The following is a 57,164-nucleotide window of genomic DNA, read 5'->3' as shown; positions in this document are numbered from 1 at the left end:
GGGTTTGCTGGCGGTGCTGATCCCACCTTCGATCGCTGGGTTCAGCGCAGAGCAGGCATCGGCTGGGCTGCTGCAATGGCTGCGCGCCCAGCATGCCCGTGGTGCGACGCTGGGCGGCGTTTGCGTAGGCTCGTGGTTGCTGGCTGAAAGCGGACTGCTCAATGGTCGCAGTGCCACCACTCACTGGACCTCGGCCAAGGCCTTTGCCGAGCGCTATCCGGATATCAATCTCAAGGCGGATACACCGATTGTCGATGATGGCGACCTGATCACCACGGCCGGTCTGATGGCCTGGTCGGAATTGGGGTTGCGGCTGGTTGATCGTTTGTTGGGGCCGAGCATCGCCAGCGCCACCGCGCGGTTTCTGGTGATGGATCACAGCGACAGCGCCAGTGCCTGCGGCAGCAATTTTGCGCCGATTCTCAGTCATGGCGATGCCGCGATTCTCAAGGTCCAGCACTGGCTGCAAAGTACTGGCGCGACCGACGTGTCGCTGGCGGCGATGGCCGGGCGCTCGGGCCTGGAAGAACGCACCTTTCTGCGCCGGTTCCGGGCCGCGACCGGCCTGAAACCCACCGAGTACTGCCAGCACCTGCGGGTTGGCAAGGCCCGGGAAATGCTCGAGTTCACCAACGGCACCATCGACCACATCGCGTGGACGGTGGGGTATCAGGATCCGGGAGCGTTTCGCGCCATCTTCAAGAAAATCACCGGGCTGGCGCCGAGTGACTACCGCAATCGGTTCGGCGTGAGCCCGCCGCCGGCGCTGGCGAGATAGCACCACGCGGTCGTGCAAAATGCCGCGATCATGGCGGCCATCGTGCAGATTGAAACGGGCGCAAGGCCAGTACGAAAAGACTAAATGACTGATCTGCAAGGGTTTTGCCGCTGCCGTCGGTTGGCCTGATCTCTGCACCCTCTCACCTACATTCACCGAGCCGCTGGAAGGGGGGCGCATGACCCCGATACCTCGCAACAAAATAGTGGTCGCCCATTCCGTACGCCCCGACGCGCCGCAACACGAAGTGCAGACCAACAAGGCGCTGGCCCGTTGGCTGGCGCAGATTCTCGGGCTGAAATTCGGCGGCAGTTACGACGCGCAAAAGCACAAGGGCCGTGACCTGTATCTGTTGCCGACCCAAACCATCGTCGGCGCCGTCAACGCTCTGGAAATGGGGATCAAGGGCCCGGACGATCTGTGGGGCGGTTTCGTCGAACACGATTTCATCTGCACCAAAGCTATCAGCCATGGCTTGCGCAGCCATCAGGCCAACGCACCGCAAGGCTGGTCGCCACTGTTTTCCGAACGCATTCGCAATGTCGTGCTCGACGGGCTCAGTGTGTTCGCCCTGGAAGATGCACGACCTGCCGCCGAACATTTGCTCTACAGCGGGCCGATTCGCCTCAAGCCGATCCACGCCTGTGCCGGGCGCGGTCAGGAAGTGGTCAAGAGCCTGGATGCGTTCGACGAAATCCTCGCCCGACCCGAGGCTGCAACGCTGTTCAGTGAAGGCGTGGTGCTGGAGCAGGACCTGAGCCAGGTCGTCACCCACAGCGTCGGCCAGTCGTTCATCGGCGACCGGGTGCTCAGTTACTGTGGTGATCAATACTTGACCGAAGATGCCCGCGGCGAAGAGGTCTATGGCGGTTCAAACCTGCTGGTGGTGCAGGGCGGTTATGACGAATTGCTGAAACTGGATCTGCCGGACGATGTGCGGTTGGCCATCGAGCAGGCACAGGTTTTTGACCGGGCGGCGGATGAAGCCTATCCACGGTTCTACGCTTCGCGACGCAACTATGACATCGCCCAGGGCCTGGACAATGATGGCCAGCCGCGCAGCGGTGTCCTCGAACAGTCCTGGCGCATGGGCGGCGCCAGCAGCGCGGAAGTGGTGGCGTTGCAGAGTTTCGTCAATGACCCTTCGATGCGCGCGATCCGCGTCTCGTCGGTGGAAACCTATATCGACCGTGCCCTGCCGGCGGACGCCATCGAGGTCTATCGCGGCCCGGCCGAGAACAGCGACTTTCTTCTCAAATACGTAACGGTCCAATCCTATGACGGCTAGAAGCGAAAGCATTCAAATCGACATTGATGACGAGCAGATGAGCGGGACATTCCTCAGTCCCAAATCGAAAGTCCCCGGCGTATTGTTCGTGCACGGTTGGGGCGGCAGTCAGGAGCGGGATCTGGAACGGGCCAAAGGTATCGCCGGCCTGGGCTGTGTGTGCCTGACGTTCGACCTGCGCGGGCACACCGGCGGCACCGGCATTCCACTGAGCCGGGTCACCCGTGAAGACAACCTGCGTGACTTGCTGGCGGCCTACGACCGGCTGCTCGCCCACCCGGCGCTGGACACTTCGGCCATCGCGGTGGTGGGCACCAGCTATGGCGGTTATCTCGCCTCGATCCTGACTTCATTGCGCCCGGTGCGCTGGTTGGCGCTGCGAGTGCCGGCGCTGTATCGCGACGAACAATGGCACACGCCCAAGCGCGATCTGGACAAGGCCGACCTGCGCGATTATCGCAGCACGCTGATACGCGCCGACAGCAACCGCGCCTTGCACGCCTGCTCGCAATTCACTGGCGATGTGCTGCTGGTGCAGTCGGAAACCGACGACTACGTGCCCCACGCGACGATCATGAGTTACCGCGCTGCGTGCCAGCAGACCCACTCGCTGACCCACCGCATCATCGACGGCGCCGACCATGCCCTGAGCGATCCCACCTCACAGCAGGCCTACACTTCGATCCTCGTCGACTGGATCACCGAAATGGTGGTGGGCGAGCGGTTGAGCATCATTCAGTCGCGCTGATCAGGGCTTGGGTTTCTTCTCGATCCGCAACGCCTTGGCCTTGGCTTCCACCACCAGGTACATCAGCACGGTGATCAGCAGCGGCAACAGGAAATAGATCGCCCGATACGCCAGCAGCCCCGCCACCAGGCTGCCGCGTGAAGCCTCGTGTTGCAGCAGCGCCACGAACACCGCTTCCAGCACGCCGAGCCCGGCGGGAATGTGGGTGATGACGCCGGCAATCGCGCTGATCAACAGCACCCCGAGCACCAGCGGGTAGTCGAGCTTGCTCGGCAGCAAAGTGAAAATCACCGCTGCCATCAGCGACCAGTTCAGCGCCCCGAGCAGTAACTGCAGGACCGCCATGCGCAGCGACGGCAGGTTGATTTCCACCCCACGAATCGACCACTCGCGACGCCGGGAAAACTGGCAGGCGACCAGGTACCCGGCACTCACCAACAGCAGCAATACACCAATGCCCTGCAACGCATCGCTGCTGACTTTCCAGCCTGGCGGCATGCGCACCAGTCCGCTGCTGAACACCACACCCGCGATGGTCATGTAGCCGAACCAGTTGGTCGCCAGGCTCAGGCCGAGGATCTTGGCGATGTTGCTTTTGCTCACGCCGAGCCGCGAGTACAACCGATAACGCATGGCGATCCCGCCGACCCAGGCGCTCAAATTAAGGTTGAACGCATAGCTGATGACGCCCACCGGCAGGATCTGTTTCCAGGTCAGGTCCTGACGAATGTAAGTGCGGCCGATCAGATCGAAACTGGCGTACACCAGAAAACTCAGCAGCGTCAGGCTGGAGGCGATGATCAGCGTGCGCACCTTGAAATCGGCGAGGGTTTGCAACACCTCGGCCCATTCGATGCGGCTGGCGAACATCGTCAGCAGAACGATCAGCGCGAGAAAGAACAGCAGGGTCAGCGGACGCTTCCAGCGACTCCAGCGGGACTTGCCCGCCGTTGCCGGATGCACCGCCGCGTGGGCTTCGGAATGGCTCATGAAGGATCGCTCCCGGCGGCAGGGGTAAAGGGTTTGAGCCGTGGTTTGTGCGCCGGCAGCCAGCCGGCCATGGCCGGAAAATGGCGCAGGAAGTGAAACACCAGAAAACCCACGGTCATGTGCCAGATCCGCCCGCGTGGCGACTTCGCGGCGTCCATCGCCTTGCAGTGGTTGTGGCTGAGGTCTTCGAGGCGTTCGAACAGGTGACGATTGAAGGTGCGGTCGCGGATCAGCACGTTGGCTTCCAGGTTCAGCGAAAGGCTCAGCGGATCAAGATTGCTCGAGCCGACGGTGCTCCATTCCTCGTCCACCAGCGCCACTTTGCCGTGCAGCGGGCGCTCGCAATATTCATGAATCTGCACCCCGGCCTTGAGCAGGTAGTCGTAGGTCATGCGCGCGGCGAGTTTGGCCACCAGCATGTCCGGTTGCCCCTGCAGAATCAGCCGCACCTCGACCCCGCGCCGGGCGGCGTTGCGGATCTCGCGCAGCAGGCGATAGCCGGGAAAGAAGTACGCGTTGGCGATCACCACCCGCCGTTGGGCGCGGCGCAGCACTTGCAAATAGACGTCTTCGATATCGGTGTGGTGGTGGTCGTTGTCGCGAAACACCAGACGCACCTGACCATCGTGATCATCGAACGCCATCTCGGCACGCCGCTGCCGTCGCCGTTGCCACCAGAACCTTGCGCGTCCCGGTCGGCCGCTTTGCAGCAGGGCGAAATGATGGATGTCGGTCACCGCCGGGCCTTGAATCTCCACCGAGTAATCCTGCTTCGCTTCGGGGCCGAAATCGGCCAGGTGATCGCCGGAAAAATTGATCCCGCCGATGAACGCGATCAAGCCGTCGACCACCACGATCTTGCGATGCAGGCGGCGGAACCAGTTGGTGCGGATACCCAGGCGCTTGGGGGCCGGATCGAAGATCTGCAGGTGCACGCCGGCGTCGCTCAGGGCGGTGAGGTAACCGGTGCTCAATTCGCCGCAACCGAAGCCGTCGAAGCTGACGGTGGTGCGCACCCCACGCCGGGCGGCATCGATAAGAATCTCCTGCAATTCCTTGCCGACCTTGTCCTCGAAGACGATGAAAGTCTCCAGCAGGATTTCGCTTTTCGCTGCGCGCATCGCTTCGAACACTCGGGGGAAATACTCCTCGCCGTTTTCCAGCAACTCGACGCGGTTGTTGCCCTGCCAGCGGTACTCGACATCGACGGTGCCGGGCTCGCGCACGGGCGGGGTCATGCTGACGGGCTCCACGGCGGATTTCTCCAGCGGTGCGCTGCTCATAGTTCAATCTCCACCGACAGCGGGACGTGGTCGGAAAGGTGTGACCAGGGACGGTTCGCCAGCACTTTGGGCTGACTGGCCTTGAGGTTGCGTACGTAGATCCGATCCAGGCGCAGCAGCGGCAGGCGGGCCGGAAAACTGCGTGCCGGTTTGCCTTGATGCGCCACAAACACTTCGCGCAGGCCACAGGGTTCAAGCAATCCGTCAGCACGCTGGCGCCAGTCGTTGAAATCGCCGGCGACGATCACCGGCGCATCATCGGGCAGTTCGGCCAGGCGCTCGCGCAGCAGGCGCAACTGGTCGTTGCGATGGCTTTCGCGCAGGCCCAGATGGACGCAGATCGCATGCACTTCACGGTCGTCTCCCGGCAGGCGCAGTACGCAGTGCAACAGGCCGCGGTTTTCGTGGCCGCTGATCGAAACGTCGAGGTTGTCATGGCGCACGATCTGGAATTTCGACAGCAGCGCGTTACCGTGATCGCCCTCCGGGTACACCGCGTTGCGCCCGTAGGCGAACTGCGGCCAGAGGCTGTCGGCGAGAAACTCGTACTGCGGCATCGTCGGCCAGTTGTCATAGCGTTTGGGATGGTGCTCGTGGGTGCCGTGGACTTCCTGAAGAAACACCACGTCGGCGGACACGCTGCGCACCGCTTCGCGCAGTTCCGGCAGGATGAAGCGCCGGTTCAGGGCGGTGAAGCCCTTGTGGGTGTTCACCGTCAGCACGGTGAAACGGCGCTCGGTGGTGATGACCGTGGACTGCTCGTCGGTGAAGCCGAGCGGCTCGGGAATGCTCATGCGAGTACTCCTTCGGCGGCCGGTTCACCGGGCACGGTTTCGAGGTTTTTATCCAGCTCGAAATGCTGCAACAGCCTGCGGGCATCGAAAGGCGCGCGAACCTTGATGTCATTGTCGAAGTAGCAGAAAACCTCGCGGGATTTGCGCGCCCGAGGCTTCAGGCGCGGGGCGATCAGATGGGCGTCGCCCGGTTGCCGGCCATGGTGCCAGGCGTCGATGCGTTCGGCCCAGCGCTTGATGGCGGGCTCGGTGTAGCCGCTGGCATAGAGCTCTTGGGCGCCGTGCAGACGCAGGTAGACGAAATCGCTGGTGAGGTCTTCATGATACGGCCACTTGCCTGCGGTATCGGCGATCACCAGAGCAGTGTTATAGCGTTTGAGCAGACGCACGAAATCGACGTCGATGAAACTGTCATGGCGGATTTCCACGGCATGGCGCAAAGGCTTCTTGCCGTAGGCCTTCAGGCTGGCATGGCCATGCAGGTGGGAGTCATGCCGGCGGGCGAGCGCGGCGGCAGCTTCGGTGTCGTGGGGCAGTTGGGCAAGGAAGTGTTCGAAGAGGGACGGATCGAATTTGAAGCTGGGCGGAAACTGCCAGAGGATCGGCCCGAGCTTTTCCTTCAGTTCGAGAATCCCGGAGGCAAAGAAATTCGCCAGGGGTTTTTCGATCTCGCGCAATCGACGGATGTGCGTGATGAAACGCGGTGCCTTGACGCTGAACACGAAACCTTTCGGCGTCTCGGCATACCACTGGGCGTAGCGTTCCGGTCGTTGCAGCGCATAGAACGAGCCATTGATCTCGATGCTGTTGACCGCCCGCGAGGCGAACTGCAGTTCGCGTTTCTGAGCCAGTCCCCGGGGGTAGAAATCCCCGCGCCACGGGGCGTAGCGCCAGCCTGAAATACCGATGTGAATCGTCGCCATCCCGCCCTCCCGTCGAAAGTCCCCGTGTTGCCTCTGTCTGTGGATGACTGCAGACGGTTCGGGAAAGTTTCGACGGGAGTACGGGCGGTCGGTATTCGCAGGATCAGTGGCCAGTGACGACCCGGGTAGAACCGCCCGTGGGGTCGGCATACACCGGGCCCAGTCGGTCGAGGCGACCGCTCAAGGCTGTCAGGGCCAAGGCCACCAGCACCACCATCCCGCCGATCCATGCGGTGTGGATCAGGCCGATGTGCTCGACAATCAACCCGCCACCCCACGCACCGCCGGCAATCCCGAGGTTGAACGCGGCAATGTTCAGGCCCGATGCAACGTCCACGGCTTGTGGTGTGTGATGTTCAGCCTGACGCACCACATATACCTGCAGGCCGGGCACGTTGCCGAAGGCGACGGCGCCCCAGACCAGTACGGTGGCCAGTGCCAGCCACGGGTTGGCGGCGGTGAAGGTGAGCACGAACAGCACGGCGGCGAGCAGGGTGAAGATGATTTTCAGGGCACTGATCGGCCCGCGTTTGTCTGCCAGTTTGCCGCCCCAGATATTGCCGACGGCCACCGACACGCCATACACCAGCAACACCAGGCTGACCGTGCCGGCGCTGAAGCCGGAGAGGTCCTGAAGGATCGGTGCCAGGAACGTGAAGGCGATGAACGAGCCGCCGTAACCGATGGCGGTCATGGCGTACACCAGCAACAGGCGCGGTTGCTTGAGCACCTGCAATTGCTGCAACAGCGACGCCGGTTTGCTGTGAGCGATGTTGTTCGGCACGTAAAGCAGGCTGCCGATGAACGCGATCACGCCGAGTGCCGACACCGCGAGGAAGGTTTCACGCCAGCCGAAATGCTGACCGATGAACGTGCCCAGCGGCACCCCGGTGACCAGCGCCACGGTCAGGCCGGTGAACATGATCGCAATCGCACTGGCGGCTTTTTCCTTGGGCACCAGGCTGGTGGCGATGGTCGAGCCGATGGAGAAGAACACGCCGTGGGCCAGACCCGTGACGATCCGCGCCAGCACCAGCGATTCATAACTCGGCGCCAGCCAGGCCAGCAGGTTGCCGAGGGTGAACAGCACCATCAGCGACAGCAGCAACAGTTTGCGCGGGACTTTGCCGGTGAGGGCGGTCAGCACCGGCGCACCGATGGCTACGCCGAGGGCATACAGACTGACCAGCAGACCGGCGGAAGGCAGACTGACGCCAAGATCGGCGCCGATGGTGGGAAGCAGGCCAACGATGACGAACTCGGTCGTCCCGATGGCGAATGCGCTGAGGGTCAGCGCGAGCAGGGCAATGGGCATGACGGCACTCCGGTTGAGGTTTGAATGGAGCGCAGTGTCGGGGTTTGCTGAGGGTGGAAAAATACAGGGATGGGCATTTGATATTTGACCTGAGAGCAAAGATCGAAATGCGGCTCTCAAGGCGTTCTTGAACTTTGCCAAGCCAAAACCGATCAGTTCCTTACAGGTTCAACCAAGGAGTTCTGCGTTTTGACCAGGTTCGGGATCGCGATTCTATTGGGGGCATTGCTGTTGTTCGGCGGCCATGCCGTGCAAGCTGCCAGCCTGCCGGGCGTTCCGGCGGCCAGTGAAGAGCCGGCCAAACCGGAGCCGATCGTGCAGGGCGGTCTGCTCGGTGCCATCAGTTCCAGCATCGACGACGTGCAGGACAAACTCGATCTCAACGAGCATCTGGTCGACGCCTGGCGCCTGCGCGCCGACCGGGCGGCGGATGAAGTCGACAGGCTGGTCAATCAGCCATCGGATCGCTCGGGGTGGAGCGTGGCCGGAGATTTCATGATGCTGTCCGGCGTGTGGCTCGGCACCTTTGCTGTGTTGACGGTGCTTGGCAGCGTTCTGGCCAAGCGGATGCGCGAGGGCCGCTGGCTGCGTACCCGCCAGCGCAGCCAGGATCTGCTCGGTTATCTGTTGCCCTACACGCTGCCCGCGCTCATCTGTCTGCCGCTGACCCTGTACGTCAGCCATTTTCTGTCGGCCTCGGTCGGTCGGGCGCTGGCGCTGTGTTTTGCCTACGCCACCAGCAGCGGGACATTTTCCACGTCGATGCTGTTGTGCGTGGTGGTGATGTTCAACACCGGCCACAAGCGACGAGCTGCGCAGATCATTCGCGACTACTGCCCGAAACCGCTGTTCCTGATCGGCTTTCTCGCCGCGTTGAGTGATGCGTTGACCAGCCCGCAGATCGCCCGGCAACTGGGCGGCAACATCACCAGCAGCATCGCGGTGTTCACCGGTCTGCTGGCGTCGATCATCTTCGGTCTGCTGGTGATTCGTTTGCGCCGGCCGGTGGCGCACCTGATCCGTAATCGCCCGCTGGCCCAACGCCTGAAACAACCGTCGCTGCAGGAATCGCTGCGGATTTTTTCCGGGCTCTGGTACTGGCCGATCGTGCTGATGGTGCTGGTCTCGGCGGTCAATCTGATCGGTATCGGCGAGGACAACCAGAAAGCCCTGCGCTGCGCGTTGCTCACCACCGTGTTGCTGATCGGCACGGTATTTCTCAGCACCGTGCTGCAACACCTGTTCAAGTCGCGCCGGGCCGAGGCGATCCAGCGTAGCAGTGCCTACAAGGAACGCTTTCTCAGCCTGTTGCACGCCTTGCTGCGGATCGTCATCGCGATTGCGTTCATCGATATCCTCGGGCGGATCTGGGGCGTGTCACTGATCGACTTCGCACAAAGCAGCACGGTCGGCCGGGCGATCAGCAACGCCTTGAGCAGCATCGGCCTGATCTTTCTCGTGACGTGGCTGTTGTGGGTAGTGCTCGACACGGCGATTCAGGAAGCGCTGAAACCGCCGGTCAGCAAACGCTCGGCGCGCCAGCCCAGCACCCGGGTGAAAACGATCCTGCCGCTGCTGCGCAACGCGATCAAAATCATCCTGGTGGTGATCTGTGCGATCACCACCATGGCCAATCTGGGGATCAACGTCGCGCCGCTGCTGGCCGGTGCCGGGGTGGTCGGTCTGGCCATCGGTTTCGGCTCGCAACAGCTGGTGCAGGACGTGATCACCGGGCTGTTCATAATCATTGAGGACACCCTGTCGATCGGTGATTGGGTGGTGCTCGATTCCGGGCATGCCGGGACAGTTGAAGGCCTGACCATTCGCACCCTGCGCCTGCGTGACGGCAAGGGCTTCGTGCACTCGGTGCCGTTCGGCCAGATCAAAGCCGTGACCAACCAATCGCGGCAGTTTGCGTTCGCGTTTTTCTCGGTGCAGTTCACCTACGACACCGATGTCGACAAGGCCATCGAGCTGATTCGTCAGGCCGGGGATTCGATTCGCGAAGACCCGTTCCTCAAGTACAACCTGCAGGGGCCGCTGGACGTGTTCGGTGTGGACAAGATGGACCTGAACGGCGTGGTGCTGACCGCGCAATTCCGCACGGTGTCGGGCGGGCAATACGCGGTGAGCCGCGCGTTCAACCAGCGTTTGAAAAAGCTTGTGGATAACAGCCCGTGGGTGCATTTCGCGCAGACTTATCCACAGCAGGTCTTGTTGCCCAGGCGACAGGAAGACGAGGCGCCAGCGGCGCATTCGTCGGTGGTGTTGCCAGCGCAATCGCCGACTCAGTAGGAGTTCTTGTGGTGCATGTACCGGCCTCTTCGCGGGCAAGCCCGCTCCCACAGGACTCGGTGTGATGCCGAAATAGCAGCCGCACCACAAACCATTGTGGGAGCGGGCTTGGTCCGGGCGGCGATCCGACGAAGAGGCCAGACCGGTTTACATCAATGCCGGATCAGTTTGCTGCGCACCTGCTCCATGGAAACCTGATCCAGTTCTACCCAGAATTGCGGCTTGCCCGCGACCTCGGCAGCGACCGGCAGGCCGTCGCGATACACCAGCCGATTGCTCGCCAGCGCCGGCACTTTCGTGCCTGGTAGCAGGGTGCCGGCGAGGTTCAGCGGATCGACCCCGCACACGGCGATCAGGCTGCCGTCAGGAGGGCGACGGCGGACTTCGCGCAGAAGCGGTATCGCCTCAGGCAGGGCGAATTGCTCGCCGGCCAGACCGCTGACAAACCGCCCGCCACGAATCTCGCCGCGCGCCTCCAGCCGATGGAACGTGCGCAGCAGTTCGCGCCAGCTGGGCAGCCAATCGGCTTCGCGTTCCAACAGACGCCAGAACACCACGCCATAGCGGCGCAACAAGGTCATGGCGATGTGTTCGAGGGCTTCGGGCGACGGCGTTTGACGGTTTTCCACCACCGGCCCGCGACGTAAAAGCGCCCAGCGACCGGCATCGTCCATGCCGCCGACAAACGCCCCGCGCCCGCGTCGACTGCTGCGTTGCTGGCGCTTGCCCGCCGGGGTGATCAGCGCTCGCAATCCGGCAAAGCTGTCGGCATTCACCAGACCGGCGCCGACCAATTCCTGCAAGGCGATTTCCAGTTCGGTGCGCAGCAGGTGCGCTTCATGAATCAGCTCATCGAAAAACAGCGCCCCATGCTGGCTGAGGGCCTCGAAGACTTTGTGCGTCTTGGGTGACAGTTCGCTGGCGGGTGTCTGCTCGGCCAGCGCACTCCATAACCCGACCTGACTGCGTGGCAGCAATACGACCGGTGTGCTGCGAAGCGCCGTTCCGCTGGTTTTCTGCCGGGCGCTGAGTCGCATCCACACCTGTTTTCCACTGCGGCACAGATCATCCAGCCAGCTCGGCGAATAATCCTTGAGCCTGGCCGGAAGAATGTCACTGTCCCACGCCGATGCCGCTGCCGGGTAGCCTTCGAACTGACCGATAATCGCCGGCAACACGGCGCTGCCCTGACCACGGGTGGACGGGGACACGTGCTGCCAGTCGAACAGAAACCGCATGAAATCCTGCAACGCCACCGGCTCGATTTCCCGGCGCAGGCGCTTGACCGTGTAGCGGTGAATTCGCGCCAGCAGATGCCGTTCGCACCATTCTTCAATCGTCAGCCCCGGGGTGAACCGACCGCGCAGCACATAGCCTTCACGTTCCAGTTGGGCGAGGGCTTGATGGACGTGTGCGGGCGGCAATGACAGCGGTTGTGCGATGGCCTCCAGTGGCAGGGGGCCGAATGCACTCAGTCGTGCGCGGATGACTTCCACCAAGGCATCGTCGGTGGTCCAGGCTTCATCGAAACCTGGCAGTGCTGGCAGTGCCGAAGACGCCTGTGGATAAAGCGCTTGCAGACAGGTCAGGCGTTCCCGCGCCAGCCACAGCGAATGCTCGGGATCGATTTGCAGTTGGCAGGCTCGCCCGGTCTCGGCCAACGCATTCAGCCAGTCGCGCCAATGCAGGTTGGCCTCGACTTCGCGGCCGCTGATGCAGGCCAGGCTCATCAGCGCTTCATGCATTTCATCGGCGCTGTTCGGCGTCGGCCACGCCTCTTCGCGCACGGCGTCGATCGCGTCGGCGTCCAGCGCGCCGAGGTCATCGGTGGATTGCGGATCGCTCCAGCGGCGATTCAGCACGGCCTGGGTCCGCCGCTCTTCCAGTGGTGCATCGTCAAGAAAGGTGTAGGGGCGGGCACTGAGGATTTCCGCCGCCAGCGGCGAGGGCGCCGGCAGGTCGCGAGCGATCAGCCGCACTTCGCCGCATTCCATGCGCCGCAGCAATTGCAGCCAGCCTTCGCAGTCCATCGCCTCGTGCAGGCAATCGTCGAGGGTCTGTTCCACCAGCGGATGCTCGGGAATTTCCCGTTCGCCGGCGAGATTTTCCAGGCAGGCGATCTGATCGGGAAACACGCTGGCGATGAGGTCTTCGCTTTTCATTCGCTGCAACTGCGGCGCGACTTTTCGCCCGCCGGCATAACGCGGCAGGGCCAGCGCCACCCCGGCATTCCAGCGCCAGCGCACACCGAACAGCGGTGCATCCAGCACCGCCTGAATCAGGATGTGCTCGGCGCTGTTGCTGTGCAGATAACGCCAGACGTCATCGAGCTCGAAACTGTGGCTGGTGGACAGCGACAGCACGATGGCGTCTTCACTGGCGGCGGCCTGCAATTCGAAGTTGAAGGTGCGACAGAAACGCTTGCGCAGGGCCAGACCCCAGGCACGGTTGATGCGGCTGCCGAACGGCGAATGGATGATCAGTTGGGTGCCGCCGGACTCGTCGAAAAACCTCTCCATCAGCAGCGTGTCCCGGGACGGCAGGGCGCCGAGGGCGAGGCGGGCGCGGGCCAGATAATCCACGAGCTGTTCGGCGCTGGCCAGGTTCAGGCCGAGGGTGTCGGTCAGCCAGTCGAGGGCAGGTTGCAGATTGCCGGGGCAGGCACTGAGCAATTGATCGAGTTGCGCGTGCAGCCGAGCCACGGCCGCCGACAGTTCATCGCTGCGCCCCGGGGCCTCGCCGAGCCAGAACGGAATGGTCGGCGGCTGGCCCTGGGCATCCTCGACCCGCACCTTGCCGGTTTCCACCCGCAGGATTCGGTAGGAAGTATTGCCGAGCTGGAACACATCACCGGCAATGCTTTCCACGGCGAAGTTTTCGTTGACGCTGCCGATGTTCAGGCTTTGGGGTTCCAGCAATACGCTGTAGTCGGCGTTGTCCGGGATGGTGCCGCCACTGGTGACCGCTGTCAGCCGCGCACCGCGCCGCCCACGCAGGGTTCGGCTCACCGCGTCGCGGTGCAGGTAGGCGCTGCGGATGCCCTGACGGCCGTTGTAACCCTCGGCGAGCATGCCCAGCAGCGCCTGATAATGTTTTTCGTCGAGGCGGGCGTAGGGCTCGGCCCGGCGGAACAGTGCGAGCAAATCGTCCTCGCCCCATTCCTGGCAACTGACCTCGGCGATGATCTGTTGCGCCAGCACGTCCAGCGGCGCTTGGGGGATGTGCAGCGTATCGAGTTCACCCCGGCGCACGCAGTCGAGCAGCGCGGCGCATTCGATCAGGTCGTCGCGGGTGGTGGCGAACAGGCGCCCCTTGGGCGTACCGCCGACCTGGTGTCCCGAGCGGCCGACCCGTTGCAGAAAACCGGCAATCGAGCGCGGCGAAGCGATCTGACACACGAGGTCGACTTCGCCGATATCGATCCCCAATTCCAGCGACGCGGTGGCGATCAGCACTTGCAGCTCGCCGCGCTTGAGCCGTTGCTCGGCGTCGAGGCGAAACTCCTTGGCCAGACTGCCGTGGTGCGCCGCCACGGCATGTTTGCCAAGGCGTTCGCTCAGATGTCGGCTCAGGCGTTCGGCCAGGCGTCGGGTGTTGACGAAAATCAGCGTGGTGCGGTGTTCACGGGCCAGCGTGGCGAGACGGTCGTAGACCAGTTCCCAGACGTCATTGGCCATTACGGCGGACAACGGCACCGGCGGTACTTCGATGCCCAGATCCCGTGGGCGCGCGTGACCGATGTCGATGATCTCGCAGGGGCGCTCATGGCCGACCAGAAACCGTGCGACCGCATCGATCGGTTTTTGCGTGGCCGACAGGCCGATGCGGGTCAGCGGTTCGGTGCACAACGCCTGCAAGCGTTCGAGACTCAAGGCCAGGTGGCTGCCACGCTTGCCGGCAGCGATGGCGTGTATTTCATCGACGATGACAGTACGCGTGGTGCCGAGCATCTTGCGGCCGGATTCGGAACCGAGCAGCACGTAGAGCGATTCCGGAGTCGTCACCAGAATGTGTGGCGCGCTCTTGCGCATGGCGGCGCGGTCTTTTTGCGGGGTGTCGCCGGTACGCACGGCGGTGGTGATTTCCAGCGCCGGCAGATCCATTTGGCGTAACTGTTCGGTGATTCCCGCCAGCGGATTCTGCAGGTTGATGCGGATGTCGTTGGACAGCGCCTTGAGCGGCGAAACGTAGACCACCAGGGTTTCGTCCGGCAGGCCGTCAGGCGTTTCCAGGCCGCGGTGGACCAGTTCGTCGAGCACCGCGAGGAACGCGGTAAGGGTCTTGCCGGAGCCGGTGGGTGCGGCGATCAGCGTCGAACGGCGCTGGCGGATCAACGGCCATGCGCGGGCCTGGGCGGCGGTGACCGTCGCAAATGTGCGGCTGAACCAGGCGCTGACGGCGGGGTGAAAGCCTGCCAGCGCCGCGTCCTTGGGGATGGGCAGATTCATGTCTGCAGTTATGCGGGTGGGCGGGCGAAGTTGCAAGTACCGCTGGAGATCTACACTTTACGGGTGACGGTTGCGCACTAAACCCGCAAAATGCAACGATTCCGGCAATTATCGACGACGCTGTACCAAACATCGTCGCCAAAGCCATCGTTCCAATCAGACTGGGCCTGCTGACTCTATGCGAATGCGCCTTATGTTACTGGGCGGCGGAAATGCCCTTGGGCAGGCGCTGATTCGCCTCGGTGCGGAGGAAGACATCGGTTTCCTCGCCCCCCGCCCTCCCGAAGACGGCTGGGATGCCGCGAGCCTGACTCAACTGCTCGACGACACTCGTCCCGATGCGTTGATCAACCTTGCCTACTATTTCGACTGGTTCCAGGCTGAGACCGTCAGTGAAAGCCGTCTGTCGGGTCAAGAACGCGCCATCGAGCGTCTGGCCGAACTGTGCCAGCACCACAATATCGTGCTGGTCCAGCCCTCCAGCTACCGGGTATTCGACGGTTCCCGCGCCACCGCCTACAGCGAAAAGGATGAACCGGTGCCGCTGGGCCTGCGTGGTCAGGCGCTGTGGCGGATCGAGCAGAGCGTGCGGGCCACTTGTCCGCAACACGTGCTGCTGCGTTTCGGCTGGTTGTTGGACGACAGCCCGGAAGGCATCCTCGGCCGCTTCCTCGCTCGTGCTGAAAAGCCGGACGAATTGCTGCTGGCCGACGACCGTCGCGGCAATCCGACCCCGGTCGACGATGCGGCCCGGGTGATCATCTCGGTACTCAAACAACTCGATTGCGCCGCGCCGCTGTGGGGCACTTACCACTACGCCGGCCATGAGGCGACCACGCCGCTGGCGCTGGGGCAGGCGATTCTCTCAGAGGCTCGCAGCCTGCATCCGCTGGCGATCGAAGAACCGACCGCCCAGGCTCACGCCGCGCGTGAGGATGCCGCCGAAGAACCGCAACACGCGGTGCTGGCCTGCAAGAAGATTCTGCACACTTTCGGGATCAAGCCGCGCGCCTGGCGTGCCGCACTCCCGGGCTTACTGGATAGGTTTTATCGTCATGGCTGAAGGCCCTGTTTTAATCACTGGCGGCGCCGGCTTCATCGGTTCGCACCTGACTGACGCGTTGCTCGCCAACGGCCATTCGGTACGGATCCTCGATGACCTGTCGACCGGCAAACGCAGCAACCTGCCGCTGGACAATCCCGAGGTCGAACTGATCGTCGGTGATGTCGCCGATGCCGCTTTGGTCGCCCGTGCGATGCAAGGTTGCAGCGCAGTCGCGCACCTGGCCGCCGTGGCCTCGGTGCAGGCGTCGGTGGATGATCCGGTGAAAACTCACCAGAGCAACTTCATCGGTACGCTCAACGTTTGCGAAGCCATGCGCGAGGCCGGCGTGAAGCGTGTGCTGTTCGCTTCCAGCGCAGCGGTCTACGGCAACAATGGCGAGGGCGAGTCGATCGACGAGGACACGCCGAAGGCGCCGTTGACACCGTACGCCTCGGACAAGCTGGCGGGCGAACATTACTTCGATTTCTACCGTCGCCAGCATGGTCTGGAACCGGCGATCTTCCGCTTCTTCAACATTTTCGGCCCGCGTCAGGATCCGTCCTCGCCATACTCCGGCGTGATCAGCATCTTCAGCGAACGCGCGCAGAAAGGTTTGCCGATCACCGTGTTCGGCGATGGCGAGCAGACCCGGGACTTCATGTACGTCGAAGACCTGGTCGATGTGCTGGTGCAGGCTCTGGAAAAGCCGCAAGTGGATGTCGGTGCGGTGAACGTCGGCTGGAATCAGGCGACCAACCTCAAGCAGATGCTGGCCGCGCTGGAAGCGGTGGTCGGTGAGCTGCCGCCGGTCAGTTATGGCCCGGCGCGTTCCGGTGACATCCGTCATTCGCGGGCGAACAACGGTCGCTTGCTCGAGCGCTTCAAGTGCCCGACGCCAACGCCGATGAGCGTTGGCCTGGCACGTCTGCTCGGCCGCTGAGCTTCTCGCAGACATGAAAAAGGCGCCTTTGACAGGCGCCTTTTTCACGGCCGGAAATCGGGTTTCAAACCGGTTTCCTGTAGCGAGGGAGCTTGCTCCCCGGTCGATGGCGTAACATCGCCGTCAGTTCTGAGTCAGCCCGCCACCAAGCCTCATTCACCACCACGTGAACGTTCTTTGATTGCTCGCTTAGAACTTGTAGCCCAGACCGACCATGTACACAAATGGATCGACGTCGACGTTCACTTTTGCGCGAGTGCCCGGGGCCACGGCGTTGTTCTCGACGGTGGCGCGGGTGTCGATGTCGATGTAGCGCACCTGGGCGTTGAGCATGATGTTGTCGGTCAGCATGTAGTCGGCGCCGACCTGCCAGGCCAGACCCCAGGAGTTTTTCGCCTTGAAGTTGCTGAAGCCGTTGGACTGGGCTTCGCTGCCGACGTGCTCGTCGTAGATCCAGGTGTAGTTGATACCGCCACCGATGTACGGCTGGAACGGCGACTTCGCGTCCAGCGGGTAGTAGACGACGCTCAGGGTTGGCGGCAGGTGTTTGAGGGTGCCGAGTTTGCCGTTGGCAGCCGGCAGGGCAGTACCCTTGAGCTTCACGTCATGCTCGAACGGCGAGGCGGCCAACAGCTCGATGCCGATGTTGTTGGTCAGCATGTAGGCGAAGTTCAGACCCAGTTGGGTGTCGCTGCTCATGGTTGCCTTGCCGCCCAGGTTGGTGCCGCTCAGCGGACCCTGATCGACCTTGACGCTGGAGCTGTCGGCCTTCGGGTTGACGGTGATCGCACCGGCACGAACGATGATGTCGCCGGCTTCGTGGGCGTGGGCGAGCGGGGCTGCGAGCGCGAGGGCAAACAGCGAAGCGCTGAGCAAGGACTTGTTCATGGAAGCTCCCAAAGGACGTTAAAAATGTTTGATGTCCTATGGTACGAATCCGTCTGATACGGTCTTTTGACTCAGCTCAATGAAACAGTGATGGCGGGTTTATTTGTGGAACCTTTGCCGGCCCCTTCGCGAGCAGGCTCGCTCCCACAGGTGAATGCATTCCAAATGTGGGAGCGGGCTTGCTCGCGAAAGCGATTGATCAACCGGTACAAAACTATCGGGATTTACTCCGGCAGTTCGTACACATAAATCTTGTCCGCTTCCATCTGATACCCGGCGTCAGCCAGTTCGCTGGTGGACGGCTTGACCTGCAACGGCCCTTCGACCCAGTACGGCTGATACAGCTCGTCGAGTTTCACGCCGACTTCGCTTTTCACGTGCACGATCTGGTTCGACGGCGGTGGCGGCACGTGGATGCAGGCGCCGAAGTACGGCACCAGCAGGAAGTCCGTGGTGCGGCCTTCCTCGCTGACTTCCAGCGGCACGATGTAGCCCGGCAGGCGGATGTTCTGACCGTCGAGGCTTTGCACCACCGGGGCGTTGGGCAGGTCTTGTTTGGCTGCTGGTGCCGACTCGGCGGACAGCGCATCGCTCATCTTCGAGAGGTCATGCAGCGGCGTCATGTTCGGCACTTCGGGCGCCGCGTCCGGCGGGATCATCTCCGACCAGGTCAGGTCTTTCGGCGCTGCTGCCCAGGCGGGCAGAGCGACGAGCAACAGCAGCGCGAGTACAGCGCGGGGCATGGTGAACATCCTCATAAACGGATCGACAGGCCATCGGCCAGGGATTGGCGATACGCGCGCCAGGCCGGCACGCTGCCCATCAGCAGCGCGGCCGCCAGAATGCCACCGAGCAGCGTCCATTCATACTCGCTTGGCCACGCCAGCGGCAGATACAACCCGTAATTGGCCTGCACATAACCCTGTGCCGCGGCGATGCCGATGTACAGCAACGCCAGTCCGGCGATCACCCCGGTCAGTGCCAGAGCAAACGCCTCCAGCACCAGCAGGCTCGCGATGTGCCACGGTCGCGCGCCCACCGAACGCAGGATCGCCATTTCGCGGCGACGCTCGTTGAGGCTGGTGAGAATCGCGGTGAGCATGCCGATCAATCCGGTGAGCACCACGAACAACGACACCACGAACAACGCTTTTTCGGCGGTGCTCATCAGGCTCCACAACTCCTGCAAGGCCACGCCCGGCAGGATTGCCAGCATCGGCTCGCCACGGAATTCGTTGATCTCCCGTTGCAGGGCAAAGGTCGAAATCTTGCTGTTGAGGCCGAGCATGAACGCGGTGATCGCTTGCGGCGTCAGGTCCATGTTGCGTGCCTGATCGGCGCTGATCCGTCCGTTGCCACGGGCCGGCACACCGTTGTGCCAGTCGATGTGGATCGCCTCCATGCCGCCGAGGCTGATGTGCAAGGTGCGGTCTACCGGCGTGCCGGTGCGCTTGAGAATGCCGACCACGGTGAACGGTTTGTCGTCGTGCTTGACCAGACTGATCGCCGCCACGCCGTGGGCGAGCACCAGTTTGTCGCCGAGCTTGTAATGCAACGCTTCGGCCACTTCGGCACCGAGCACCACTTCGAACGGATCGGTGGCGAAGGCGCGGCCGTCCGCCAGTTCCAGGTGCTGCTGGCGACCGTACTGGTAATGCTCGAAATAGGCTTCGGTGGTGCCCATCACCCGGTAGCCGCGATGGGAATCACCGAGGGACATCGGAATCGCCCACTTAACTTTCGGGTTGCTGGCGAAGTGCTCGAAGCTGTCCCAACGGATGTTGTTGGTGGCGTTGCCGATGCGAAACACCGAATACAGCAACAGGTTCACCGAACCGGAACGGGCGCCGACGATCAGGTCGGTGCCGCTGATGGTACTGGCGAAACTGGCCTTGGCTTCGGTGCGCACCCGCTCAACCGCCAGCAGCAGGCAGACGGAGAGGGCTATGGCGAACGCGGTGAGCAGGGCGGTGAAACGGCGGTTGGCGAGGCTGGCCATGGCCAGACGGAACAGATACATCTCAGACCTCGGCAGGCGTGGCGGCGCGATTGAGTTCGGCCAGGGACAGATGACGGTCGAACAGCGGCGCCAGACTCTGGTCGTGGCTGACGAACAACAGGCTCGAACCGGCCTCGCGGCACTCGGCGAACAACAGGCGAATGAAGTTTTCCCGGGCGTCGTAATCCAGTGCCGAAGTCGGTTCGTCGGCGATCACCAGTTCCGGTTGACCGATCAATGCACGCGCAGCGGCGACCCGTTGCTGCTGACCGATCGACAGCGAATCGGCGCGACGGCCAAGAATGCTTTCGTCCTTCAAACCCAGGTGGGCGAGCAGCGTCGCCGCTGCCTGATCGACGCTGCCGTGACGTTGCTTGGCACGTTCAGCACGCAGCTTTGAAAAGTGGCAGGGCAGCTCGACGTTCTCGCGCACCGAGAGAAACGGCAGCAGGTTGAACTGCTGGAAAATGTAGCCGGTGTGATCGACGCGAAAGCGATCACGGGCGCCGGCACCCAGTTCGGTCAGTTCCTGGCCGAGCAGGCGAATGCTGCCGCGACCGGGTTTCTGCACGCCGCCGAGCAGCCCGAGCAGCGTGGTCTTGCCGCTGCCGCTGGGGCCCTTGAGGAACAGGGTTTCACCCGGTTCCAGTCGAAACGCCGGGATGTCCAGCAGCGGCGGGTGACCGGGCCAGTTGAAGCCCAGGTCGGACAGTTCGATGAGTGCTTGGGTCATGGCGCCGTTCGTGATCAGAATTTCAGGGCGGCGGCCTTGGCCGTCACTTCGGTGCCTTGCTGGCCGCTCGGTCCGATCAGTTGTACCTGAATTTTCTGGGTGGCCGGGAACGTATTGAAAATATTGGCCAGATCCAGCGTATTCAACGCACCCGGCGCTGCGCAGGTGAACTGATAGTGGGCGTGGATTTCGCTGTGATCGTGGTGATGGGCGTCGCCGCCTTTGGCGTCTTCGTCGTGGTCATCATCGTCGTGATCGTCGGCATCCGGCTTGTCGCCGAACAGTGGGCTTTCCAGTTTCTGACTGACGACTTTGCAACCGGCGGCGGCCGGCAGGCTGAACAGCGCCAATGGTTTTTCCAGCTGTGCGCGGGCGGCGGCGACCTTGGCCTTGTCGGCATCGCTGGTGGCGACGTGTTCGAAGCCGACCAGGTTCATCGCCGGGCTTTCCAGCTCCAGTTCGAGTGTCTGGCCATCGAGCGCGGCGTTCAGGCGACCGACGCCATGTTCGTGGGCACCGAGGCTGCCGTGTTCATGATCGTGGTCATGTTCATCGGCAGCCTGGGCGATGGCCAGCGGCAACAGGGCAAACGGCAAAGCGAGCAGCAGACGACGCATGGCGAACTCCGGGAAGTAAAGTGAAGAGTTTGTTATGTAATCTTATAACGAAAGTGCGCAGAGTTTGCCCGCCCGCTTGGCGTTACACAAGTCCCATGGGAGCATGCAGGTCAGAAATGTGCGGGAGAAAAGCTTATGTTGCGGATACGCGGAACCGTCGGCGAATTGCCGGTGGATTTGACCCTGGAACTGGATGAAAGCGATTGGGCGCGGCTCGGTTCGCAGTTCGGTGTGCAGGTGCAGGCCAACCAGCCGCAGACAGCCGCAGCGGCGCCTGTGGCGAAACCGGTCAATCAGGATGACGCGTTGTGGCAGGTCGCCAGGGATCTGTTGCGCAAGGCCGGAAAACTCAGCGGGCCGGAGTTGCTGGATCAGCTCGAAGGGCTGACCGGCAGCGCGGCGGCGGGCAAGCGCCTGCTGGTGCGCCTGCGGCATTCGTCGGACGTGAAAGTGGCGAGCGGCGGGGATACGCCGCTCTACAGCTGGATCGAGTAAGCGCTTAGTACAGCGCGGCAAACACCTTGCGCCGGTAGGCAGTCACCAGCGGGTGATCGTTGCCCAGCAGTTCGAACACTTGCAGCAAGGTCTTGTGCGGCAGGCCTTCGCCGTAGCTGCGGTTGCGGATGAACAGCTTGAGCAACGCGTCGAGTGCTGCTTCGTATTGCTGACGGGCCAGTTGCTGGATCGCCAGTTGATACACCGCCTCATCATCCTGCGGGTTCTGCGCCAGACGGCTTTTCAGGTCGGCGGCATCCGGCAGGTCACGGGCCAGGCCGAGGAACTTGATCTGCGCCTTGGCGCCCGCCAGTGCAGCCTTGTGTTCGTCGCTCTTGACCGCGTCGAGCACGGTTTGCGCTTCGCCCAGCTCGCCGCGTTCGGTCAGGCATCGGGCGTAGAGAATCAGCGCCTTGGCGTTGGTGTTGTCTTCGTTGAGCATCACCACCAGCGCGGCTTCGGCATCGGCGTAACGGCCGTCATCGAACAGCGCCTGGGCTTGCTCGAACGGATCAGCCGCTGCCGGTGGTGGCATTTTTACGTGAGGTTCGAGCAGGGCGCGCACGGCGGATTCCGGCTGGGCCCCGGCAAAACCGTCCACCGGTTGACCGTCCTTGAACAGCACCACGGTCGGCAGGCTGCGGATGCCGAAGCGGGCGACGATGTCCTGTTCGATATCGCAATTGACCTTGGCCAGCAGCAACTCGCCCTGATAGCTCTCGGCGATCCCTTGCAGCATCGGCATCAACGCCTTGCACGGCGCACACCATTCGGCCCAGAAATCCACCAGCACCGGTTTTTGAAAGGAGGCCTCGATCACCGACTGGTCGAAGTCGGCCGTCGTGGCGTCGAAGATGTACGGCGTTTGCTGACTCATGGGGTCTCTCGTAAAAGCGTGAATGGGGCAACTATACGGTCAGGCGCGGGCCGCGTGGTAGAGGCTGACATGGCGAAACTCTTCGGGCTCGGCCAGATCCGGCAGGGTCATGGCTTCGAGCATTTCGATGCGCCGGTACAGCGGATGACGGAAATCCCGAACTCGCGAATCAGCCACCAGCGCTTCGCGGCCGCGACTGAGAAACGCGTCGAGCAGCGGCAGGTTTTCCCGGTCGTAGAGAACGTCGGCCACCAGGATCAGATCGAAGCGATCGGCCTCGGCGAAGAAGTCCGTGGAATAGCTCATCTGTACGTCATTGAGTTCGGCGTTGGCCCGGCAGGCGGCAATCGCCAGCGGGTCGAGGTCGCAGGCCACCACCTCCAGCGCCCCGGCCTTCACCGCCGCGATGCCGGCAATCCCGGAACCGGCGCCGAAATCCAGCACGCGTTTGCCTCGAACCCACTCAGGAAACTCCGCCAGATACCTCGCCACCGCCAGGCCGCTGGCCCAGCAGAAACTCCAGTACGGCGGTTCGTGCAGGATTCGCCGGGTTTCCTCCGGGCTGAACTCCCGGGCCATGTTGTCGCCGTCGATCAGCCACAGCTTCAAATCAGTGTCCGGCAGCGGGCAGGTCACCAGTCGGGCGTCGCCGAGCAACTCGCCCAACGCCTGTTGCAGGTCCAGCGGTGCATTCATGGCGCTTTGACAAATTGCATTTGGCCCAGGGCCTGGGTGGTCGGCTGGCTGATGGTCTGCGACGGCAGATGCAGGATCAACTGGCCGGACTGTGTGGCGCGGCCACGCAGTTCGACCCGCGCCCCGGCCGGGAACGCATCAGGGTTGAAGCGCAGGCGAAACGGCAGAACCTGGTTGTTGCCGATCAGGCTGGAGCTGGCGAGCAATTGTTGCGGGCGACCTTTCTCATCGATCACCAGCAGTGCCAGTTCGACTTCGGCGCCCGTCGGCACGCCTTGCAGGGTGCCGCTCAGTTCACGTTGATACGCAGGCAGCGGGCCGAGGTCGGCAGCTTCTTTGGCCTTTTTCTGCGCCTGTTGCGGCGCCGGGCCCGGCGTTGGCGGCTGCGGCTTGGGTGCATCGCTGCCGCAGGCCACCAGCAGGCTGAAAACACTGAGCAAAACGAGCGGTCGTAACGACATTGGTGGCTCCGTCAAAATGAAATCCATGGATCAAACGATCATGGCAGTCTGTATACCGCAAAGCCTATGGCTTGTCTTGCCACCGGGATGCGCTACCATGGCCCTCCCTTTTTTTGTTGCCAGCCACCATGCACTGTCCCTTCTGCGGTGCCAACGACACCAAGGTCATCGACTCGCGTCTGGTCGCCGAGGGCGAACAGGTGCGCCGCCGGCGTGAATGCCTGGCCTGCGGCGAACGTTTCACGACGTTCGAGACGGCCGAACTGGTGTTGCCGCGCCTGATCAAAACCGACGGCAGCCGCCAACCGTTCGACGAAGAAAAGCTCCGCGCCGGCATGCAGCGCGCCCTGGAGAAACGTCCGGTGAGCGTCGAGCGTCTCGAATCCTCGCTGGTCCATATCAAACACAAGCTGCGCGCCACCGGCGAGCGTGAGGTCAAATCCCTCGTGGTCGGCGAACTGGTGATGGCCGAGCTGCAAAAGCTCGATGAAGTGGCCTACATCCGTTTCGCCTCCGTGTACCGCCGCTTCCAGGACCTCAACGAATTCCGCGAAGAGATCGATCGCCTTGCCCGCGAACCGGTGAAAGAATGACCACCGCCGCCGAGCAGGCCATCCTCGACGCCCACTTCATGGCCCGGGCCCTGGAGCTGGCACGCAAGGGGCACTACACGACTCATCCCAATCCACGGGTTGGCTGCGTGATTGTGCGTGACGGGCAGATTGTCGGTGAAGGCTGGCATGAACGTGCCGGCGAACCCCATGCCGAAGTCCACGCCCTGCGCGCCGCCGGTGAACTGGCCCGGGGTGCCACGGCTTACGTGACCCTCGAACCTTGCAGCCACCACGGCCGCACACCGCCCTGCGCCGATGCGCTGGTGAATGCCGGTGTTGGCCGGGTGGTCGCGGCGATGCGCGATCCCAATCCGCAGGTCGCCGGGCGCGGTTTGCAGCGTCTGGCCGATGCCGGCATCGCCACTGAAAGCGGTGTGCTGGAAACTGAGGCGCGCAAGCTCAATCAAGGTTTTCTGAAACGCATGGAACACGGCTTGCCGTTCGTGCGGGTCAAGTTGGCCATGAGCCTCGACGGCCGCACGGCGATGGAAAGCGGCGAGAGCCAATGGATCACCGGCCCTGTCGCGCGTTCGGCGGTGCAGCGGTTGCGCGCCCAGGCCAGCGTGGTGCTGACCGGCGCCGACACGGTGCTGGCCGATGGTGCACGCCTGACCGTTCGCGGCGAAGAGCTGGGGCTGGATGCCGAACAAACCGCGCTGGCCCTGAGCCGTCCGCCGCTGCGGGTGCTGATCGACGGGCGTCTGCGAGTGCCGCTGGATGCACCGTTCTTCAAGGCCGGCCCGGCGCTGGTCGCCACCTGCGTGGCCATCGAAGAACAGTACGCCCACGGCCCGGAATGCCTGATCGTGCCGGGCGATGACGGTCAGGTCGATCTGCGCCAGTTGCTGATCGAACTGGCCAACCGTGGCGTCAACGAAGTGCTGGTCGAGGCCGGTCCGCGACTGGCCGGCGCGTTTGCCCAGCTTGGTCTGGTGGACGAGTTCGTGATCTTCATCGCCGGCAAGTTTCTCGGCTCCACGGCGCGTCCGCTGCTGGACTGGCCGCTGGCCTGTATGAAGGATGCGCCGGAGCTGAAAATCACTGAAATTCGCGCGGTTGGCGATGACTGGCGAGTCACTGCAATCCCTGTCTCATCGGCGAGCGTATAATTCCCGGCCATCGCGTTAGCGCTGGCTTCGTTCTCAAGGAGAACCCCATGTTTACCGGCATCATCGAATCCATCGGCAGTATCCGCGCACTGACCCCAAAGGGCGGTGATGTGCGGGTGCATGTCGAAACCGGCAAGCTCGACCTGAGCGACGTCAAACTCGGCGACAGCATCGCGGTCAACGGCGTGTGCCTGACCGCCGTGGAACTGCCGGGCGACGGCTTTGCCGCCGACGTCAGTCGCGAAACCCTCGACTGCACCGCCATGAATGATCTGAAAAGCGGCAGCCCGGTCAACCTGGAAAAAGCCCTGACCCCGACCACCCGTCTCGGCGGCCATCTGGTCAGCGGTCACGTCGACGGTGTCGGCGAAGTGGTTTCGCGCAGCGACAATGCCCGCGCCGTGGAATTTCGCATCCGCGCGCCGAAAGAGCTGGCCAAGTACATCGCCCACAAAGGCTCGATCACCGTCGATGGCACCAGCCTGACCGTGAACGCGGTCGATGGCGCCGAATTCCTGCTGACGATCATTCCGCACACCCTGAGCGAAACCATCATGGCGTCCTACAAGCCGGGTCGCCGGGTGAACCTGGAAGTCGACTTGCTGGCGCGTTATCTGGAGCGCCTGCTGTTGGGCGACAAGGCTGCAGAGCCGACGTCCGGTGGCATTACTGAAAGCTTTCTGGCCGCCAACGGCTACCTCAAATCCTGACTGAAGGGGGTGCCTTGTGGCGCTCAATAGCATCGAAGAACTGGTAGAAGACATCCGCCAAGGCAAGATGGTCATCCTCATGGATGACGAAGACCGCGAGAACGAAGGCGACCTGATCATGGCCGCCGAATGCTGCAAGGCCGAGCACATCAACTTCATGGCCAAGCACGCCCGTGGCCTGATTTGCATGCCGATGAGCCGTGAGCGCTGCGAAACCCTGAAGCTGCCGCTGATGGCACCGCGCAACGGTTCCGGTTTCGGCACCAAGTTCACCGTCTCGATCGAAGCGGCCGAAGGCGTGACCACCGGCATCTCCGCCGCCGACCGCGCACGCACCGTGCAAGCGGCGGCCGCGAAAGACGCGAAAGCCGAAGACATCGTCAGCCCGGGCCACATCTTCCCGTTGATGGCCCAGGCCGGCGGCACCCTGGCCCGCGCCGGCCACACCGAAGCCGCCTGCGACCTGGCGCGCATGGCCGGTTTCGAGCCGAGCGGCGTGATCTGCGAAGTGATGAACGACGACGGCACCATGTCCCGTCGCGCCGAACTGGAAGCCTTCGCGGCTGAACACAACATCAAGATCGGCACCATCGCCGACCTGATTCACTACCGGATGATCCACGAACGTACCGTTCAGCGGATTGCCGAGCAGCCACTGGACAGCGAACTGGGCCAATTCAACCTGGTGACCTATCGTGATTCCGTGGAAGGCGACGTGCACATGGCACTGACCCTGGGCACCGTTTGCGCCGAAGAGCCGACCCTGGTTCGCGTGCACAACATGGACCCGCTGCGCGACCTGTTGATGGTCAAGCAACCGGGCCGCTGGAGCCTGCGCGCCGCCATGGCTGCGGTCGCCGAGGCCGGCAGCGGTGTGGTGCTGTTGCTCGGTCACCCACTGGATGGCGACGTGCTGCTGGCGCATATCCGCGAAACCGGCGATCAGGCCGCGCCGAAAAAACCGACCACCTACAGCATCGTCGGTGCCGGTTCGCAGATCCTGCGCGACCTCGGCGTGCGCAAAATGCGCCTGATGTCGGCGCCGATGAAGTTCAATGCGATATCCGGTTTCGATCTGGAAGTTGTAGAATACGTGCCCTCCGAATAATGACCGGTTGTTTCCGGCTCCGAATTCGCGGCAAATAAATCACTGAGGGACGCGAAACAGACGCGTCCCGGCTCTTTAAGAGATCTGACGAATGACCCTGAAGACCATCGAAGGTACCTTCATCGCCCCTAAAGGCCGCTACGCTTTGGTAGTGGGCCGTTTCAACAGCTTCGTGGTTGAAAGCCTGGTCAGCGGTGCAGTTGATGCCCTGGTTCGCCACGGCGTGAGCGAAAGCGACATCACCATCATCCGCGCACCTGGCGCCTTCGAAATCCCGCTGGTTGCGCAGAAAGTCGCCCAGAAAGGCGAGTTCGCAGCAATCATCGCCCTGGGCGCGGTCATTCGTGGCGGCACTCCGCACTTCGAATACGTGGCTGGCGAGTGCACCAAGGGCCTGGCCCAGGTGTCCATGGAGTTCGGCGTACCGGTCGCTTTCGGCGTCCTGACCGTTGATTCCATCGAGCAAGCCATCGAACGTTCCGGCACCAAGGCCGGCAACAAAGGTGCTGAAGCTGCCCTGTCCGCTCTGGAAATGGTCAGCCTGCTGGCGCAGTTGGAGGCCAAGTGATTAGCGACGATAGCGATCGTTTCAACCCGCGCGATCCGAAACCTGCGGATGCCGGCAAGCCATCGAAAAGCGCCAAGCGCCGCGAAGCCCGTCAGCTCGCGACTCAGGCCCTGTATCAATGGCACATGGCCAAGGCTTCGCTGAACGAGATCGAAGCGCAGTTCCGGGTCGATAACGATTTCACCGATGTCGATGGCGCGTACTTCCGTGAAATCCTCCATGGAGTTCCGGCCAACCGTACCGAAATCGACACCGCGCTCACGCCTTGCCTGGACCTGGCGATCGAAGAGCTGGACCCGGTTGAACTGGCGGTTCTGCGCCTGTCCACCTGGGAACTGCTCAAGCGCGTCGACGTGCCGTACCGCGTTGTGATCAACGAAGGTATCGAACTGGCCAAGGTCTTCGGTTCCACCGACGGCCACAAGTTCGTCAACGGCGTGCTCGACAAGTTGGCCCCGCGCCTGCGTGAAGCTGAAGTGAAGGCGTTCAAGCGCTGATCCGCGCTTGAATACTTTTTCTCAGCCATGGGCGAGTTTGAGCTGATCCGCAATTTCTTCGCCGCCGCGCCTTGTGCGCAGGGCGGCGAGGGCGTTGCACTGGGGATCGGCGATGACTGCGCCTTGCTTGCTGTTCCTTCCGGGGAACAGCTGGCAGTTTCCACCGATACGCTGGTGGCCGGCGTGCATTTCGCCGATCCCTGTGATCCGTTTCTGCTCGGTCAGCGCTCGCTGGCCGTGGCGGTCAGCGACCTCGCTGCCATGGGCGCCACGCCCGTCGCCTTTACCCTTGCCCTGACCTTGCCGACGGTGACTGCCGATTGGCTGCAAGCCTATGCCCGCGGTTTGAACCGCATGGCGCAGAGCTGCGGCGTGGCGCTGATCGGTGGTGACACGACTCGCGGGCCGTTGAGCCTGACCGTCACCGTGTTCGGCCGCGTCCCGGCCGGCCAGGCCCTGACCCGCAGCGGCGCGCAGCCCGGCGATCTGCTGTGTGTCGGCGGTGAGCTGGGCAATGCCGCCGGGGCCTTGCCGCTGGTGCTGGGTCAGCGTGACACCGAGCCGCACATCGCCCAGCTGCTGCTCGAACATTACTGGTCGCCGCAGCCGCAGCTTGCTCTCGGTCAGGCCTTGCGGGGCAAGGCCACCTCGGCGCTGGACATTTCCGATGGCCTGCTCGCCGATTGCGGCCATATCGCACTGGCTTCGAAGGTTCGCCTCGAAGTCGAGCGCGAGCGTGTCCCGTTGTCGGAGGCACTGGTGGCGTTTCTCGGTCAGCGCGGCGCCGAGCGTGCGGCGTTGAGCGGTGGCGATGATTACGTGCTGGCCTTCACTTTGCCGTTCGTCGAGTTACCGACGTTGCTGGCCGACGGCTGGCCGGTCCATGTGATCGGGCGCGTGGCAGAGGGGCAGGGCGTGGTGCTGCTGGACCGCGAAGGGCACGACATCACCCCGCAAATCCGGGGTTATCAACATTTTCAGGAGTCACCGTGACAGATCACCCGAAACAGGTTCCCGGCGAATTCGTTCCGCCGTCGGTCTGGCGCAATCCCTGGCATTTCATTGCGTTCGGCTTCGGTTCGGGCACCTTGCCGAAAGCACCGGGCACGTGGGGCTCGTTAGTTGCGCTACCCTTTATTCCGTTGTGGCAGATGTTGCCCGATTGGGGCTATTGGCTGATGCTGGGGATCACCATGCTGTTCGGCTTCTGGCTGTGCGGCAAGGTGGCCGACGATCTGCGGGTGCATGACCATGAAGGCATCGTCTGGGACGAGATGGTCGGAATGTGGATCACCCTGTGGCTGGTACCGGAAGGCTGGTACTGGTTGCTCGCCGGGTTTTTGATGTTCCGCTTTTTCGACATCCTCAAGCCGTGGCCGATCCGCTGGATCGACCGGCATGTACATGGCGGTGTCGGCATCATGCTCGACGACGTGCTGGCGGGCGTGTTCGCCTGGCTGGCGATGCAGGGACTGGTGTGGGTTTTCGCCTGATTTCAAGGTGTGGATGAGGGACACAGGGATGGCTCGACGCTGGTTGGCGATTCTGGTTTTCACTCTGCTCGGTGCGACGGCCCTGGCACAGGAGGCGCCGCCGACGGTCATTCATCTGGCCAGCGAAGATTGGGAAGACTACACCGCAGCCGACGGCCACGGCCTGGGCTGGGACGTTCTGCGCAAGGTGTTCGAACCTGCCGGCGTGACCCTGGACATCCGCACCGTGCCGTACACCCGCTCGGTGGGGCTGGTGCAGTTGAAGGAAGTCGACGCGCTGGTCGGTTCCTATCGCGGGGAAGCCGAACAAGTGCTGTATCCGCGCTGGAACTTCGATTCCGATCACATCTACGCACTGGGCCTGGCCAGTAATCCGGCACCGACCGAGGCCACCCTCGACAAGTACCGGCTGGCCTGGGTGCGAGGTTATCGTTATGAGACCTACCTGCCGAACGTCAAGCGCTACAACCAGATCGAACGTCGTACGGGAATCCTGTCGATGCTCAAGCAGGGGCGGGCGGATTACTACATCGACGCGCTGACGGAAATCGAAGCGGTGGTGAGAAATGCTGCCGATCCTTCGCAATACCGTTACTCGCATCTGGCGGAGTTGCCCCTTTACCTTGGTTTCGCCGACACCCCTCAGGCCCGTGCACTGATGTCGATCTACGACCAGCGCATGGATCAACTGGTGAAAAGCGGCGAATTGAAGCCCATCTTCGAACGCTGGAAACAGCCGTATCCGTTCGAGCGAGGGCAATGAAGGCAGGCCTGCCATCAAACTTTTTGATCGTTATGGCCGATAATTCAGCCTAAGCGTCTGCAGGAACCTGCTGTTACAATGCCGCCCAGCGAATCTCGGACTTTTTAGATCAGGAGCACACCGGTGCCTGTCGTTTTTGTCGCCGCTTCCAAGCTGCCAACGCCTTTTGCGCAATTCACCATGCACGGTTTTCTCGATGAAGCCACTGGCCGCGAGCACGTCGTGCTGAGCCTGGGTGAGATTGCCGACGGTGCCCCGGTACTCGGCCGTTTGCACTCCGAATGCCTGACCGGCGATGCCTTGTTCAGCCAGCGTTGTGACTGCGGCTCGCAACTGGAGGCCGCCCTCAAGGCGATCGCCCGTGAAGGCCGTGGCGTGTTGCTGTACCTGCGTCAGGAAGGTCGTGGCATCGGTCTTTTGAACAAGATCCGCGCCTACGAATTGCAGGACGGCGGTGCCGATACCGTTGAAGCCAACGAGCGTCTGGGCTTTGCCGCCGACCAGCGTGACTACGCCATGTGCCTGCCGATGCTGGAGCATCTGGGCGTGAAGTCCCTGCGGCTGATGACCAACAACCCGCGCAAGGTCAAAGCCTTGACCGACATGGGCATCGTCGTCGCCGAGCGCGTGCCGCTGCACACCGGCCATAACCCGCACAACAAACTCTATCTGGCGACCAAGGCCAGCAAGCTCGACCACATGATGGGCAACGAACATCAGGGCGAGGTAGACCGGGCGTGACCCGAGGTCAGGTGCGCCGCCGCCTGTCGGTCGCCTGGTGGAAATACCTGGCGCTGGCATTGGTGCCGCTGTTCGTGCTTAACGCCGTGTTCGGCGAGAGCGAAGCGATCATGCCGGTGTTGGCGATGCCGTTGTTCATTGCCGGTGTGGCCTCGATGTTTGTCAGTCTGAAGTTTTTCGGCCGCTACAAACATGCGCTGATCGCCACACAAAAAGCACTCGATACGCCGGATGAACCCGCTGCCTGGATCGCTCTCGCGGCTCGTCGGCGCACGGCGTTTCTGGCGGCGGGATTACCGGCATGGATCGGCGCACTGGCAGTGTTCGTCGGCCTCGAAGCGGTGCCGTTGATGCTGCTGGCGCTGTCCACGGCGGTGCTGTTCTACCTCTACCGTATCCCGCGTCAACTCGGTTGATGCGCCGTCTCTGGCTGGCGGTTCTGCTGCTGGCCGTCAGCAGCGAAACCCTGGCCGCCCTGCGAGTGGTCAGCCTCGCGCCATCCCTGTCTGAAATTGTCGTGGAGCTGAATTCGGCCGACTTGCTGGTGGGCGTGCTGGATGCCGGTGACCGGCCACCTGCGATCAAGGATCTCCCTTCTGTGGGCCGTTATGGCCAGCTCGACATGGAGCGGCTGCTCAGCCTCAAGCCTGACTTGTTGCTGTTATGGCCTGGCAGTGTCGGCCCGGCCCAGCGCGATCAGCTCAAGCGCCTGAACATCCCGACCTTCGTTGCCGAACCCCACAGTCTCGAACAGCTGACCGCGCAGATTGAGGCCATCGCGACACAGCTTGGTCGTCCTGAGCGTGGGATCGAGCGAGCCAGAGAGTTGCGGCAAAACCTCGATGAGCTGCGCCAGCGCTACCGCCGTGAAGCGCCGCTGCGGGTGTTCTATCAGGTCTGGGACAAGCCGTTGTACACCGTCGGCGGCGGGCAGATCATCAGCGATGCGCTTGAAGTGTGCGGCGCACGCAATGTGTTCGGCGACCTGAGCCTGCCGGCGCCGCAGGTGAGCATCGAAGCGGTTTTACAGCGTGATCCCGAAGTGATTCTGGCCAGCGATCAGTCGCAACTGGATGCGTGGAATACCTGGCCGCAGGTGGCAGCGGTCAAGCAAAGGCAGTTGCTGCTGGTCACCGACAAAGGTCTGGAACGCCCGAGCGGGCAGATGATCGAGGCGACCGCCAAGCTCTGCCAGTTGATCGCGCCAGACCGCTGAGACCGAGGTGAATTCTTCGCGAGCAAGCCCGCTCCCACATTTGGAATGCGTTCCTCCTGTGGGAGCGGGCTTGCTCGCGAAGAGGCCAGTCAATGCAGCGCAAATTCTGGATCAGAGTTGCGGCGTCCAGGTCACGCCGAACATGAATGCCCGACCTTCCTCGCGATAGCCATACTGACTGCCGTCATGGCTGTACAGCGCCCGGCTGTAACCCTTGTCCAGCAGGTTATCCACTTTGAAGTCCAGCTTGATCTCACGGTTCAGCGCCCAGCTGCTGCGCAGTCCGAGCAGCGCATAACCACCCAATGGTTGTTGATTGTTCAGGTCGTCATAGCTGCTGCTGACGGCCTGCCAACTGGCGCCGAGGCCGAGGCGATCGAATTGCCGATCCAGATCCCAGCTCAAGGTACGCCGGGCACGCCGCGCCAGGGTGTGGCCGGTGTCGCGGTCGCGGGGATCGATGATTGCCACGCCGAGATTGCTTTGCCAGCCCAGCAGCTCCTGTTTCAGGGCGGCTTCGAAGCCGTTGATCCGTGCCGAAGCGACGTTTTCCGGGCGTGAGTTGCTGCCGAAGATGATCGCGTCTTCCAGATCGGTCCGATACAGCGAGGCTTCGAGACGGCTACTGTCGCTCAACTGGCTGCGCCATTGCAGCTCGTAGCTTTTCGACGTTTCCGGTTTCAGGTCGGGGTTGCTGAAGTCTGGGTAGTACAGATCGTTGAAGGTCGGCGCGCGGAAGCCTTCGCTGTAGCTGAGCAACAGATCGTTGTCCGGATTGACCGGCAACGTCAGCGTGCCGCTCCAGCTGTTCTGGCCGCCGAACTGCTGGTTGTCGTCGCGACGCAGGCCCAGTTCGGTGGAGAAACTGTCGGCCTGGAAGCGATGCTGGATGAACGCGGCGCGATTCCAGCGGCTGTCTTCATCGAACGCGGTGCTGCTGTTGATTCGGTCTTCGTACCAGTCGCCGCCAAGGATCAGGCTGTTGCGCGCATCCAGCGTCAGGTCGTTCTGCCAGGTCACCGAGTCGCGGTACGTGTTGAACACCGAGCGTTCGTCGCTGAGCTTGTCGAAGGACTTCTCGCGGTTTTCGCTGTGGCCGAGTTCCAGGCGCGACTTCCAGCGCTCGTTGACCCGCGCATCAATGTAGCTGCTGAAACTGCTGACGGTGAAATCGCTGTAAGGCTGCTGCTGGAGGGAGTCGAAGGTCACCGGGTCGAAGCGGCCGAACGGGTTGTCGAACTCGCTTTTGCCACGGTTATCCAGCAGGTTGGCGCCGACTTCGATGTCATCGGTCAGCGCATGGCTGAGGCTCAGGCTGATGGATTTGTTGCGGTAGGCATCATGATCGCTGTCGCTGGGATACGACTCGTGGGTGCGGTCGATCCCGGCGGTTTCATCGAGGCTGGCGCCGAGGTTGAAGCGGGTTTTCTCATCGCCACCGGACAGACCGACACTTCGCTCCCAGGTCTGGTTGCTGCCGAAACCCACGTGCATTCGAGGCTGCAAACCTTGTTCGCCGCCGCGCCGGGTGAAGATCTGAATCACCCCGCCAATGGCATCACTGCCGTAGATCACCGAGCGCGAACCGCGCAGCACTTCGACGCGTTCGATCTGCTCGATGTTCAGGTGTTGCAGGTTGCTGTCGCCGGAGGTGGAGTTGCCGATGCGCTGGCCGTCGACCAGCACCAGACTTTGCGCCGACTGTGTGCCGCGAATGTAGATTCCCGGCAGACTGCCGCGTCCGCCGGTTTGCGCCACTTGCACGCCCGGGTACCCGTTGCAGCAGGTCGGTAACGCTGCGCGGTTGCAGGCGCTCAATGTCTTCGCGGGTGAACACGGTGTTGGCGGCGCTGCTGTCGTTGCGTGCTTCTACCTGGCGGTTGGCGCTGATCAGCATGTCCGGCAGCTTCAGGGCCTGGTCACGTTCGAAGGTGTCGGCGAGGGCGTTGGCGGAGGGCAGCAGCAAGAAGGGCAGGGCGAGGCGCGAGAGGTTCATCGGCATTCCGTAGGTCTTTCAGGTGTACACAAATCAAATGTGGGAGCGGGCTTGCTCGCGAAGGCGGTGTGTCAGTCAACTCATTGTCGACTGGTCCGACGCCTTCGCGAGCAAGCCCGCTCCCACATGGGGTTTTGCGTTTATCCAGCGAGTCAGCGGTTAAGCAGGTCCAGGCGCTCACGCACCGCCGCTTCGATCCCGGCCGCATCCAGCCCGCACTCGGCCAGCATCTGCGCCGGCTTGGCGTGCTCGACGTAAACGTCCGGCAAGCCCAGGTGCAGCACTGATTTGAGGATGTTTTCACGGGCGAGGAATTCGCTGACCGCGCCGCCGGCGCCGCCCATGATCGCGTTCTCCTCGATGGTCACCAGCAGGTCGTGGCTGGCGGCCACTTCACGCACCAACGCTTCGTCCATCGGTTTGACGAAACGCATGTCGACCACGGTGGCGTCCAGCGTTTCAGCGACAATCAGCGCTTCGGCCAGCTGCACGCCGAACACCAGCAGGGCGACCTTGCCGCCCTGACGACGAATCACACCCTTGCCGATCTCGATCGGTTCGAGGTTTTTCTCGATGGTTGCGTTCGGGCCGGTGCCGCGCGGGTAACGCACCGCCGCCGGGCCGTTGTACAGGTGACCGGTGGTGAGCATCTTGCGCAGTTCGTTTTCATCGCTCGGGGTCATGATGACCATGCCCGGGATGCAGCGCAGATAAGACAGGTCGAAGCTGCCGGCGTGGGTCGGGCCGTCTTCGCCCACCAGACCGGCGCGGTCGATGGCGAACAGCACGTCGAGGTTCTGCACCGCGACGTCATGCACCAACTGGTCGTAACCGCGCTGCAGGAACGTCGAGTAGATCGCCACCACCGGTTTGGCGCCTTCGCAGGCCATGCCGGCCGCAAGGGTCACGGCGTGCTGCTCGGCAATCGCCACGTCGAAATAGCGCAGCGGGAAGCGTTCGCTGAACGCCACCAGATCCGAACCTTCCTTCATCGCCGGGGTGATGCCCACCAGGCGCGGGTCGGCAGCGGCCATGTCGCACAGCCATTCACCGAATACGCCGGAGTACTTCGGCCCGCCGGCCTTCTTCGGCGCGGCGGCCGGGGCGTCCAGCGGCTCCAGCTTGGTGATGGCGTGGTAACCGATCGGGTCGACTTCCGCCGGGGCGAAGCCTTTGCCTTTCTTGGTGACGATGTGCAGGAACTGCGGACCTTTCAGATCGCGCATGTTGCGCAGGGTGGCGATCAGGGTCGGCAGGTCGTGGCCGTCGATCGGGCCGATGTAGTTCCAGCCCAGCTCTTCGAACAGGGTGCCGGGAACCAGCATGCCTTTGGCATATTCTTCGGTACGACGGGCAATTTCCCAGGCGCCAGGCAGGCGCGACAGCACTTTTTTGCTGCCTTCGCGCATGCTCGCGTAGGTGCGGCTGGAAAGGATCTTCGCCAGATAGTTCGACAGACCGCCGACGTTGCGCGAGATCGACATGTCGTTGTCGTTGAGGATCACCAGCATGTTGGCGTCCACTTCCGGCGCATGGTTCAGCGCTTCGAAGGCCATGCCGGCGGTCAGCGCGCCGTCACCGATCACGGCAATCGCCTTGCGATCACTGTTCTGCAGGCGGGCGGCGATGGCCATGCCCAGCGCGGCACTGATCGAGGTGCTGGAGTGGCCGACGCCAAAGGTGTCGTACTCGCTCTCGGAGCGGCGCGGGAAAGCGGCGATGCCGTCCTTCTGGCGCAGGGTTTCCATGCGCTCGCGACGACCGGTGAGGATCTTGTGCGGATAGGCCTGATGACCGACGTCCCACACCAGCCGGTCGTCCGGGGTGTCGAAGACGTAGTGCAACGCGATGGTCAGCTCGATGACGCCCAGGCCGGCACCGAAATGCCCGCCGGTCTGGCCGACCGTGTAGAGCAATTCCAGGCGCAACTCATCAGCCAGGGTTTCCAGCTCGGCTTCGCCTAACCGGCGCAGGCCGTCCGGCGTGTTAGCGCGGTCGAGCAGGGGCGTGGTCGGGCGCTTGCGGGGAATCTCATGAAACGTCGTGGGCATCAGGCGAATCGTTATAGGTATAAAAGATGCGGCAGTTTACCTGATGCATCGTCCCCTGCCCACGCGTTGGGCTTTTTTGGCTGATTAGCCTTTAGTTGCGCCGGTCGACGATATACCGGGCCAGATCGCGCAATGGCTCGGCGGCCGCGTCAAACGGTCGCAGCGCGTGCAGGGCCTGATCGCGCAGTTCCAGGGCATAGGCCTTGGCGGCGTCGAGGCCGAGCAGGGCCGGATAGGTCGGCTTGTCGCGGGCGATGTCGGCGCCCTGGCGTTTGCCGAGGGTTTCGGTATCGCTTTCGACGTCGAGGATGTCGTCCTGCACCTGGAATGCCAGGCCAATGGCCTGTGCATAACTTTGCAGAGCCTTGAGTTCATCCTTCTCGGCGCGGCCGCTGGCCAGGGCGCCGAGCTTGACGCTGACCTCGATCAGCGCGCCAGTCTTGTGCCGGTGCATCTGTTCGAGGGCTTTCTGATCGAGCTTGAGGCCGACCGAACCGAGGTCGATGGCCTGACCGCCGACCATGCCGGCCGGGCCCGCCGCGTGCGCCAGCGCCGTGACCTGTTGCAGGCGGATGTCCGCGCTCAGGTCGCTCAGGCGCGGGTCGAGCAGGGCGCTAAAGGCCAGGCTCTGCAAGCCGTCGCCGGCCAGAATCGCGCAGGCTTCGTCGAATTTCTTGTGAGTAGTCGGCTGGCCGCGACGCAAATCGTCGTCGTCCATCGCCGGCAAATCGTCGTGTACCAGCGAGTAAGCGTGGATCAGCTCAACTGCGCAGGCCGCACCGTTGGCCTGCCCGGCCTTGCCGCCGAGGGCTTCGCATGCGGCGTAGGCCAGCAGCGGGCGCACGCGTTTGCCGCCGTTCATCACGCTGTAGCGCATGGCTTCATAGAGGCGCGCCAGTTCCGGCAGCGGGGCATTGAACAGGGTTTCCAGTGCCGCGTTGACCCGCGCCTGGCTGGTGGCCGAATACGCTGCAATCATTCTGGCTGATCCGCGTCGAAGGGTTCCTCGGCGAGTTCGCCATCGCGCTCCAGCAACACCTGGACCTTTTGCTCGGCCTGGGCCAGCGCCGCCTGGCAGTCACGGGTCAGGCCGATGCCCTGCTCGAAAGCGGTCAGCGAGTCTTCCAGCGACAATTCACCGTTCTCCAGACGCTCGACCAGTGTTTGCAGGTCGGCGAGGGACTGTTCGAAATCCAGTGCAGCTTTTTTGCGGGCCATGGCGGCTAATTCCGGTTGACGTTAAACCGGCGCGACACTAGCAGATAGGGGGGGTATGGGCAAATGAGCGGGGTGTCTTGGCCGTTTCATCATGGTGTCGAGACCAGTCTTGTCTGACCCGAAGGTTATTCGGCTCATGTTGTGAGCCGAATAAGTCCGCTATTCGGCTCACGCCCAGTCAATGTGCGTGATTCCCACCGCAAATCCAGATGTATCCGATTGTTAAAAAACTGCCGAATCGCTAACCTTCGCGCCTTCTACGACCCGACAGTCACGGGTCTTTCAGACGAAACGCAGTATCGCCCACTGTGAAGCGCCGAGGATCGGGTGCAAGGTTTCGTCAGGCATGGCAGGAGGCATCACATGCGTTCACTTCTTTTGCTGCTGATCGGCTTGGCCTGCGCGCCCGCGCTGCTGGCGGCGCCGAGCGCGGAGCTGTCGGAGCCGGTGGGCGGCTGGCGCTATCACGGGCTGCTCGATCGCACGGAAAACCCGCAGGTCGCCTATCCCACACCTCCCATCGATCGCGGCATCCAGCGCAATCGCACGATGATTCAGGGCCAGCTCAAGGCAATCGGGCATCTGCGCCCGCCCCACAGCCTGGCGGTGAATGGCAATCCACTGAATCTGTACACCGACGACCAGGGCCGTTTCGCCCGGCCGTACGCGTTCGGCGCCGGTTCCAACAGCGTCGAGGTGATCAGTGCCGACGGCCAGTCGCTCAAGCGCGTTCAATTCTACGAAGCCAATAACCTGCGCACGCCGGCGCGGATCCGCGTGGTGCTCGGCTGGGATGACCCTAAAGCCGAACTCGACCTGCACGTCATTACGCCTGACGGCCAGCACGCCTTCTGGGCGCGACCGGCGATGAGCAACGGCGGCGGGCTCGATCCGGACGGTGTCGATGGTCCCGGCCCGGAAATGTTCACCATGACCGCGCCGCTGCATGGCACCTATCTGGTTTACGTCAACTATTGGGGCAACTTCGGTAACGGCGGCTATAACTTCGAGGAGACCAGCAACCAGAACGAGGTCATCACCTCGCAGATAACGCTGGTGCTCAACGAAAACACTGTCGACGAAAAACGCGAAACGTTCATCGTGCCCCTGCGGGCCATCGGTGATCTGTTGCTGGTCAAGACTTTCAACTATTAAGCATCCCGCACCACGGATGAACTGCCGAGCTTTGGGAACATGAGCGAGAAGATGAGCGAAAACACTGAGACCCCGGCGACCGCCGCACCCACCGCCAAACCTTCCCGGCGCTGGCCGTTGCTGGTGGCCGGGCTGTGCCTGGTGGCCGGCGTGGCGGGCGGGCTCGGCTGGCTGATGCACAAGCCCAAGCTACCGGCGGCGGCACTGGCCAGCGACAAACTCGGTCTGAGCCGCCCGGATGCGCTGCTGGAGACCCGCTCCCTGAGCCAGTTGCCCAAGGACCTGCTGACGGTGCCGTTCCTCAAGGCCACGCTCACCGAGGATTTCGTCTTCTATTACGAAACCCACGCCGACCGCCTCGGGTTGATCGGCAGTCTGCGGCGGATCATCTACGAGCATGACTTGAAGCTGCAGGACAGCCTGATCGAGCAACTCTTCGATCAACCGGCAGACGTAGCGTTGTGGCGCGGCGCCGATGGTCGGCTGAAGGATTTCCTGCTGGTGATGGATCGCGGCGGTCTGGCCAAGCTGCTGGAGCCGCTTGCGAAAGTCGCCCTGGATGATTCGCAACTGAGCGTGTTAAGCACCCTGAAAGTCGGCGGTGACGAAGTGCCGCTGTATCAGCTGACCTACAACGCCAGCAAATCCCTGTTGTTTGCTTCCCGTGGCGACAAACTGGTGGTGTTGTCCAACCCGAGCAAGTTCTACGACCCGGAAAGTGGCGCTTCCGAGGAATCCAGCCACGTTTCGCCGCAAGCGCTGGCGGCTTTGCTCAACGGCGAAAAACTGTTCCCCGAGGCATTCGGGCTCACGGCCAAGACACCTGAAACCAAGCAGCGTCTGTCAGTCAATTCCAGCGTCCTGGCCATGGGTTACCAGCGTTTCATCCCGAATTTCGCCGGTCTGCGTTTCGACATGGACGACAAGGGCTGGCACAGCTTCCTGGCCATGGATGAGCTGGAGAACCAGCCGGACTTCGATTTCAAACCGGTCTGGCAAGCCATGCCGCTGGGCGCCAGTGCCTGCGTGACTCTGCCGGTCGCTGCCGAGCCGCAGAAACCGTTGCTGGTGAAACTCGGCGCCGAAGAAGCGGTGGCGCAGAAACTCACCGAACACGTGGCCGGCGCGGCGGGCCTGTGCTGGTACGCCGATTCGCGGCTGTACACGCCGTTGCTGGTGGCCAGTCTGAACGACGAAGACAACGGCAAACTCGACGCAGATATCGGCACGCTGTTCGATTCGATGGTCGGCGCCTACGAAGGCAAGGTCGACGAACACGCGTTCCCGGTGGTCGAGAAACAGGAAGGCCAGAGCCATCTCTGGCAGCGTCAGGTCAGTTCCAACTTCGGCCCGTATGCGGCCAAGGATGCCGAGAACCCGGATGCGATCACCGGCCGTGCGTTCATGAAAGTCAGCCTGGCGCGCCATGGTTCGACGCTGCTGTTTTCCCTCGACGACAAACTGGTGGACAAGGCCCTCGGCACCCTCGACAAGCGCTTCCCGCCGATGGCCGATGTATTGCCCAAAGATGTGCTGATGCCGATTTACTTCGGCCCGGATTCGATGGCGCAACTGATGCAGCAGGAAACCCTCGACAGCCTGCCGCAGGACATGGAGCCGGTGTTCTACAACGCCGCGCAAACCTACCTGATCCCGAAACTGCGCACCCTCGGCGGCATGGGCAAATACGCCCTGACCCTGCCGGAAGGCAGCGAGCCTGAAGGTCACTGGCAATGGCTGCCGCTGGAGTGGAAAGCGCTGTGACTGGATTGATCCGCAGTCTCGGCCTGTTGGCGCTGTTACTCAGCGCCAGCGCCCGAGCCGTTGAGACTCCGGCCCTGGACCCTGCGCAATCCCAGGTCTTTCGTGCCTGGTTCGTGCGCATCGCTCAGGAGCAGTTGAGCAAAGGCCCGAGCCCGCGCTGGTATCAGCAGGACTGCGCGGGGCTGGTGCGTTTCGCCGCCAACGAAGCGCTGAAAGTGCACGACGACAAATGGCTGCGCAGCAATGGCGTGTCCAACCGCTATCTGCCGCCGGAGCTCGACCTGAGCGCCGATCAGCGCAAGCTCGCCCAGCAATGGCAGCAGGGCGGCGGCAAGATCGGGCCCTACGTCAACGCGATCAAACTGATTCAGTTCAACAGCCACCTGATCGGCCGCGACGTGTCCCAGGCACGGCCCGGCGATCTGATGTTTTTCGATCAGGGCGACGACCAGCACCTGATGATCTGGATGGGCCGCTACATCGCCTATCACACTGGCACGACCACCCCAACCGACAACGGCATGCGATCGGCAAGCCTGCAGCAACTCATGACATGGAAGGACACCCGATGGATACCCGACGCAGCCAACCCCAACTTCATCGGCGTCTATCGACTGAACTTTCTCTCCCAATGACCGGTGCCCGCATGCTGCGTTTACTGCCTTTTCTGTTGCTGTCAGTCCTGCCGTTTTCGGCCGTGAATGCCGAAGACACCGTGGAGCCAAGCGGCTACACACCGGTCTCCGGTGAGAGCTTTTTCCTGCTGGCCGACAGCAGTTTCGCCGCCGACGAACAGGCGGTGGTGCGCCTTGAAGCGCCGGGCCGTGATTACCGTCGTTTCCGCATGGAACCGTACGGCGGCGCCGACATCCGCGTGTACAAGATCGACAAGCCGCTGGACTTCCTCAAGCGCCAGAAGAACCTGCACCGCGTGGTCAGCGACGGCCAGTTCAAGGGCGAAGGCCTGTCCAACACCCTCGCGTACCTGTGGGACAACTGGTACCGCAAATCCCGTCGGGTGATGCAGCGTGCGTTCTCTTACGAGTCGCGTCAGCAAGTCACCGAGGAAGTGCCGGAGCTGAAGATGGGCAATGCCATCGCCGCGCCGACGCCGTACGACGCGCAACCGCAGTTCGCCCTGATTCCGGGCCTGCCGGTGGTCAGTCAGTTTCGCTATCCGCTGTGGCAGGCCAAACCGATCCAGCCACCGACCGGGGTCAATCTGGCCGGGTCTTCCAGCGAGTTCGTCAGCGTCGCGCCGGGTAACGTCTACATCCCGTTGGGCAATCTGAAACCGGGTCTTTATCTGGTCGAAGCGCTGATCGGCAAGTACCGCGCGACCACCATGGTTTTCGTTTCCAACACCGTCGCGGTAAGCAAGATTGCCGGTGATGAATTGCTGGTGTGGGCCGCGCGCAAACACGAAGGCAGCTCGGTGCCGAAGGTCAATGTGCTGTGGACCGACGGCCTCGGCGTGATGAGCAGCGGCGCCACCGACACCGATGGTCTGCTGCGCCTGAAACACGTCAGCCCGGAGCGTTCGTTCGTCATCGGCGAGGACGAAGAGGGCGGGGTGTTCGTCTCGGAAAACTTCTATTACGACAGCGAAATCTACGACACCAAACTCTACGCCTTCACTGACCGGCCGCTGTATCGCCCGGGTGATTGGGTGTCGCTGAAAATCGTTGGCCGTGAATTCAAGAATGCTCGGGATTCAGTGTTGCCGGGCGCGGCGGACGTCAATGTCAGCGTGCTCGATGCCACCGGCACCGAGTTGCAGCGGCTCGACCTGAAACTCGACTCCAAGGCCGGCACCCAGGGCCGTTTCCAGTTGCCGGACAACGCGGTGGCCGGCGGTTACGAGCTGCGTTTCAATTACAAGGATCAGGCCTACAGCAGCGCGTTCCGGGTGGCGGAGTACATCAAGCCGCACTTCGAAATCTCGCTGAATCTGGCCAAGCAGGATTACCGAACCGGCGAACCGGTGAAGGGCAGCCTGGTGTTGCTGTACCCGGACGGCAAACCGGTGGCCAACGCCAAGCTGACCCTGAGCCTGCGCGCCCAGCAACTGTCGATGGTCGACAACGAGCTGCAATACCTCGGGCAATTCCCGGTGGAACTGACCAGCACCGAACTGACCACCGACAGCAAGGGCAACGCGACCCTCGACCTGCCGGCCGCCGAAAAGCCTAGCCGCTACATGCTCATCGTGTTTGCCAGCGATGGCGCGGCGTATCGGGTCAAGACCACCAAGGAAATCCTCATCGACCGCGGCGCTGCCAGCTTCCGTCTGACCGCGCCGCAGCGTTTCAGCGCGGTCGGTGACAAGGTCGCGTTCAGCTACGCCAACGAGGGTGGCAGCCAACAGGCGCAGGCCGTGGTGCCGAGCAGCTACAGCTGGGTGCGTCTGGAAGACCAGACCACCGGCGAGGGCAAGCTGGCGGCGAAAGACAAAGGCTTCAGCGTGGCGTTCGATCGTCCGGGGACCTACAACCTGTCGTTGAAGGATCAGCACGGTCGAGTGCTGGGTGCGACCGGTCATTCGGTCACCGGCGACGGCGTCAAGGCAGTGCCGGGCACCGTGGAAATTGTCCTCGACAAACCCGAGTACAAGGCCGGCGACGAAGCGCTGGCGCTGATCACATTCCCGGAGCCAGTCAGCGATGCACTGCTGTCGCTGGAGCGCGACAAGGTCGAAGCCACCGCGCTGCTGGCCAAGGGTGGCGACTGGCTGAAACTGGAGAAACTCAGCGACACCCAATACCGCGCACGCATCCCGGTGAAGGACAACTTCGCGCCGAACCTGACGTTCTCGGTGCTCTACACCAAGGGCGGTCAGTACAGCTTCCAGAACGCCGGGATCAAGGTCGTCGCGCCGCAGATCGATGTGGCGATCAAGACCGACAAAGAGACGTATCAGCCGGGCGATACCGTGACGGTCGACCTGACCACGCAGTTCGCCGGCAAGGCTGTGCCGGCGCACCTGACGGTCAGCGTGGTCGATGAAATGGTCTACGCGCTGCAACCGGAAGTCGCGCCGACCATCGACCAGTTCTTCTACCACCCGCGCCGCAACAACGTGCGCACCAGCGCCAGCCTGTCGTTCATCAGCTACGACGTGGCGTTGCCGGGCAGCCCTGGCGCACCGGGCAAGGCCAACCGCAGCGAGCGTGGGGTGAAAGTGCTGGAGCGGCCGCGTCGCGAAGACGTCGACACCGCTGCGTGGCAGCCTGAATTGCTGACCGACGCCGACGGCAAGACCCGTTTCACCTTCAAGATGCCGGACTCACTGACCCGCTGGCGCATCACCGCGCGGGCGATTGCCGATGACGGTCAGGTCGGGCAGAAGAAGCAGTTCGTGCGCTCGGAGAAACCGCTGTACCTGAAGTGGAGCGGGCCGAGCAAATTCCGCAAGGGTGACCAGCCGCAACTTGGCGTGTTCGCCTTCAGCCAGGCCGAGAAACCGGTCAAGGCCGAGCTGGTGACGCACTACGCCGGCGCCGAACAGCGTCTGCCGGTGACCCTCAACAACGGCATCAACTACCTGCCGCTGCCGGCCTTCGCATTGGCCACCGGCGAATGGATCGCCGAGCTGGTGCAGGACGGCAAAACCGCCGACGCCCTCGCGGTGCGCCTGACCGCGACCGGCGAAGGCTGGCAAGTGACGCAGACCCAGAGCCTCGACGTGGCCAGCGGCGACACGCCGTTGAGCCTGCCGGCAGACGCCACCGACATTCGCCTGCGTCTGGATGACAGCCCGCAAGCGTTGTTCCGTTCGGCCCTCGACGATCTGCTCAGCTATCCGTACGGGGGTGTCGAGCAGACCGCCAGCCGTTTGCTGCCGTTGAGCATCGCTTATCCGTCGCTGGCGTCGAGCCCGCAGATCCGCGACCGCTTGCGCCTGATCATGCAGAACAGCCGTCTGCGGCTGGTGCAGATGGCCGGGCCGTCGGCGAGCTTCACCTGGTGGGGCTTCGACGGCGAACCGGATGCGTTCCTCACCGCTTACGCCTACTACGCCGACTGGAACGCCAGCCAGGTGTTGGATCTGACCCTGCCGCCGGAGCATTGGCAGCGGGTGCTGGAGGTTTACGCCAAGCAAGCGCCGAACACGCCGTTGCTGCAACGGGCGCTGATCCTGTCGTTCGCCAAACAGATGCACTTGCCGGTCAACACGCTGCTCAGCGGCTTGATGGACGATCTGGCGAAGGCTGGTGAAGGCAATGCCGAAACCCTGATGGACGACGGCGAAGACAGTCTGGTGATGAGCGACCCGGATTCGGCGCTCGGTCTGGCGGCGGCGCGGGCCTTGACCGCATCGCTGGCGACCCAGTCGAAAGTTGCTCTGCCGGACGCGTTCAATCGTCAGCTGGGCGCTGCGCAACAGCGCTTGTCCGTCAGTTCGCAGCCGTTTGCCGAAGCGCTGAACCTGTCGCTGCAACCGTTCGATCAGGCTCGTGCGAACGCGCTGCTGCAACGCCTGTTGCCGCAGCAATCGACCCTCGAACGTGCGCTGGCGCTGACCTGGCTGCAACGCAGCATCGCCCAGGCCTCGCCGACCATCGCGCTGGCACCGGGCGAAGGCTGGAAGAAAAACTACGGCGCGACCGGTGAGATGTACTGGACGTGGCAGGGTGCTGCGCCGGTACCGAGCGTGTTGACGGTGTCGGGCACTCAGGAGCGTCCGCTGCGAGCGGCGCTGAGCTTCCAGACCCAGCAGCCGGCGGTCGATCCGATGGCGGTGACCATCACTCGGCGCCTGTCGCGTCTGGTACCGGGTGACGAAGCCTTCACCTTCAAACTGGAGCCGGTCGGTACTAAACCACTGTCCAGCGACAGCCTGTACCTGGACGAAGTGATCCTCACCAGCAAGGCACCGAAACCGCTGCGCTACGGCATGCTCGAAGTGCCGCTGCCGCCGGGCGCGGATGTCGAGCGAACTACGTGGGGCATCAAGTTGCAGGGCAAGGACGGCACCGAGCCGACCGCGCTGGAGAAGGCGCGGTTCGAACCGGGCCAACTGGCCTACGCGGTGCCGGTGGATGCGCTGAGCGGTGAATTGCGTCTGCGCCATCTGGTGCGCTTCTCGCAGAAGGGCCAGTTCAATCTGCCGCCAGTGCGCTTCACTCAGGTCTACGCGCCGCAGCATCAGGCCCGGGAAGCGAAAGCGGCCCTCGGTCAGGTCACGGTCAACTGACATGACCCGGCCGCTGGTGTGGCTGCTGATGTGTGTGATTCCTGCGCTGGCGACGGCGCAGGATGAGCCGTTGCGCGTGGCCTACAAGGGCGAACTGCTATCGCTGAACACCACGCAACTGACCGCTCGCGAGCCGCTGCCTTCGTCTCTGGATACGCCGCTGGGCAGTCTGTGGAAGGTGTTCGTTTACGCGTGGCTGGTGGATACCGGCGCTCGCGAGCCGGCTTATGAATGTCGCGGGGAGTCGAAGGAAGAGGTTTATTGCTGCGCAGCGGGCGGCAAGATCGAGCGTGATCAGGCGCTGGTGAAATCGTGCGGATTGTATTTTGAGCCGGTGCGGTTGGGCATAACCGCTGGCGATTGGAGAACCTATTGGCAGGCGCGACAGGCGCCGTCGTGGTTGCTGGATTTGCCATCGGTGCAACCGGCTACTCGGGTTTCCGTGGCTGACTTGCTGAAGGTTTTGGCGTGGCTGCCGGCCCAGGATCAGATGCGTCGTGTGCTGCTCGACGTAGTGCTGAACGCGTCGGACGGCAATGTCGTCGGTGAACTCGGCGGGCGCCTGCGGGTGAAAACCTGGAGCTGGCTCGGCGATCAGGACCCTCAATCACGCCAGGGCGGATTCGCCGGCTGGACGGCGGACGGCTCGCCGATCTGGGCCGGTGGCCGGGGTACCAGTCAGATGGTGTTGCGGCATTACGGTTCGGCGTTGGCGACGATGTTGCCTGCTTCCTGGCCGGCGGACGGCGGGCGATGTGTCGAGGTGGGTCTGTTTTCGCGTTATCCCGTTACCCGGGTTCTGGCCGGTGATCGGGCGGTGACTTCGGGCCCGTTGCAGGGCGATTACCGCGTCGAATTCGCCAACGGCAATGCGCTGGATATCCACAGCGACGGCGAGTTGTTTCTGCTCAACGACAAACTTGTGGCTCGGCTCGATCGTGAAGAGTACGTCGCCCGAGTGCTGGAGCGTGAAGCCAAACCGGAACCAGCCGAAGCGGCTAAAGCATTGGCCGTGGCGATCCGCACGTATCTGCTGCAAAACGCCACGCGCAATGGCGAATGTTTGAGCATCGATGACAGCAGCACCCGCCAGCGTGTCGCCCCGCGTCCTGCTTCTGCCGAATCGCGCAGCATCACCGCCTGGACGGCGGATCTGGTATTGGCCGGCAGCACCGTCACCTATCACTCCGATCAACCCGGGCCCGACAAACTCGCCTGGCAACAGGCCGTCGAGCAAGCCAATGCCGGCCAGCGTTACGACGCTATTTTGCTGCACGCCTATCCGCGCGCGAGCCTCAGTCGCTGGGACAACCCGGTGGCGTCCTGTGAAGCGCTGCCCGCCGCGCAAGACTGGCTGCAAAAGCAACGTCGCGGCTGGCGTCCGACGCTTGAAAGCGAAACCGGTTACAACGAAGTCAGCACTTTCGCCGTCTGCAAACTCGCCTTCGGCCGCCCCTTCGTCGACCGAGAACGCCAGCGCATCTACGTGCGCGGCGTGCTGTCCTTGCAGGACCGCCTCGACCTGACTCACGAATACCTGCACCTGGCCTTTGAAGCTCATCCCAATGGCCAGGATGAAACCTATATCGAAGGGCTCGCCCGTCACCTTTTGCTGGAATAGACCATGACACTCCGTTATCCACAGGTCTTGCTGTTGCTCTGCGTATTTGCCGCTGCTTTGCCGGTGATTGCCGCTGACGGCGTCAAACTCGACACCCCGGTCGGTGGCTGGCGCACCGGCGCGGCCGAAGGCGAGGGTGAAAGTTTCCGCCAGACCGTCAACTACCCGGCCTCCTCGGTCAACACCCCGGTCGGTCAGGCCAACACCGCCCGCATCAGCGGCGAAATCAAAGCCACCCCGAAAAACAAAGAGCCCGGCCGCCTGATCGTCAACGGCGTCAGCATGCCGCTGAAAATCGACGACAGCGGCCGCTTCGACCGCCCGTTCTCGTTTCCCAACGGCAGCAACAGCGTCGAAGTCCGCAGCCCGGACGGCCAGCAACGCCATCGCACCCAATTCCTCAACGCCAGCGGCGGCGCCACCCCGGCCAAACTGCGCGTGCTGCTGTCCTGGGACAGCGACGGCACCGACCTTGACCTGCACCTGATCACGCCTGACGGTGCGCACATCTGGTACGGCGACCGCGTCGCCCCCAATGGTGCGGCTTTGGACGTCGACGTGACCACCGGCTACGGCCCGGAAATCTTCGCCATGCCGGCGCCGATCAAGGGGCAGTATCTGGTGTATGTGAACTACTTTGGTGGTGGCTATCGCGGGGATTATGAGGGAGGGGATGAGGCGGTGCAGCCGTTGACCACAGCGCAGGTGACGGTGATTACGGAGGAGGGGACGCCTAGCGAGAAGATGGAGACTTTCATCGTGCCGATGCGGGCGGTGGGGGAGTTGACGTTGGTGAAGTCGTTCAGTTATCCGTGAGGGTAATTGGGCAGCAGGTTGCTGCCCAATTTCAGAATTGATCCTGATGATTAACTGGCTCAGGGTTGGGACGACAGTCGATCCTGTGCAGTGTCATAAGCCGCCTCTCGCTCCCTCTTTCCGATAGCGACTACGAACACCACAATTTCGTGATCAATCACCTGATAAATCAGGCGATATCCAGCACTTTTCAGCTTCACCTTGTAGCAATCTGGCAGCTCGCGAAGCCTGTTGGCTTCTATGCGAGGATTCTTGAGAACCTCGGCGAGTTTCTTTTTGAACTGCTCGCGAATCGTATCGCCCAGCTTGTTCCATTCCTTCAATGCACGACGATCAAACTCGAGGTCATAGGTCATCCAGACTTACCTTGACTCGCTGAGGAGCGGCAAGACGTTCAGTGACCACGGCGATAAGCGCTTCATCTTCTTCGCTAATCAATGCCGCTTTGAATGGTAGTTTGCCCCGGTCCGCGACGTATTGAAGCGTTTGGCGCAGAAGCTCTGAGGGCGTCAGCCCGAGCTTTTCCAGCTCTGCGAAGGCGCGCTGTTTCAGTTCGTCGTCGATACGAATGTTGATGGATGCCATGATGAGTTACCTGTAATGACGTTTGTCTTTACGGTACTAGCGCGTTTGGTATCCGGCAAGCGGCGATTCAGATTTCGGACGGTAGGTTTGGCTTTTCAGCAGGCATTAAAAAGCCGGCTTGTGGCCGGCTTCTCGGGGACTGGCTTGGTTTATTTTTGGTAAACCGCGCCAGCCTTCAAAACGTACATCCGGATCTTGCGTCCGGCTGTGGGACTTGGTCAGACAGTGGTCTGCCGCGTCAGGCGTCATCTGGGCCGCTTGGCGGGTCGATGCGCGAATGTGGGGCGCAGGATACTGAGTTTTGTTGGGGATGCCCAGTCTCAAGTGCGTAATAGAGCGATTTGTGCGGCAGGACGCAGGAATTTGTACCGTGTATCCGGGCCTCTTCGTCGGATCGCCGCCCGGACCAAGCCCGCTCTCACCCGGTTCTGTGCAGGGGCACAGAGTGATGGAGGGTCAGAGAAACGGCACCACCGGCCGCCGCTTGTTCAGTGTCGACCACCAGAATACCCACCCCAGCACATGAATCCTCTGCTCCTCGATCTGCGCCGCGCGGAAGATCTCGTCCGGGTATTCGGCGCTGTTGTGGCTGCGCAGACGCAATGCGTTGCCGGGCATGCGGTGCAGGTATTTGATGCGCAGCATGCCGTCGTGTTCGATGGCGTAGATTTCGCCGTCCACCACCTGGGTGAGGCTGCGGTCGATGGCGAGGGTGGAGCCGTCTTCGATTTTCTCCGCCATGCTGTTGCCGATCATGTGGGTGCAGATGGCGTCGGTGGGGTGGATGTTCAGGGTTTCGAGGTGGCTGCGGGGCAGGCGGACGGTTTGCTCCGGGTCCTTGATGACGTGGGTCTTGCCGGAGCCGGCAGTCGTGGGCGCTTCCTTGTAGAGCGGTAGTGCGATGTCGTTGGATTCGAGCACCGTGTAGACGCCACTGATGGCTTGGGTATCGAACGTCTGACCCGGATCTGTGTGCAACCGCGGGGCTTCTTTCGGGCCTTCGCCGGTCTTCAGCCATTGGCTGTTGACGGACAGCAGGCGCGAGACCTCTTCCATGCGGTACGCGGGTACGCCCCGGGTGTACCAGTTATGAACGTTTTGGGCTTCCGTGCCCCAGAACTTTGCGAATCCCGTGGTGGTGATGTTCGCAGCTTCCAGGAGTGCCTTGAATCTTGGACCACTAGTGTTCTTTCTCATAAACACGAGTCTAAGGCCGGCCCAGAGCGGTTTGAATAAACCTTGCGTTCAAAATCGAGGCAAATTTTGCGACGAGATGTAAGGCGTTCTTGTGGGAAATTACACACGCTAAAACTTTTCTGTAGGCCGCCATAAACAAGCTGTTTAGGCCCTTGCCGCCCAGGCACAAAAAACCCCGGATCAACCGGGGTTTTCTTCAAGCGTGTCGCAGGTCGCGAGGCTTAGCCTTTGTACGCAGCAACCGACTTGGTGATCGCGGCGCGGGCGGCGTCTGCGCCGTCCCAGCCTTCGATTTTCACCCATTTGCCTTTTTCGAGATCCTTGTAGTTCGCGAAGAAGTGCTCGATCTGCTGGATCAGCAGAGCTGGAAGGTCGGTGTATTCCTTCACGTCCACGTACAGCTGGGACAGCTTGTCGTGTGGAACGGCGATGACTTTGGCATCGCCGCCGCCGTCGTCGGTCATGTTCAGGATGCCGACCGGACGCGCGCGGATCACCGAGCCTGGCGCCACCGGGTAAGGGGTTACGACCAGCACGTCCAGGGGATCACCGTCGTCAGCCAGGGTGTTCGGGATGTAACCGTAGTTGGCCGGGTAGAACATCGGGGTGGCCATGAAACGGTCAACGAACAGGCAATCGCTGTCTTTGTCGATTTCGTATTTGATCGGCGCGTGGTTGGCCGGGATCTCGATCGCGACGTAGATGTCGTTCGGCAGGTCTTTGCCAGCCGGAATCTTGCTGTAGCTCATTGGGCGTTGCCCCCGTTAGTAGACCAAAACACTTGGCCGGATTGACCAAAAAGTGGCGGCGATTATAGGCATATTCCACCCGCGATGCCATGCACCGAAGGTCGTCCAGGCCTTACTCGTGTGCCTGATAGACCGGGTCCGTGGCCTGAAGTTGCTTCAGTCGTGCCAGGGGATCCTGTCGGTAGAAAAGCTGCAGCTGCGCATACACCTGTGGATAAGCCTCCTGCAGCAGATCCGGGGCGCTGAAAAAGTACTCGCTGGTGACGGCGAAGAACTCGGCCGGGTTCTCGGCGGCATACGGGTCGATGGCGGTTTCGGCGTCGGGATGGCGGTCGAGCTGGCGATTGAGGTCGTCGTACGCCGCCTGCATCACTTGGGCCCAGTCTTTTACCCGCATGTCGGCGTGCAGCGGTGGCAGGCCGTTGGCGTCACCGTTGAGCATGTCGAGTTTGTGCGCCAGTTCGTGGATCACCAGGTTGTAACCTTCCCAGCCACCACTGGCCATCACTCCGGGCCAGGCAAGGATGATCGGCCCTTGTTGCCAGGCTTCACCGCTGTGTTCGCCGTCCCACTCATGCTCGACGCCACTGGCATCGCGATGACGCTGGGGGCTGAGGAAGTCGTCGGGGTACAGAATGATTTCGTGGAAGCCCTGATACCAGTTCAAATCGCCAAGGTGCAGCAGCGGCAATTGCGCCTGAGCGGCGAGCAGCAGGCGTTGCTCCTGATGCAGCTCGACGCCGGGCAGGGCAGTCAGGTGCTTGTCTTCGAGAAACAGTACGCAGGCTTCGCGCAGCCACTGATCTTCCGCGGCGCTGATGCCGTCAAGGAAGCTCAAGTGGTGATGCACCCGCTGCCACATGTCATCGGCAATCGGATGCTTCGCCAGAGTGCGCCGGCGTCGCCAGGCGCTCAGTGACCACATCGAATTAGTGCGATTGGGCTTTGGCGCCGCCGAGACGGCTGCGCAACATGCCAATGATCATCGGCACCAGCGACAGCAGGATGATGCCGACCACCAGCAGCGACAGGTTCTTCTTGATGAACGGCACGTTGCCGAAGAAGTAACCCAGCGTTACGAGACCGCCGACCCACAGGACGGTACCGAACACGCTGAAGCCGAAGAAGCGCGGGTAAGGCATCTTCGCGACACCGGCGACGAACGGGGCAAAGGTGCGGATGATCGGCAGGAAGCGCGCCAGGGTCACGGTTTTGCCGCCGTGCTTGTCATAGAAGTCGTGCGTCTGTTGCAGATAGTCGCGACGGAAGATCTTCGAATTCGGATTGCTGAACAGCTTCTCGCCGGCGGTTCGTCCGATCACGTAGTTGGTGCTGTCTCCGAGGATTGCCGCCAGCATCAACAGACCGGCCAGCAGTACCGGGTCCATGCCGCCGCCTGCAGCGACCGCCCCGGCGATGAACAGCAACGAATCACCCGGCAGGAACGGTGTGACCACCAGGCCGGTTTCGCAAAAAATGACCAGAAACAGGATGGCGTAGATCCAGGTCCCATAGTTGTTCACCAGCATGTCGAGGTAGACGTCGAGATGCAGGATGATATCGATCGGGTTGAAATCCATGTGGGCACCTGTGGTGATGGCCCGACTCGGCAGGCCTGTGCGGATGATTCGGTGTAAGCCTACAAGCGGTTGTAGTTTTTCTTACAAGCCGGAAAGCACAGGATTATACGATCTGACAGGTGAAAAGCGCGTTGGTTTTGTAGCGGGGCGTTTCGAGGGCGGAGTGAGGTGCAGGCCTTTGTGGCGAGGGTGTTGCACCTTCTTCACAAAGGCCTGCATCCACACTGTTAGAAAAAATCAGAGTTCTTCGCTGATCGGCAGCACGTAGTTCTTGAACTCGGTGTCTTCCTTGAATCCGATGGATTCGTAGGTTTTTTGCGCCACTTCGTTGTCGCTGCTGGTGGAAACGCGCATGCGCACAGCCTGGGTTTCCTTGGCCATGCGCTTGGCGGTGCGGATCAGGTTGTCGGCGACCAGTTGACGGCGGGCATCTTCGGCGACGTAGATGTCATTGAGGATCCACACCCGCTTGAGCGACAGTGAGGAAAAGCTCGGGTAGAGCTGGCAGAAACCCATCAGCTTCTTGTCGTCGTCATCGGCCAAGGCCAGGTAAATCACCGATTCCTTGCGCCGCAGGCGTTTTTCGAGGAATGCCCGGGACGAGTCCGGATAGGGCAGGGAACCGTAGAACTCGCGATATTTGACGAACAGCGGGGCCAGCAGGTCCAGGTGTTCGAGGGTCGCTTGAATAATCCGCATGATAGGTCTCGTCTTCAAGTGGCTGTCTTCAACTGCTCTGACGGCGATGGGAAACCCGGGCGGCCGTGCATCGATCCTGCCTGAAACCGGCGCAGAAACGCAATGCGGAAACGGTTCAGGCGGAGGGCGGATCGAGCAGGAAATTACTCTTCATGTCTGCACCGGCTTCCGATTCCAGCGTCTGAACCTGCGCCTCGTCCTTCAGATTGACGCCCGACAGCTGTCGCCGACAGGCTTCGCGCATCAGGTACAGCAAGCGATGCGCCGCCATGCCGTAACTGAGCCCTTCCAGCCGCACATTGGAGATGCAGTTGCGGTAAGCATCCGTGAGGCCGACCTTTGGATTGTAGGTGAAATATAAACCCAGGCTGTCCGGTGAGCTGAGGCCCGGACGCTCTCCAATCAGCATCACGACCATTTTCGCGCCCAGCAACTGGCCGATTTCATCGCCAATCGCCACTCGGCCCTGTTCCACCAGCACTACCGGCGCTGTCGACCATTCGTCGGCGCTCATCTGTTCTTCCAGACGGGTGAGAAACGGCAGGGTATGCCGATGCACCGCCAGCGCCGAGAGACCATCAGCCACCACAATCACCAGATCCACCCCGCCCGGATGCGCCAGCGCGTATTCGCGCAGGGCTTGCGCCGATTGATCGCTCAACTTGCGCCCCAGATCCGGGCGTTGCAGGTAACTGTTGCGATCCACCGCCGCGCTGTGCAGCAGCAGGCTGTCGCGCTGGCGCCCGGTCAGTTGGGCGCGGAGCCCGGCATGATCGAACGGCAAATGCACCGCGTCCCGCGCCTGGGCGTGGGCGTACTGGAAATCCAGTTGCGCATGGGTCGGCAGGCTGGTGCCGGTGCGGCCAAGGGCTATGCGCGCCGGGGTCAGGCGACGCAGCTCCAGCCACGGGTTTTGTGGATCGACGGGCGGTTTTTCCATCTGACTCATCCCAGTTGCGCCAGCGCCTGGCGAAACGCCGGCGGCAGGTTGTTGCCGAAGCGGACCTTGCCGTCCGCCTGGGTGAAGATGCCCATGTTCGCCAGCCACTGTTCGAACTCCGGCGCCGGTTTCAGGCCCAGGGTCTGGCGGGCGTAGAGGGCGTCGTGGAACGAGGTGGTCTGGTAGTTGAGCATGATGTCGTCGGAGCCGGGGATGCCCATGATGAAGTTGATCCCCGCCACGCCCAACAGGGTCAGCAGGGTGTCCATGTCATCCTGGTCGGCTTCGGCGTGGTTGGTGTAGCAGATGTCGCAACCCATCGGCACGCCGAGCAACTTGCCGCAGAAGTGGTCTTCGAGGCCGGCGCGGATGATCTGTTTGCCGTTGTAGAGGTATTCCGGGCCGATGAAGCCTACGACGGTGTTCACCAGAAACGGCTTGAAATGCCGCGCCACGGCGTAGGCGCGGGTCTCGCAAGTCTGTTGATCGACGCCGTGGTGGGCGTTGGCCGACAGTGCGCTGCCCTGACCGGTCTCGAAATACATCAGGTTCTGCCCGAGTGTGCCGCGATTGAGGCTCAGGCCCGCTTCATAACCTTCCTGCAAGATGTTCAGGTTGATGCCGAAACTGGCGTTGGCCGCTTCGGTGCCGGCAATCGACTGGAACACCAGATCCAGCGGTACTCCACGGTTTATGGCTTCTATGGAAGTGGTGACGTGGGTCAGCACACAGGCCTGGGTCGGAATGTCGTAGCGCTGGATGATTGCGTCGAGCATTTCCAGCATCGCGCAGATCGAGGCGATGCTGTCGGTGGCCGGGTTGATGCCGATCATGGCGTCGCCGTTGCCGTACAACAGACCGTCGAGAATGCTCGCGGCGATGCCGGACGGCTCGTCGGTCGGGTGATTGGGTTGCAGCCTTGTGGATAACCGTCCGCGCAGGCCAAGGGTGCCGCGAAACTTCGTGACGACGCGGATCTTCTGCGCTACCAGCACCAGATCCTGCACGCGCATGATCTTCGACACGGCGGCGACCATTTCCGGCGTCAGGCCGGGGGCGAGGGCGCGCAGGCTGGACTCGTCGGCCGCTTCGCTGAGCAGCCAGTCGCGAAAACCACCGACGGTAAGGTGGCTGACCACGGCGAAAGCCTGTTTGTCGTGGCTGTCGATGATCAGCCGGGTGACTTCATCGGACTCGTAAGGAATCAGCGCTTCCTGCAGGAAATGCGTAAGCGGGATGTCGGCCAGCGCCATTTGCGCGGCGACCCGCTCGCCATCGTTGAGCGCAGCGACTCCAGCGAGGAAATCCCCGGAGCGCGCCGGGCTGGCCTTGGCCATCACATCCTTGAGGCTGTCGAAGCGGTAGGTCTGGGCGCCGACGGTATGGGCAAATGCGGCCATGGGGCGGTGTCCTCTTGATTCTGTGGATAACTCGATCCCACATTGGATCTTTATGCACTTATATATAGCGGGCACCGGGCGAAACGCCCGGTGCCGGTGCAACTAGATACCTTCGAGCATAGCGTCTGCCGGTGCTTCGGAGCGTTGCTTGGCGGTCAGATGGAAGTACAGGTAACCGGCGGCCATGAACCCGAGGAACACACAACCGATCAGCGTGTTGAACCACGCCATCGCCACCAGGCACACCAGCGCCAGAAACAACGCGATCCCCGGCACGATCGGATAACCCGGGGCGCGGAAGGTACGCTCAAGGTTCGGCTCGGTTTTGCGCAGTTTGAACAGGCTGAGCATGCTGATGATGTACATCACGATGGCGCCGAACACCGACATGGTGATCATCGCCGCCGTGAGGGTCATGCCTTGCAGATTGACCAGGCCGTCGCTGTAGATCGCAGCAATGCCGATCACGCCACCGGCCAGGATCGCCCGGTGAGGGGTCTGGAAACGCGAGAGTTTGGCCAGACTTTTCGGCAGGTAACCGGCCCGGGCCAGGGCAAAGAACTGCCGTGAGTAGCCCAGAATGATCCCGTGGAAACTCGCCACCAGCCCGAACAGACCGATCCACACCAGCATGTGCATCCACGTCGAGTTGTTGCCGACTACCGCTTTCATTGTCTGGGGCAGCGGATCGTTGATGTTCGCCAGTTGTCGCCAGTCGCCGACACCGCCGGCCATCACCATCACGCCGATGGCCAGGAACACCAGGGTCAGGATGCCGCTGACATAAGCCTTGGGAATCGTGCGTTTCGGGTCCTTGGCTTCCTCGGCCGCCATGGCTGCGCCTTCGATGGCGAGGAAAAACCAGATCGCGAAGGGAATGGCGGCGAAGATCCCGGGAATCGAGCCGAGGCTGAACTCGCTGGAGCCCGACCAGCCATTGAGCACGAAATTACTGAAGCTGAAGCCCGGTGCAACGACGCCCATGAACACCAGCAATTCAGCAACGGCCAGCACGGTGACCACCAACTCAAACGTCGCGGCGATGCTGACGCCGAGGATGTTCAGGGTCATGAACACGAAATACGCGCCGACCGCCGCGACTTTCGGATCAAGCTCCGGGTATTGCACATTGAGATAGGCGCCGATGGCCATGGCGATGGCCGGCGGGGCGAACACGAATTCGATCAGCGTGGCGATCCCGGCGATCAACCCGCCTTTCTCGCCAAAGGCCCGGCGGCTGTAGGCAAACGGCCCGCCCGCGTGGGGAATCGCGGTGGTCAGTTCGGTGAAACTGAAGATGAAGCAGGTGTACATGGTCGCAACCATCAGGGCCGTGACCAGGAAACCCAGGGTTCCCGCCGTGCCCCAGCCGTAACTCCAGCCGAAGTATTCGCCGGAAATCACCAGGCCGACGGCGATGCCCCACAGATGCAGGGTGCCGAGTGTAGGTTTGAGCTGTGTGGTGGAAGTCATAAGTCCTCTCTGTCTTTTTTATTGTTTGATCTGTTGGACTTTCGGGTGCAGAGGATTGAGTGGATGGATGCTGTTCACGCAGCGGCGGTGTTCAGGCAAATCCTGAATGACGGGTACGCAAGGCCCGTGCCAGAGCGGCCAGGCTTCGTGTTGTGTCATTAAGGACGCCATCGCTGGCAAGCCAGCTCCCACAGATTTCTGTGGTGTTCGGACTTGCGCACCCTGTGGGAGCTGGCTTGCCAGCGATAGCAATTAAAAGGGCGACACCGATAGTTCGGTGTCGCCCGGTTT

Annotated in this window: 52 protein-coding genes and 1 pseudogene (1 of these 53 only partly in view); 25 read left to right on the top strand and 28 right to left on the bottom strand. The window is 62.4% G+C overall.

Features of this window, described 5'->3' with window-relative positions; genetic code table 11:
• The 3 genes from NE357_RS25665 to NE357_RS25655 form a co-directional block, all read left to right on the top strand.
• On the top strand, positions 1-778 hold the 3' portion of the coding sequence (locus NE357_RS25665) for a GlxA family transcriptional regulator (protein WP_169432123.1). Its footprint begins 218 nt before the window's first position; the window shows 778 of its 996 coding nt (coding positions 219-996); its start codon lies beyond the left edge, outside the window; its stop codon occupies positions 776-778.
• Positions 779-956: 178 nt separating this feature from the next.
• Entirely contained in the window at positions 957-2,066 is a 1,110-nt protein-coding gene (locus NE357_RS25660) for a DUF3182 family protein (protein ID WP_169432122.1), read from the top strand.
• Positions 2,056-2,814: an alpha/beta hydrolase family protein gene (locus NE357_RS25655; protein ID WP_169432121.1), complete on the top strand. Its 759-nt coding sequence runs from the start codon at positions 2,056-2,058 to the stop codon at positions 2,812-2,814. The genes NE357_RS25660 and NE357_RS25655 overlap by 11 nt, the downstream gene beginning before the upstream one ends.
• Here the strand turns inward: NE357_RS25655 and NE357_RS25650 are convergent, their stop codons facing one another.
• The 5 genes from NE357_RS25650 to NE357_RS25630 all read right to left on the bottom strand — a co-directional run bounded on the left by NE357_RS25650 (position 2,815) and on the right by NE357_RS25630 (position 8,119).
• A complete protein-coding gene (locus NE357_RS25650) occupies positions 2,815-3,804 on the bottom strand; it encodes a lysylphosphatidylglycerol synthase domain-containing protein (RefSeq protein ID WP_169432120.1) in 990 nt (329 codons plus the stop codon).
• Entirely contained in the window at positions 3,801-5,087 is a 1,287-nt protein-coding gene (gene clsB / locus NE357_RS25645; RefSeq protein WP_169432119.1) for a cardiolipin synthase ClsB, read from the bottom strand. The genes NE357_RS25650 and clsB overlap by 4 nt, the downstream gene beginning before the upstream one ends.
• Entirely contained in the window at positions 5,084-5,881 is a 798-nt protein-coding gene (locus NE357_RS25640) for an endonuclease/exonuclease/phosphatase family protein (protein ID WP_169432118.1), read from the bottom strand. Before NE357_RS25640 ends, clsB begins: the two co-directional genes overlap by 4 nt.
• Positions 5,878-6,804 carry a DUF72 domain-containing protein gene (locus tag NE357_RS25635; RefSeq protein WP_169432117.1) on the bottom strand — a complete coding sequence of 309 codons (927 nt, stop codon included), beginning with the start codon at positions 6,802-6,804 and terminating at the stop codon, positions 5,878-5,880. Before NE357_RS25635 ends, NE357_RS25640 begins: the two co-directional genes overlap by 4 nt.
• A gap of 103 nt (positions 6,805-6,907) precedes the next feature.
• Positions 6,908-8,119, bottom strand: a complete 1,212-nt coding sequence (locus tag NE357_RS25630; protein WP_169432116.1) for an MFS transporter — start codon at positions 8,117-8,119, stop codon at positions 6,908-6,910.
• A 189-nt stretch (positions 8,120-8,308) separates the two neighbouring features.
• Between NE357_RS25630 and NE357_RS25625 the strand changes: the two genes are divergently transcribed.
• The gene (locus NE357_RS25625) at positions 8,309-10,414 is read left to right on the top strand and encodes a mechanosensitive ion channel family protein (protein ID WP_169432115.1); all 2,106 of its coding nucleotides are present in this window, start codon (positions 8,309-8,311) and stop codon (positions 10,412-10,414) included.
• 152 nt (positions 10,415-10,566) lie between these two features.
• Here NE357_RS25625 and NE357_RS25620 read toward each other — a convergent pair whose 3' ends face one another.
• Positions 10,567-14,862 carry a DEAD/DEAH box helicase gene (locus tag NE357_RS25620; protein ID WP_169432114.1) on the bottom strand — a complete coding sequence of 1,432 codons (4,296 nt, stop codon included), beginning with the start codon at positions 14,860-14,862 and terminating at the stop codon, positions 10,567-10,569.
• Positions 14,863-15,040: 178 nt separating this feature from the next.
• On the opposite strand from NE357_RS25620, the gene NE357_RS25615 reads away from it, so the two are divergent.
• Positions 15,041-15,925: a sugar nucleotide-binding protein gene (locus NE357_RS25615; protein WP_169432113.1), complete on the top strand. Its 885-nt coding sequence runs from the start codon at positions 15,041-15,043 to the stop codon at positions 15,923-15,925.
• Positions 15,918-16,847 (top strand): NAD-dependent epimerase/dehydratase family protein, encoded by a 930-nt coding sequence (locus NE357_RS25610; protein WP_169432112.1) that lies wholly within the window; start codon positions 15,918-15,920, stop codon positions 16,845-16,847. Before NE357_RS25615 ends, NE357_RS25610 begins: the two co-directional genes overlap by 8 nt.
• A gap of 189 nt (positions 16,848-17,036) precedes the next feature.
• Here NE357_RS25610 and NE357_RS25605 read toward each other — a convergent pair whose 3' ends face one another.
• The 5 genes from NE357_RS25605 to NE357_RS25585 form a co-directional block, all read right to left on the bottom strand.
• Complete coding sequence (locus NE357_RS25605; protein ID WP_169432111.1) at positions 17,037-17,735, bottom strand: OmpW/AlkL family protein; 699 nt, start codon at positions 17,733-17,735, stop codon at positions 17,037-17,039.
• 224 nt (positions 17,736-17,959) lie between these two features.
• Complete coding sequence (locus NE357_RS25600) at positions 17,960-18,478, bottom strand: DUF3299 domain-containing protein (protein ID WP_169432110.1); 519 nt, start codon at positions 18,476-18,478, stop codon at positions 17,960-17,962.
• An 11-nt stretch (positions 18,479-18,489) separates the two neighbouring features.
• Positions 18,490-19,755 (bottom strand): ABC transporter permease, encoded by a 1,266-nt coding sequence (locus NE357_RS25595; RefSeq protein ID WP_064599744.1) that lies wholly within the window; start codon positions 19,753-19,755, stop codon positions 18,490-18,492.
• A gap of 1 nt (position 19,756) precedes the next feature.
• Positions 19,757-20,467, bottom strand: a complete 711-nt coding sequence (locus NE357_RS25590) for an ABC transporter ATP-binding protein (RefSeq protein ID WP_169432109.1) — start codon at positions 20,465-20,467, stop codon at positions 19,757-19,759.
• A 14-nt stretch (positions 20,468-20,481) separates the two neighbouring features.
• Complete coding sequence (locus NE357_RS25585; protein WP_169432108.1) at positions 20,482-21,084, bottom strand: DUF2796 domain-containing protein; 603 nt, start codon at positions 21,082-21,084, stop codon at positions 20,482-20,484.
• Between the two features lie 135 nt (positions 21,085-21,219).
• Between NE357_RS25585 and NE357_RS25580 the strand changes: the two genes are divergently transcribed.
• Entirely contained in the window at positions 21,220-21,579 is a 360-nt protein-coding gene (locus NE357_RS25580; RefSeq protein ID WP_169432107.1) for a hypothetical protein, read from the top strand.
• Positions 21,580-21,583: 4 nt separating this feature from the next.
• Here the strand turns inward: NE357_RS25580 and trxA are convergent, their stop codons facing one another.
• Genes trxA through NE357_RS25565 form a run of 3 tightly spaced genes read right to left on the bottom strand, consistent with a single transcriptional unit; the run spans position 21,584 to position 23,613 of the window.
• Positions 21,584-22,456, bottom strand: coding sequence for a thioredoxin (trxA, locus tag NE357_RS25575; RefSeq protein ID WP_065259542.1), 873 nt, complete (start codon positions 22,454-22,456; stop codon positions 21,584-21,586).
• A 39-nt stretch (positions 22,457-22,495) separates the two neighbouring features.
• Positions 22,496-23,152 (bottom strand): class I SAM-dependent methyltransferase, encoded by a 657-nt coding sequence (locus tag NE357_RS25570; RefSeq protein WP_169432106.1) that lies wholly within the window; start codon positions 23,150-23,152, stop codon positions 22,496-22,498.
• Positions 23,149-23,613 carry a YbaY family lipoprotein gene (locus tag NE357_RS25565; protein ID WP_169432105.1) on the bottom strand — a complete coding sequence of 155 codons (465 nt, stop codon included), beginning with the start codon at positions 23,611-23,613 and terminating at the stop codon, positions 23,149-23,151. Before NE357_RS25565 ends, NE357_RS25570 begins: the two co-directional genes overlap by 4 nt.
• Positions 23,614-23,741: 128 nt before the next feature.
• Here NE357_RS25565 and nrdR point away from each other — a divergent pair, with 128 nt between their 5' ends.
• The 12 genes from nrdR to NE357_RS25505 all read left to right on the top strand — a co-directional run bounded on the left by nrdR (position 23,742) and on the right by NE357_RS25505 (position 32,432).
• Complete coding sequence (gene nrdR / locus NE357_RS25560; protein WP_003228656.1) at positions 23,742-24,206, top strand: transcriptional regulator NrdR; 465 nt, start codon at positions 23,742-23,744, stop codon at positions 24,204-24,206.
• On the top strand, positions 24,203-25,336 hold the full coding sequence (gene ribD, locus NE357_RS25555; protein WP_169432104.1) for a bifunctional diaminohydroxyphosphoribosylaminopyrimidine deaminase/5-amino-6-(5-phosphoribosylamino)uracil reductase RibD: 1,134 nt from the start codon (positions 24,203-24,205) through the stop codon (positions 25,334-25,336). Before nrdR ends, ribD begins: the two co-directional genes overlap by 4 nt.
• A 47-nt stretch (positions 25,337-25,383) precedes the next feature.
• Positions 25,384-26,046 carry a riboflavin synthase gene (locus tag NE357_RS25550; protein ID WP_085712322.1) on the top strand — a complete coding sequence of 221 codons (663 nt, stop codon included), beginning with the start codon at positions 25,384-25,386 and terminating at the stop codon, positions 26,044-26,046.
• Positions 26,047-26,062: 16 nt separating this feature from the next.
• Positions 26,063-27,154, top strand: coding sequence for a bifunctional 3,4-dihydroxy-2-butanone-4-phosphate synthase/GTP cyclohydrolase II (gene ribBA / locus NE357_RS25545; protein WP_169432103.1), 1,092 nt, complete (start codon positions 26,063-26,065; stop codon positions 27,152-27,154).
• A 91-nt stretch (positions 27,155-27,245) separates the two neighbouring features.
• On the top strand, positions 27,246-27,722 hold the full coding sequence (gene ribH / locus NE357_RS25540) for a 6,7-dimethyl-8-ribityllumazine synthase (RefSeq protein WP_003228649.1): 477 nt from the start codon (positions 27,246-27,248) through the stop codon (positions 27,720-27,722).
• Positions 27,719-28,219 (top strand): transcription antitermination factor NusB, encoded by a 501-nt coding sequence (gene nusB, locus NE357_RS25535; protein WP_169432102.1) that lies wholly within the window; start codon positions 27,719-27,721, stop codon positions 28,217-28,219. The genes ribH and nusB overlap by 4 nt, the downstream gene beginning before the upstream one ends.
• 27 nt (positions 28,220-28,246) lie before the next feature.
• Entirely contained in the window at positions 28,247-29,212 is a 966-nt protein-coding gene (gene thiL, locus NE357_RS25530) for a thiamine-phosphate kinase (RefSeq protein WP_169432101.1), read from the top strand.
• Positions 29,209-29,712, top strand: a complete 504-nt coding sequence (locus tag NE357_RS25525) for a phosphatidylglycerophosphatase A family protein (protein WP_169432100.1) — start codon at positions 29,209-29,211, stop codon at positions 29,710-29,712. Before thiL ends, NE357_RS25525 begins: the two co-directional genes overlap by 4 nt.
• A gap of 28 nt (positions 29,713-29,740) precedes the next feature.
• Positions 29,741-30,475 carry a substrate-binding periplasmic protein gene (locus tag NE357_RS25520; protein ID WP_169432099.1) on the top strand — a complete coding sequence of 245 codons (735 nt, stop codon included), beginning with the start codon at positions 29,741-29,743 and terminating at the stop codon, positions 30,473-30,475.
• Positions 30,476-30,598: 123 nt separating this feature from the next.
• Positions 30,599-31,216, top strand: a complete 618-nt coding sequence (gene ribA, locus NE357_RS25515) for a GTP cyclohydrolase II (protein ID WP_169432098.1) — start codon at positions 30,599-30,601, stop codon at positions 31,214-31,216.
• Positions 31,213-31,632 carry an MFS transporter gene (locus NE357_RS25510; protein ID WP_114885795.1) on the top strand — a complete coding sequence of 140 codons (420 nt, stop codon included), beginning with the start codon at positions 31,213-31,215 and terminating at the stop codon, positions 31,630-31,632. The genes ribA and NE357_RS25510 overlap by 4 nt, the downstream gene beginning before the upstream one ends.
• Complete coding sequence (locus NE357_RS25505) at positions 31,632-32,432, top strand: cobalamin-binding protein (RefSeq protein WP_169432097.1); 801 nt, start codon at positions 31,632-31,634, stop codon at positions 32,430-32,432. The genes NE357_RS25510 and NE357_RS25505 overlap by 1 nt, the downstream gene beginning before the upstream one ends.
• A gap of 111 nt (positions 32,433-32,543) precedes the next feature.
• On the opposite strand, the pseudogene NE357_RS25500 reads toward NE357_RS25505, so the two are convergent.
• The 4 genes and pseudogenes from NE357_RS25500 to NE357_RS25485 form a co-directional block, all read right to left on the bottom strand.
• A pseudogene (locus NE357_RS25500) lies at positions 32,544-34,428 on the bottom strand (TonB-dependent receptor domain-containing protein).
• A gap of 152 nt (positions 34,429-34,580) precedes the next feature.
• A complete protein-coding gene (dxs, locus tag NE357_RS25495; protein WP_169432096.1) occupies positions 34,581-36,479 on the bottom strand; it encodes a 1-deoxy-D-xylulose-5-phosphate synthase in 1,899 nt (632 codons plus the stop codon).
• Positions 36,480-36,570: 91 nt separating this feature from the next.
• Entirely contained in the window at positions 36,571-37,458 is an 888-nt protein-coding gene (gene ispA, locus NE357_RS25490; protein WP_169432095.1) for a (2E,6E)-farnesyl diphosphate synthase, read from the bottom strand.
• A complete protein-coding gene (locus tag NE357_RS25485) occupies positions 37,455-37,697 on the bottom strand; it encodes an exodeoxyribonuclease VII small subunit (protein WP_007894317.1) in 243 nt (80 codons plus the stop codon). The genes ispA and NE357_RS25485 overlap by 4 nt, the downstream gene beginning before the upstream one ends.
• Before the next feature lie 363 nt (positions 37,698-38,060).
• Here NE357_RS25485 and NE357_RS25480 point away from each other — a divergent pair, with 363 nt between their 5' ends.
• Genes NE357_RS25480 through NE357_RS25455 form a run of 6 tightly spaced genes read left to right on the top strand, consistent with a single transcriptional unit; the run spans position 38,061 to position 48,250 of the window.
• The gene (locus NE357_RS25480) at positions 38,061-38,852 is read left to right on the top strand and encodes a YfaP family protein (protein WP_039771904.1); all 792 of its coding nucleotides are present in this window, start codon (positions 38,061-38,063) and stop codon (positions 38,850-38,852) included.
• Positions 38,853-38,903: 51 nt separating this feature from the next.
• The gene (locus NE357_RS25475; protein ID WP_169432094.1) at positions 38,904-40,616 is read left to right on the top strand and encodes a DUF2138 domain-containing protein; all 1,713 of its coding nucleotides are present in this window, start codon (positions 38,904-38,906) and stop codon (positions 40,614-40,616) included.
• A complete protein-coding gene (locus NE357_RS25470) occupies positions 40,586-41,251 on the top strand; it encodes a DUF1175 domain-containing protein (RefSeq protein ID WP_169432093.1) in 666 nt (221 codons plus the stop codon). Before NE357_RS25475 ends, NE357_RS25470 begins: the two co-directional genes overlap by 31 nt.
• Entirely contained in the window at positions 41,248-45,813 is a 4,566-nt protein-coding gene (locus NE357_RS25465; protein WP_169432092.1) for an alpha-2-macroglobulin family protein, read from the top strand. The genes NE357_RS25470 and NE357_RS25465 overlap by 4 nt, the downstream gene beginning before the upstream one ends.
• 1 nt (position 45,814) lies before the next feature.
• Positions 45,815-47,434 carry a DUF2300 domain-containing protein gene (locus tag NE357_RS25460; RefSeq protein WP_169432091.1) on the top strand — a complete coding sequence of 540 codons (1,620 nt, stop codon included), beginning with the start codon at positions 45,815-45,817 and terminating at the stop codon, positions 47,432-47,434.
• 3 nt (positions 47,435-47,437) lie between these two features.
• Entirely contained in the window at positions 47,438-48,250 is an 813-nt protein-coding gene (locus tag NE357_RS25455) for a YfaP family protein (RefSeq protein WP_169432090.1), read from the top strand.
• Between the two features lie 59 nt (positions 48,251-48,309).
• Here the strand turns inward: NE357_RS25455 and NE357_RS25450 are convergent, their stop codons facing one another.
• The 10 genes from NE357_RS25450 to eat form a co-directional block, all read right to left on the bottom strand.
• Positions 48,310-48,606 (bottom strand): type II toxin-antitoxin system RelE family toxin, encoded by a 297-nt coding sequence (locus NE357_RS25450; protein ID WP_169432089.1) that lies wholly within the window; start codon positions 48,604-48,606, stop codon positions 48,310-48,312.
• Entirely contained in the window at positions 48,596-48,835 is a 240-nt protein-coding gene (locus NE357_RS25445; protein WP_085732973.1) for a type II toxin-antitoxin system RelB/DinJ family antitoxin, read from the bottom strand. Before NE357_RS25445 ends, NE357_RS25450 begins: the two co-directional genes overlap by 11 nt.
• A 456-nt stretch (positions 48,836-49,291) precedes the next feature.
• The gene (locus NE357_RS25440; protein WP_169432088.1) at positions 49,292-50,032 is read right to left on the bottom strand and encodes a S24 family peptidase; all 741 of its coding nucleotides are present in this window, start codon (positions 50,030-50,032) and stop codon (positions 49,292-49,294) included.
• Positions 50,033-50,253: 221 nt separating this feature from the next.
• Positions 50,254-50,781 (bottom strand): inorganic diphosphatase, encoded by a 528-nt coding sequence (gene ppa / locus NE357_RS25435; protein ID WP_007933577.1) that lies wholly within the window; start codon positions 50,779-50,781, stop codon positions 50,254-50,256.
• 112 nt (positions 50,782-50,893) lie between these two features.
• Positions 50,894-51,706 (bottom strand): M90 family metallopeptidase, encoded by an 813-nt coding sequence (locus NE357_RS25430; RefSeq protein WP_169432087.1) that lies wholly within the window; start codon positions 51,704-51,706, stop codon positions 50,894-50,896.
• A gap of 4 nt (positions 51,707-51,710) precedes the next feature.
• Positions 51,711-52,361, bottom strand: coding sequence for a DedA family protein (locus NE357_RS25425; RefSeq protein ID WP_169432086.1), 651 nt, complete (start codon positions 52,359-52,361; stop codon positions 51,711-51,713).
• Positions 52,362-52,598: 237 nt separating this feature from the next.
• Positions 52,599-53,060, bottom strand: coding sequence for a GNAT family N-acetyltransferase (locus NE357_RS25420; protein WP_169432085.1), 462 nt, complete (start codon positions 53,058-53,060; stop codon positions 52,599-52,601).
• A gap of 115 nt (positions 53,061-53,175) precedes the next feature.
• Positions 53,176-54,009: an ethanolamine ammonia-lyase subunit EutC gene (gene eutC, locus NE357_RS25415; protein ID WP_432760314.1), complete on the bottom strand. Its 834-nt coding sequence runs from the start codon at positions 54,007-54,009 to the stop codon at positions 53,176-53,178.
• A complete protein-coding gene (locus NE357_RS25410; RefSeq protein WP_169432083.1) occupies positions 54,006-55,400 on the bottom strand; it encodes an ethanolamine ammonia-lyase subunit EutB in 1,395 nt (464 codons plus the stop codon). Before NE357_RS25410 ends, eutC begins: the two co-directional genes overlap by 4 nt.
• 102 nt (positions 55,401-55,502) lie before the next feature.
• Complete coding sequence (eat, locus tag NE357_RS25405) at positions 55,503-56,873, bottom strand: ethanolamine permease (RefSeq protein ID WP_169432082.1); 1,371 nt, start codon at positions 56,871-56,873, stop codon at positions 55,503-55,505.
• Positions 56,874-57,164: the final 291 nt, after the last annotated feature.

Source organism: Pseudomonas sp. G7(2022), from assembly GCF_052660475.1.
Note: the sequence above shows the minus strand (reverse complement) of the source record. Positions and strands in the feature narration are given on the sequence as shown.

Bases quoted from the DNA above. Each gene is read 5' to 3' on its own strand.
- eat (WP_169432082.1), bottom strand. From the start codon at position 56,873: ATGACTTCCACCACACAGCTCAAACCTACACTCGGCACCCTGCATCTG.
- ispA (WP_169432095.1), bottom strand. From the start codon at position 37,458: ATGATTGCAGCGTATTCGGCCACCAGCCAGGCGCGGGTCAACGCGGCA.
- NE357_RS25480 (WP_039771904.1), top strand. From the start codon at position 38,061: ATGCGTTCACTTCTTTTGCTGCTGATCGGCTTGGCCTGCGCGCCCGCG.
- NE357_RS25465 (WP_169432092.1), top strand. From the start codon at position 41,248: ATGACCGGTGCCCGCATGCTGCGTTTACTGCCTTTTCTGTTGCTGTCA.
- NE357_RS25475 (WP_169432094.1), top strand. From the start codon at position 38,904: ATGAGCGAAAACACTGAGACCCCGGCGACCGCCGCACCCACCGCCAAA.
- NE357_RS25620 (WP_169432114.1), bottom strand. From the start codon at position 14,862: ATGAATCTGCCCATCCCCAAGGACGCGGCGCTGGCAGGCTTTCACCCC.
- NE357_RS25635 (WP_169432117.1), bottom strand. From the start codon at position 6,804: ATGGCGACGATTCACATCGGTATTTCAGGCTGGCGCTACGCCCCGTGG.
- NE357_RS25595 (WP_064599744.1), bottom strand. From the start codon at position 19,755: ATGTATCTGTTCCGTCTGGCCATGGCCAGCCTCGCCAACCGCCGTTTC.
- NE357_RS25460 (WP_169432091.1), top strand. From the start codon at position 45,815: ATGACCCGGCCGCTGGTGTGGCTGCTGATGTGTGTGATTCCTGCGCTG.
- NE357_RS25570 (WP_169432106.1), bottom strand. From the start codon at position 23,152: ATGAATGCACCGCTGGACCTGCAACAGGCGTTGGGCGAGTTGCTCGGC.
- thiL (WP_169432101.1), top strand. From the start codon at position 28,247: ATGGGCGAGTTTGAGCTGATCCGCAATTTCTTCGCCGCCGCGCCTTGT.
- NE357_RS25450 (WP_169432089.1), bottom strand. From the start codon at position 48,606: ATGACCTATGACCTCGAGTTTGATCGTCGTGCATTGAAGGAATGGAAC.
- NE357_RS25600 (WP_169432110.1), bottom strand. From the start codon at position 18,478: ATGCCCCGCGCTGTACTCGCGCTGCTGTTGCTCGTCGCTCTGCCCGCC.
- NE357_RS25605 (WP_169432111.1), bottom strand. From the start codon at position 17,735: ATGAACAAGTCCTTGCTCAGCGCTTCGCTGTTTGCCCTCGCGCTCGCA.
- NE357_RS25580 (WP_169432107.1), top strand. From the start codon at position 21,220: ATGTTGCGGATACGCGGAACCGTCGGCGAATTGCCGGTGGATTTGACC.
- NE357_RS25650 (WP_169432120.1), bottom strand. From the start codon at position 3,804: ATGAGCCATTCCGAAGCCCACGCGGCGGTGCATCCGGCAACGGCGGGC.
- NE357_RS25430 (WP_169432087.1), bottom strand. From the start codon at position 51,706: ATGTGGTCACTGAGCGCCTGGCGACGCCGGCGCACTCTGGCGAAGCAT.
- NE357_RS25630 (WP_169432116.1), bottom strand. From the start codon at position 8,119: ATGCCCATTGCCCTGCTCGCGCTGACCCTCAGCGCATTCGCCATCGGG.
- NE357_RS25470 (WP_169432093.1), top strand. From the start codon at position 40,586: ATGGCTGCCGCTGGAGTGGAAAGCGCTGTGACTGGATTGATCCGCAGT.
- nrdR (WP_003228656.1), top strand. From the start codon at position 23,742: ATGCACTGTCCCTTCTGCGGTGCCAACGACACCAAGGTCATCGACTCG.
- NE357_RS25550 (WP_085712322.1), top strand. From the start codon at position 25,384: ATGTTTACCGGCATCATCGAATCCATCGGCAGTATCCGCGCACTGACC.
- NE357_RS25505 (WP_169432097.1), top strand. From the start codon at position 31,632: ATGCGCCGTCTCTGGCTGGCGGTTCTGCTGCTGGCCGTCAGCAGCGAA.
- NE357_RS25485 (WP_007894317.1), bottom strand. From the start codon at position 37,697: ATGGCCCGCAAAAAAGCTGCACTGGATTTCGAACAGTCCCTCGCCGAC.
- NE357_RS25590 (WP_169432109.1), bottom strand. From the start codon at position 20,467: ATGACCCAAGCACTCATCGAACTGTCCGACCTGGGCTTCAACTGGCCC.
- NE357_RS25655 (WP_169432121.1), top strand. From the start codon at position 2,056: ATGACGGCTAGAAGCGAAAGCATTCAAATCGACATTGATGACGAGCAG.
- NE357_RS25585 (WP_169432108.1), bottom strand. From the start codon at position 21,084: ATGCGTCGTCTGCTGCTCGCTTTGCCGTTTGCCCTGTTGCCGCTGGCC.
- NE357_RS25420 (WP_169432085.1), bottom strand. From the start codon at position 53,060: ATGCGGATTATTCAAGCGACCCTCGAACACCTGGACCTGCTGGCCCCG.
- ribH (WP_003228649.1), top strand. From the start codon at position 27,246: ATGACCCTGAAGACCATCGAAGGTACCTTCATCGCCCCTAAAGGCCGC.
- NE357_RS25640 (WP_169432118.1), bottom strand. From the start codon at position 5,881: ATGAGCATTCCCGAGCCGCTCGGCTTCACCGACGAGCAGTCCACGGTC.
- NE357_RS25610 (WP_169432112.1), top strand. From the start codon at position 15,918: ATGGCTGAAGGCCCTGTTTTAATCACTGGCGGCGCCGGCTTCATCGGT.
- trxA (WP_065259542.1), bottom strand. From the start codon at position 22,456: ATGAGTCAGCAAACGCCGTACATCTTCGACGCCACGACGGCCGACTTC.
- NE357_RS25660 (WP_169432122.1), top strand. From the start codon at position 957: ATGACCCCGATACCTCGCAACAAAATAGTGGTCGCCCATTCCGTACGC.
- NE357_RS25440 (WP_169432088.1), bottom strand. From the start codon at position 50,032: ATGAGAAAGAACACTAGTGGTCCAAGATTCAAGGCACTCCTGGAAGCT.
- NE357_RS25410 (WP_169432083.1), bottom strand. From the start codon at position 55,400: ATGGCCGCATTTGCCCATACCGTCGGCGCCCAGACCTACCGCTTCGAC.
- ribD (WP_169432104.1), top strand. From the start codon at position 24,203: ATGACCACCGCCGCCGAGCAGGCCATCCTCGACGCCCACTTCATGGCC.
- NE357_RS25520 (WP_169432099.1), top strand. From the start codon at position 29,741: ATGGCTCGACGCTGGTTGGCGATTCTGGTTTTCACTCTGCTCGGTGCG.
- ppa (WP_007933577.1), bottom strand. From the start codon at position 50,781: ATGAGCTACAGCAAGATTCCGGCTGGCAAAGACCTGCCGAACGACATC.
- NE357_RS25425 (WP_169432086.1), bottom strand. From the start codon at position 52,361: ATGGATTTCAACCCGATCGATATCATCCTGCATCTCGACGTCTACCTC.
- NE357_RS25615 (WP_169432113.1), top strand. From the start codon at position 15,041: ATGCGAATGCGCCTTATGTTACTGGGCGGCGGAAATGCCCTTGGGCAG.
- NE357_RS25565 (WP_169432105.1), bottom strand. From the start codon at position 23,613: ATGTCGTTACGACCGCTCGTTTTGCTCAGTGTTTTCAGCCTGCTGGTG.
- clsB (WP_169432119.1), bottom strand. From the start codon at position 5,087: ATGAGCAGCGCACCGCTGGAGAAATCCGCCGTGGAGCCCGTCAGCATG.
- NE357_RS25455 (WP_169432090.1), top strand. From the start codon at position 47,438: ATGACACTCCGTTATCCACAGGTCTTGCTGTTGCTCTGCGTATTTGCC.
- eutC (WP_432760314.1), bottom strand. From the start codon at position 54,009: ATGAGTCAGATGGAAAAACCGCCCGTCGATCCACAAAACCCGTGGCTG.
- dxs (WP_169432096.1), bottom strand. From the start codon at position 36,479: ATGCCCACGACGTTTCATGAGATTCCCCGCAAGCGCCCGACCACGCCC.
- NE357_RS25445 (WP_085732973.1), bottom strand. From the start codon at position 48,835: ATGGCATCCATCAACATTCGTATCGACGACGAACTGAAACAGCGCGCC.